The organism is Massilia sp. LXY-5 (genome assembly GCF_059801075.1).
On the sequence record NZ_JBNNEH010000007.1, the window covers coordinates 226,138 to 277,796 of the forward strand.

54 protein-coding genes, 3 tRNA genes and 1 pseudogene (1 of these 58 running past the window's edge) are annotated in these 51,659 nt (G+C 64.1%); 27 read left to right on the forward strand and 31 right to left on the reverse strand.

The genetic code is table 11. The features are described 5' to 3' along the window. On the reverse strand, positions 1 to 769 hold the 5' portion of the coding sequence (locus ACI48I_RS22200) for a glutathione-independent formaldehyde dehydrogenase (protein ID WP_498575429.1). The gene continues 380 nt to the left of window position 1, outside the view; the window shows 769 of its 1,149 coding nt (coding positions 1-769); the start codon lies at positions 767 to 769; its stop codon lies beyond the left edge, outside the window. A 281-nt stretch (positions 770 to 1,050) separates the two neighbouring features. Between ACI48I_RS22200 and ACI48I_RS22205 the strand changes: the two genes are divergently transcribed. Genes ACI48I_RS22205 through ACI48I_RS22215 form a run of 3 tightly spaced genes read left to right on the forward strand, consistent with a single transcriptional unit; the run spans position 1,051 to position 2,544 of the window. Beyond that, positions 1,051 to 1,524, forward strand: coding sequence for a redoxin domain-containing protein (locus ACI48I_RS22205; protein ID WP_193687301.1), 474 nt, complete (start codon positions 1,051 to 1,053; stop codon positions 1,522 to 1,524). Next, entirely contained in the window at positions 1,521 to 2,096 is a 576-nt protein-coding gene (locus ACI48I_RS22210; RefSeq protein ID WP_193687300.1) for a DsbA family protein, read from the forward strand. The genes ACI48I_RS22205 and ACI48I_RS22210 overlap by 4 nt, the downstream gene beginning before the upstream one ends. A 13-nt stretch (positions 2,097 to 2,109) precedes the next feature. Continuing rightward, positions 2,110 to 2,544 carry a PRC-barrel domain-containing protein gene (locus tag ACI48I_RS22215; protein WP_498575430.1) on the forward strand — a complete coding sequence of 145 codons (435 nt, stop codon included), beginning with the start codon at positions 2,110 to 2,112 and terminating at the stop codon, positions 2,542 to 2,544. Positions 2,545 to 2,612: 68 nt separating this feature from the next. Here the strand turns inward: ACI48I_RS22215 and acuI are convergent, their stop codons facing one another. Next, entirely contained in the window at positions 2,613 to 3,602 is a 990-nt protein-coding gene (acuI, locus tag ACI48I_RS22220) for an acrylyl-CoA reductase (NADPH) (protein WP_498575431.1), read from the reverse strand. A gap of 231 nt (positions 3,603 to 3,833) precedes the next feature. Here acuI and ACI48I_RS22225 point away from each other — a divergent pair, with 231 nt between their 5' ends. Together ACI48I_RS22225 and ACI48I_RS22230 are read left to right on the forward strand one after the other, a co-directional pair. After that, entirely contained in the window at positions 3,834 to 4,754 is a 921-nt protein-coding gene (locus tag ACI48I_RS22225) for an LLM class oxidoreductase (protein WP_229515005.1), read from the forward strand. 161 nt (positions 4,755 to 4,915) lie between these two features. Beyond that, positions 4,916 to 5,263, forward strand: a complete 348-nt coding sequence (locus ACI48I_RS22230; RefSeq protein ID WP_193687298.1) for a DUF5335 domain-containing protein — start codon at positions 4,916 to 4,918, stop codon at positions 5,261 to 5,263. A gap of 66 nt (positions 5,264 to 5,329) precedes the next feature. On the opposite strand, the gene ACI48I_RS22235 is transcribed toward ACI48I_RS22230, so the two are convergent. Beyond that, positions 5,330 to 7,786, reverse strand: a complete 2,457-nt coding sequence (locus tag ACI48I_RS22235; protein ID WP_498575432.1) for a sensor domain-containing protein — start codon at positions 7,784 to 7,786, stop codon at positions 5,330 to 5,332. A gap of 274 nt (positions 7,787 to 8,060) precedes the next feature. Between ACI48I_RS22235 and ACI48I_RS22240 the strand changes: the two genes are divergently transcribed. Further along, on the forward strand, positions 8,061 to 9,245 hold the full coding sequence (locus ACI48I_RS22240) for a low temperature requirement protein A (RefSeq protein WP_498575433.1): 1,185 nt from the start codon (positions 8,061 to 8,063) through the stop codon (positions 9,243 to 9,245). A gap of 11 nt (positions 9,246 to 9,256) precedes the next feature. Then, the gene (locus ACI48I_RS22245) at positions 9,257 to 10,090 is read left to right on the forward strand and encodes an aldo/keto reductase (protein ID WP_498575434.1); all 834 of its coding nucleotides are present in this window, start codon (positions 9,257 to 9,259) and stop codon (positions 10,088 to 10,090) included. Between the two features lie 41 nt (positions 10,091 to 10,131). Here ACI48I_RS22245 and ACI48I_RS22250 read toward each other — a convergent pair whose 3' ends face one another. The 4 genes from ACI48I_RS22250 to ACI48I_RS22265 all read right to left on the reverse strand — a co-directional run bounded on the left by ACI48I_RS22250 (position 10,132) and on the right by ACI48I_RS22265 (position 14,058). Beyond that, positions 10,132 to 10,902 carry a hypothetical protein gene (locus tag ACI48I_RS22250; protein ID WP_498575435.1) on the reverse strand — a complete coding sequence of 257 codons (771 nt, stop codon included), beginning with the start codon at positions 10,900 to 10,902 and terminating at the stop codon, positions 10,132 to 10,134. 120 nt (positions 10,903 to 11,022) lie between these two features. Beyond that, on the reverse strand, positions 11,023 to 12,357 hold the full coding sequence (locus ACI48I_RS22255; RefSeq protein WP_498575436.1) for a metal-dependent hydrolase family protein: 1,335 nt from the start codon (positions 12,355 to 12,357) through the stop codon (positions 11,023 to 11,025). Positions 12,358 to 12,386: 29 nt separating this feature from the next. Further along, positions 12,387 to 13,172: an alpha/beta fold hydrolase gene (locus tag ACI48I_RS22260; protein WP_498575437.1), complete on the reverse strand. Its 786-nt coding sequence runs from the start codon at positions 13,170 to 13,172 to the stop codon at positions 12,387 to 12,389. Between the two features lie 13 nt (positions 13,173 to 13,185). Next, positions 13,186 to 14,058, reverse strand: coding sequence for a fumarylacetoacetate hydrolase family protein (locus tag ACI48I_RS22265; RefSeq protein ID WP_498575438.1), 873 nt, complete (start codon positions 14,056 to 14,058; stop codon positions 13,186 to 13,188). Positions 14,059 to 14,289: 231 nt separating this feature from the next. On the opposite strand from ACI48I_RS22265, the gene ACI48I_RS22270 reads away from it, so the two are divergent. After that, a complete protein-coding gene (locus ACI48I_RS22270) occupies positions 14,290 to 15,144 on the forward strand; it encodes a helix-turn-helix domain-containing protein (RefSeq protein ID WP_193687290.1) in 855 nt (284 codons plus the stop codon). A gap of 18 nt (positions 15,145 to 15,162) precedes the next feature. Here ACI48I_RS22270 and ACI48I_RS22275 read toward each other — a convergent pair. From ACI48I_RS22275 to ACI48I_RS22295, 5 genes and pseudogenes are all read right to left on the reverse strand, one after another. Continuing rightward, a tRNA-Phe gene (locus tag ACI48I_RS22275) sits at positions 15,163 to 15,255 on the reverse strand. After that, positions 15,230 to 15,730: pseudogene (msrA, locus tag ACI48I_RS22280) on the reverse strand (peptide-methionine (S)-S-oxide reductase MsrA); the annotation flags it as partial. The gene ACI48I_RS22275 and the pseudogene msrA, both read right to left, overlap by 26 nt. A gap of 90 nt (positions 15,731 to 15,820) precedes the next feature. Beyond that, positions 15,821 to 16,696, reverse strand: a complete 876-nt coding sequence (locus ACI48I_RS22285; RefSeq protein ID WP_193687289.1) for an alpha/beta fold hydrolase — start codon at positions 16,694 to 16,696, stop codon at positions 15,821 to 15,823. Positions 16,697 to 16,884: 188 nt separating this feature from the next. After that, positions 16,885 to 16,960 (reverse strand) — tRNA-Phe (locus tag ACI48I_RS22290). 62 nt (positions 16,961 to 17,022) lie between these two features. Next, positions 17,023 to 18,018: an AraC family transcriptional regulator gene (locus tag ACI48I_RS22295; protein ID WP_193687288.1), complete on the reverse strand. Its 996-nt coding sequence runs from the start codon at positions 18,016 to 18,018 to the stop codon at positions 17,023 to 17,025. 125 nt (positions 18,019 to 18,143) lie between these two features. Between ACI48I_RS22295 and ACI48I_RS22300 the strand changes: the two genes are divergently transcribed. After that, positions 18,144 to 19,007: a class I SAM-dependent methyltransferase gene (locus ACI48I_RS22300; protein ID WP_498575439.1), complete on the forward strand. Its 864-nt coding sequence runs from the start codon at positions 18,144 to 18,146 to the stop codon at positions 19,005 to 19,007. Between the two features lie 82 nt (positions 19,008 to 19,089). Here the strand turns inward: ACI48I_RS22300 and ACI48I_RS22305 are convergent, their stop codons facing one another. The 5 genes from ACI48I_RS22305 to ACI48I_RS22325 all read right to left on the reverse strand — a co-directional run bounded on the left by ACI48I_RS22305 (position 19,090) and on the right by ACI48I_RS22325 (position 23,487). Continuing rightward, complete coding sequence (locus ACI48I_RS22305) at positions 19,090 to 20,574, reverse strand: PA domain-containing protein (RefSeq protein ID WP_193687286.1); 1,485 nt, start codon at positions 20,572 to 20,574, stop codon at positions 19,090 to 19,092. Between the two features lie 2 nt (positions 20,575 to 20,576). Beyond that, positions 20,577 to 21,002 carry a post-PEP-CTERM-1 domain-containing protein gene (locus tag ACI48I_RS22310; RefSeq protein ID WP_193687285.1) on the reverse strand — a complete coding sequence of 142 codons (426 nt, stop codon included), beginning with the start codon at positions 21,000 to 21,002 and terminating at the stop codon, positions 20,577 to 20,579. Positions 21,003 to 21,067: 65 nt separating this feature from the next. After that, positions 21,068 to 21,706 carry a choice-of-anchor J family PEP-CTERM protein gene (locus tag ACI48I_RS22315; protein WP_193687284.1) on the reverse strand — a complete coding sequence of 213 codons (639 nt, stop codon included), beginning with the start codon at positions 21,704 to 21,706 and terminating at the stop codon, positions 21,068 to 21,070. A 276-nt stretch (positions 21,707 to 21,982) separates the two neighbouring features. Next, positions 21,983 to 22,864, reverse strand: coding sequence for a UV DNA damage repair endonuclease UvsE (gene uvsE, locus ACI48I_RS22320; RefSeq protein WP_498575440.1), 882 nt, complete (start codon positions 22,862 to 22,864; stop codon positions 21,983 to 21,985). 167 nt (positions 22,865 to 23,031) lie between these two features. Beyond that, positions 23,032 to 23,487: a fasciclin domain-containing protein gene (locus ACI48I_RS22325; RefSeq protein ID WP_498575441.1), complete on the reverse strand. Its 456-nt coding sequence runs from the start codon at positions 23,485 to 23,487 to the stop codon at positions 23,032 to 23,034. A 133-nt stretch (positions 23,488 to 23,620) separates the two neighbouring features. On the opposite strand from ACI48I_RS22325, the gene ACI48I_RS22330 reads away from it, so the two are divergent. Further along, the gene (locus ACI48I_RS22330) at positions 23,621 to 24,583 is read left to right on the forward strand and encodes a MerR family transcriptional regulator (protein WP_193687281.1); all 963 of its coding nucleotides are present in this window, start codon (positions 23,621 to 23,623) and stop codon (positions 24,581 to 24,583) included. 82 nt (positions 24,584 to 24,665) lie between these two features. Further along, a complete protein-coding gene (locus ACI48I_RS22335; protein WP_193687280.1) occupies positions 24,666 to 25,202 on the forward strand; it encodes a DUF2058 domain-containing protein in 537 nt (178 codons plus the stop codon). A gap of 82 nt (positions 25,203 to 25,284) precedes the next feature. Here the strand turns inward: ACI48I_RS22335 and ACI48I_RS22340 are convergent, their stop codons facing one another. After that, positions 25,285 to 25,728 carry a nuclear transport factor 2 family protein gene (locus ACI48I_RS22340; RefSeq protein ID WP_193687279.1) on the reverse strand — a complete coding sequence of 148 codons (444 nt, stop codon included), beginning with the start codon at positions 25,726 to 25,728 and terminating at the stop codon, positions 25,285 to 25,287. Between the two features lie 153 nt (positions 25,729 to 25,881). Between ACI48I_RS22340 and ACI48I_RS22345 the strand changes: the two genes are divergently transcribed. From ACI48I_RS22345 to ACI48I_RS22365, 5 genes are all read left to right on the forward strand, one after another. Then, a complete protein-coding gene (locus ACI48I_RS22345) occupies positions 25,882 to 26,091 on the forward strand; it encodes a hypervirulence associated TUDOR domain-containing protein (RefSeq protein WP_193687278.1) in 210 nt (69 codons plus the stop codon). A 149-nt stretch (positions 26,092 to 26,240) separates the two neighbouring features. Then, complete coding sequence (locus ACI48I_RS22350; protein ID WP_193687277.1) at positions 26,241 to 26,816, forward strand: cytochrome C; 576 nt, start codon at positions 26,241 to 26,243, stop codon at positions 26,814 to 26,816. 159 nt (positions 26,817 to 26,975) lie between these two features. Beyond that, positions 26,976 to 28,118 (forward strand): toxic anion resistance protein, encoded by a 1,143-nt coding sequence (locus tag ACI48I_RS22355; RefSeq protein ID WP_193687276.1) that lies wholly within the window; start codon positions 26,976 to 26,978, stop codon positions 28,116 to 28,118. A gap of 58 nt (positions 28,119 to 28,176) precedes the next feature. Then, on the forward strand, positions 28,177 to 28,764 hold the full coding sequence (locus tag ACI48I_RS22360) for a TerD family protein (protein WP_193687275.1): 588 nt from the start codon (positions 28,177 to 28,179) through the stop codon (positions 28,762 to 28,764). Between the two features lie 22 nt (positions 28,765 to 28,786). Beyond that, positions 28,787 to 29,656 (forward strand): hypothetical protein, encoded by an 870-nt coding sequence (locus ACI48I_RS22365; RefSeq protein ID WP_498575442.1) that lies wholly within the window; start codon positions 28,787 to 28,789, stop codon positions 29,654 to 29,656. 44 nt (positions 29,657 to 29,700) lie between these two features. Here ACI48I_RS22365 and ACI48I_RS22370 read toward each other — a convergent pair whose 3' ends face one another. Next, on the reverse strand, positions 29,701 to 30,504 hold the full coding sequence (locus ACI48I_RS22370; protein ID WP_498575443.1) for a PEP-CTERM sorting domain-containing protein: 804 nt from the start codon (positions 30,502 to 30,504) through the stop codon (positions 29,701 to 29,703). A 403-nt stretch (positions 30,505 to 30,907) separates the two neighbouring features. Between ACI48I_RS22370 and ACI48I_RS22375 the strand changes: the two genes are divergently transcribed. Further along, the gene (locus ACI48I_RS22375) at positions 30,908 to 31,309 is read left to right on the forward strand and encodes an FxsA family protein (protein ID WP_193687272.1); all 402 of its coding nucleotides are present in this window, start codon (positions 30,908 to 30,910) and stop codon (positions 31,307 to 31,309) included. Between the two features lie 40 nt (positions 31,310 to 31,349). Here the strand turns inward: ACI48I_RS22375 and ACI48I_RS22380 are convergent, their stop codons facing one another. Both ACI48I_RS22380 and ACI48I_RS22385 read right to left on the reverse strand, forming a co-directional pair. Further along, positions 31,350 to 32,231, reverse strand: coding sequence for an alpha/beta fold hydrolase (locus tag ACI48I_RS22380; RefSeq protein WP_498575444.1), 882 nt, complete (start codon positions 32,229 to 32,231; stop codon positions 31,350 to 31,352). A gap of 119 nt (positions 32,232 to 32,350) precedes the next feature. Continuing rightward, positions 32,351 to 32,426: transfer RNA gene (locus ACI48I_RS22385), tRNA-Phe, on the reverse strand. Positions 32,427 to 32,559: 133 nt separating this feature from the next. Here ACI48I_RS22385 and ACI48I_RS22390 point away from each other — a divergent pair. The 6 genes from ACI48I_RS22390 (at position 32,560) to ACI48I_RS22415 (ending at position 38,791) form a co-directional block, all read left to right on the forward strand. Beyond that, positions 32,560 to 33,780: an FAD-dependent monooxygenase gene (locus tag ACI48I_RS22390; protein WP_498575445.1), complete on the forward strand. Its 1,221-nt coding sequence runs from the start codon at positions 32,560 to 32,562 to the stop codon at positions 33,778 to 33,780. A 22-nt stretch (positions 33,781 to 33,802) separates the two neighbouring features. Continuing rightward, positions 33,803 to 34,522: a DsbC family protein gene (locus tag ACI48I_RS22395; protein ID WP_498575446.1), complete on the forward strand. Its 720-nt coding sequence runs from the start codon at positions 33,803 to 33,805 to the stop codon at positions 34,520 to 34,522. Further along, positions 34,523 to 34,981 carry a (2Fe-2S)-binding protein gene (locus ACI48I_RS22400; protein WP_193687268.1) on the forward strand — a complete coding sequence of 153 codons (459 nt, stop codon included), beginning with the start codon at positions 34,523 to 34,525 and terminating at the stop codon, positions 34,979 to 34,981. A 12-nt stretch (positions 34,982 to 34,993) separates the two neighbouring features. Then, positions 34,994 to 35,566, forward strand: coding sequence for a nucleotidyltransferase family protein (locus tag ACI48I_RS22405; protein ID WP_193687267.1), 573 nt, complete (start codon positions 34,994 to 34,996; stop codon positions 35,564 to 35,566). Positions 35,567 to 35,640: 74 nt separating this feature from the next. Further along, a complete protein-coding gene (locus tag ACI48I_RS22410; protein ID WP_193687266.1) occupies positions 35,641 to 37,461 on the forward strand; it encodes a M61 family metallopeptidase in 1,821 nt (606 codons plus the stop codon). 7 nt (positions 37,462 to 37,468) lie between these two features. Next, positions 37,469 to 38,791: an amidohydrolase gene (locus tag ACI48I_RS22415; RefSeq protein WP_498575447.1), complete on the forward strand. Its 1,323-nt coding sequence runs from the start codon at positions 37,469 to 37,471 to the stop codon at positions 38,789 to 38,791. Between the two features lie 144 nt (positions 38,792 to 38,935). Here ACI48I_RS22415 and ACI48I_RS22420 read toward each other — a convergent pair whose 3' ends face one another. The 8 genes from ACI48I_RS22420 to rpe form a co-directional block, all read right to left on the reverse strand. Then, positions 38,936 to 39,427 (reverse strand): hypothetical protein, encoded by a 492-nt coding sequence (locus ACI48I_RS22420; protein WP_498575448.1) that lies wholly within the window; start codon positions 39,425 to 39,427, stop codon positions 38,936 to 38,938. A gap of 2 nt (positions 39,428 to 39,429) precedes the next feature. Continuing rightward, positions 39,430 to 40,230: an indole-3-glycerol phosphate synthase TrpC gene (trpC, locus tag ACI48I_RS22425; RefSeq protein ID WP_193687263.1), complete on the reverse strand. Its 801-nt coding sequence runs from the start codon at positions 40,228 to 40,230 to the stop codon at positions 39,430 to 39,432. 12 nt (positions 40,231 to 40,242) lie between these two features. Further along, positions 40,243 to 40,878: a LysE family translocator gene (locus ACI48I_RS22430; protein WP_498575449.1), complete on the reverse strand. Its 636-nt coding sequence runs from the start codon at positions 40,876 to 40,878 to the stop codon at positions 40,243 to 40,245. Between the two features lie 14 nt (positions 40,879 to 40,892). After that, entirely contained in the window at positions 40,893 to 41,930 is a 1,038-nt protein-coding gene (trpD, locus tag ACI48I_RS22435; protein WP_193687261.1) for an anthranilate phosphoribosyltransferase, read from the reverse strand. 79 nt (positions 41,931 to 42,009) lie between these two features. After that, entirely contained in the window at positions 42,010 to 42,576 is a 567-nt protein-coding gene (locus tag ACI48I_RS22440) for an anthranilate synthase component II (RefSeq protein WP_193687260.1), read from the reverse strand. A 1-nt stretch (position 42,577) separates the two neighbouring features. Then, a complete protein-coding gene (gene trpE / locus ACI48I_RS22445) occupies positions 42,578 to 44,074 on the reverse strand; it encodes an anthranilate synthase component I (RefSeq protein ID WP_498575450.1) in 1,497 nt (498 codons plus the stop codon). Positions 44,075 to 44,270: 196 nt separating this feature from the next. Then, entirely contained in the window at positions 44,271 to 44,981 is a 711-nt protein-coding gene (locus ACI48I_RS22450) for a phosphoglycolate phosphatase (RefSeq protein WP_498575451.1), read from the reverse strand. After that, positions 44,981 to 45,652 carry a ribulose-phosphate 3-epimerase gene (rpe, locus tag ACI48I_RS22455; protein ID WP_192051504.1) on the reverse strand — a complete coding sequence of 224 codons (672 nt, stop codon included), beginning with the start codon at positions 45,650 to 45,652 and terminating at the stop codon, positions 44,981 to 44,983. Before rpe ends, ACI48I_RS22450 begins: the two co-directional genes overlap by 1 nt. 161 nt (positions 45,653 to 45,813) lie before the next feature. Between rpe and apaG the strand changes: the two genes are divergently transcribed. Then, a complete protein-coding gene (gene apaG / locus ACI48I_RS22460) occupies positions 45,814 to 46,188 on the forward strand; it encodes a Co2+/Mg2+ efflux facilitator ApaG/CorD (protein ID WP_193687239.1) in 375 nt (124 codons plus the stop codon). 11 nt (positions 46,189 to 46,199) lie between these two features. Here the strand turns inward: apaG and ACI48I_RS22465 are convergent, their stop codons facing one another. Next, positions 46,200 to 46,337, reverse strand: coding sequence for a hypothetical protein (locus ACI48I_RS22465; RefSeq protein WP_193687238.1), 138 nt, complete (start codon positions 46,335 to 46,337; stop codon positions 46,200 to 46,202). Positions 46,338 to 46,348: 11 nt separating this feature from the next. On the opposite strand from ACI48I_RS22465, the gene mltA reads away from it, so the two are divergent. Next, positions 46,349 to 47,596 carry a murein transglycosylase A gene (mltA, locus tag ACI48I_RS22470; protein ID WP_498575452.1) on the forward strand — a complete coding sequence of 416 codons (1,248 nt, stop codon included), beginning with the start codon at positions 46,349 to 46,351 and terminating at the stop codon, positions 47,594 to 47,596. A 16-nt stretch (positions 47,597 to 47,612) separates the two neighbouring features. Here the strand turns inward: mltA and ACI48I_RS22475 are convergent, their stop codons facing one another. Next, the gene (locus ACI48I_RS22475) at positions 47,613 to 48,911 is read right to left on the reverse strand and encodes an MFS transporter (protein WP_498575453.1); all 1,299 of its coding nucleotides are present in this window, start codon (positions 48,909 to 48,911) and stop codon (positions 47,613 to 47,615) included. A 73-nt stretch (positions 48,912 to 48,984) separates the two neighbouring features. Between ACI48I_RS22475 and ACI48I_RS22480 the strand changes: the two genes are divergently transcribed. Next, entirely contained in the window at positions 48,985 to 49,761 is a 777-nt protein-coding gene (locus ACI48I_RS22480; RefSeq protein ID WP_193687236.1) for an enoyl-CoA hydratase, read from the forward strand. Between the two features lie 3 nt (positions 49,762 to 49,764). Next, a complete protein-coding gene (locus ACI48I_RS22485; protein WP_498575454.1) occupies positions 49,765 to 51,327 on the forward strand; it encodes a phospholipase D family protein in 1,563 nt (520 codons plus the stop codon). Positions 51,328 to 51,659: the final 332 nt, after the last annotated feature.

The window sequence follows — 51,659 nt, forward strand, 5'->3', positions numbered from 1 at the left end:
GGCACTGGTAGCCGACGCATTCGCAACCGGCGTCCGCACCCTTTCCGTGGGTCAGGTCCATGACGCGCTGCACCGGGTCTTCCTTCGAATAATCGATCGGGATCGCGCCGATCGACTTGGCCAGCTTGAGCCGGTCGGGATGGCAGTCGACCACCATCACGCTGCAGGCTCCCTTGATCATCGCCGAGTGCGCGGCCATCAGGCCCACCGGCCCGGAACCGTAGATGACCACCGCATCGCCGGGCTTCATGCCGGCCAGTTCGGTCGCGTGCCAGCCGGTCGGGAAGATGTCGGCGCACATCACGTAGTCGACTTGCCTCTCCGCAGCGTCCGGCGGCAGCTTCAGGGCCATGAAGTCGGCCCAGGGCACCCGCAGGTATTCGGCCTGGCCACCCTGCCATGGCCCCATGTCGGCAAAGCCGAAGGCGCCGCCGGCCATGCCCGGTTCATTCGCGCGCAGGCAGTAGGCGGTCAGGCCGCGCTCGCAGTTCTTGCAGTGGCCACAACTGATGTTGAAGGGCAGGCACACCCAGTCGCCGGGCTTGAGCCGCTCGACCGCCGGTCCCACTTCCTGGACCACACCGAGGTTTTCGTGGCCGAAGACACGGCCCTGTTCGAAATCGGTCCGGCCTTCGTACATGTGGAGGTCGGAGCCGCAGATGTTGGTACTGGTAATTTTGACGATGGCGTCCGTGGGACGTTCGATTTTCGGATCCGGCACGTTTTCGACTGCGACCTGCTGGGGACCTCGATAGACGACAGCTTTCATAGTCTGCTCCTTTGAGTCCGCCTGAAACAGCTTGCTCCGCAAACGGCGCAAGGCCAGGCCCGGCGGTACGTCGGCAAAATCCGCAGGCGGTACCCGCGGGACAATTTATCCAGCTTAGACGCGGGCCTGCCAATAGCAAGCGGCGATTGCTGATTTTCCGCGCGCGTGCCTGGCACCTGTTATTCCGGCGCCCGCGGACTAGAATGAAACAACGTGGAACTTAGCCCCCCACGTTCCGTCCTACGGGTTACAGGTTTTTTTCAAGCGCACAGGGAGCTGGCATGGAAGCATTGAAGGCGGGCGCACGCGCCCCGGAGTTCGAACTCAATTCCACGCCCGACCAGCGGATCAAGCTCTCGGAGTTTCGTGGCCAGCGAGTGATTCTCGCGTTCTATCCGGCTGACTGGAGCCCGGTCTGCGGCGACCAGCTGGCACTCTACAACGAGCTGCGCGATGAGTTCGCCAAACACAGGGCGATCTGCATCGGCATTTCAGTGGACGGCGCCTGGTCCCATGCCGCCTTTCGCGAGCACCGCGGCTACAAACTTGCGCTGCTGTCCGACTTCGAGCCCAAGGGCGCGGTCGCACGCGACTACAGCGTCTATCGGACCAGGGAAGGTGTCAGCGAACGGGCCTTGTTCGTCATCGATGAGGAAGGCGTGATTCGCTGGGCGTATGTTTCGCCGATCGGCATCAATCCGGGCGCCGACGGTATCCTCAAGGTGCTGGAAGAAATGGATGGGAGCAGATCATGAGTCTGACAAAGCAGATCGATGAAACCGACCACGTGCTGGGACCGGCGGATGCGCCGGTGACACTGGTCGAGTATGGCGATTTCCAGTGCCCGCACTGCAGGGCGGCGCATTTTTATTTGAAGAACGTGTTGGCGACGATGGGTGAGGACATGCGTTTCGTGTTCCGCCACATGCCGCTGACCCAGGTCCACCCGATGGCGCAAGCGGCGGCCGAGGCGGCCGAGGCGGCGGACGCGCAAGGCAAGTTCTGGCCCATGCACGACTTGATCTACGAGAACCAGGACCTGCTCAGTCCAGCGCTGCTGACGCGGCTCGGGCAACGCCTCGGGCTCGACATGCAGCGTTTCACCGACGATGTGGTGTCCCACCGCTTCCTGTCCAAGGTGAAAGAGGACTTCATGGGCGCCGTGCGCAGCGGCGCGGCGGGCACGCCCAGCTTTTTCATCAACGGCGAACCGTATGAAGGCGGCTTCGACGACGAATCGCTGATCGACGCACTGCGTTTTGCCGCGCAGGTGCGTGCTCCACACCCGTCGAGGGGGCAGCACGCCCCACGGCCGCGGGCGCACTGATAAAGGAGGCGTCATGAAACGGTTTATCGCAGTCTTAACGATGTCGGCTTTTCCCCTCTGGGGGGACCTTGCATCGGCGCAGTCGACCGCGCAGGCCCCCGCCGCGCCAGTGGCTGGCCGGGCGCCCCTGGGGGTTACCGTGGTCGAGATGGAAGCGATTGTCGTCGGGTGGAGTGCCAAGCACGACCTGTTCGGCAAGACAGTGGTCAACGACAAGAACGATAAGATCGGCAAGATCGACGACCTGATCATTTCTCCAGGCAAGGCGGGCAACACGCCCGCAGCCACGTTCGCGATTATCGGCGTCGGTGGCTTCCTGGGCATCGGCAAACGGGACGTTGCCATCCCGACGGAGCAGTTGAAGCTCCAGAATAAACAGCTGACCTTGCCTGGGGCGACGAAGGATGCGCTGAAGGCCATGCCGCCGTTCGAATACCAGAAGAGGTAAGGCTGCCCTGCGGGAGAAAGTCGAGCCAGACGTGAGCGGCGCCGGACCCCGCAGCCCAGGTGCTTTACTCAGGCATTGACGTTCACCACCAGCCGGCCACGTAGCTTCCCGGCGAGCAGGTCCGGGGCAAGGGCAATTGCCTGCGCCAATCCGATTTCCTGCGTAATCGTCGCCAGTTTGTTCGCGTCCAGTTCGTTCGCCAGCCGCTCCCATGCTGCCACGCGTTTCGGCAGGGGCGCCATCACACTGTCGATGCCGATCAGCCTGACGCTGCGCAGGATGAATGGCGCAACCGACGCCGGGAAATCCATCCCCTGGGCCAGTCCGCATGCCGTGACGGTGCCGCCGTAACGGGTCTGTGCGACCGCATTGGCCAGCGTGTGCGAGCCGACGGAATCGACGACCCCGGCCCAGCGTTCCTTCTGCAGCGGTTTGCCGGGAGCGGACAGTGCGGCGCGATCGATGACCTCGACCGCGCCGAGGGTCTTGAGGTAATCGGCCTCGGCCAGCTTGCCGGTGGACGCGACCACGCGGTAGCCCTGGCTGGCGAGGAGCGCAATCGCAATGCTGCCGACGCCGCCCGATGCGCCGGTCACCAGGATCTCGCCGCTGTTCCTGTCGACGCCTTGCTCCTGCAGGGCCGTCACGCACAACATCGCGGTGTAGCCCGCCGTTCCGATTGCCATCGCGGTCCTGGCCGACATGCCCGGCGGCCGTGGGATCAGCCACCCGCCTTTCAGTTTCGCACGCTGCGCCAGGCAACCCCAGTGCGCTTCGCCGACACCCCAGCCGTTCAGGATGAATGCGTCGCCTTCCTTCCAGTCCGGATGCGACGACGCAATGACCTCGCCCGCGCCATCGATGCCGGGCACCATCGGCCAGCTGCGCACGACAGGCGCCTTGCCGGTGATGGCCAGGCCGTCCTTGTAGTTGATTGTCGAATAGTCGACGCGAACGGTCACATCGCCATCGGCTGGCAACTGCGCGTCGTCGAGCTGGGCAAGCTGGGCAGTGGTGCTGCCGTCATCGTTCTTGTTGAGCACGATTGCAGTGAACATGCTGATCTCCCGGGTGCGTGGAATAAAGGGGCGGCTGATGAGCCCTGGATCTACAAGATACGACACTACTTCTGCCACGGCAATCGGGACGCCGTTCGGTTCAGGGCGCGCTTGCACTCGCCGCGGAACGACGATATCTTAGACCGATTCAACCTGCGGGGTGAGATCATGGCAGACATGCTGACACCGAACCGGACGGCCAGGCCAGGCGATTCCAGGGGCTTTCAACGCATGTTTGCGCCGGATCGGCTGACGCTCGGCGTGTTCTTCCCGATCGAGGCGTTCTCCGGCGACCAGCCGACGATGCTCGGCCAGGAAGGCCTGGCGCGCCGGGCCGAAGAACTCGGATACGCCGCGCTGTGGTGCCGCGACGTGCCGCTGCGCGACCCCAGCTTCGGCGACGTGGGCCAGGTCTACGATCCGTGGGTCTATCTCGGCTGGATCGCGGCGCAGACCAGCGAGATCGCGCTGGCCACCGGCGCCCTGGTCCTGACCCTGCGCCACCCCTTGCATACCGCCAAGGGCGTGGCATCGGTGGACCGGCTTTCGGGCAACCGCCTGGTCCTCGGCATTGCCTCCGGCGACCGGCCGGTCGAGTTTCCAGCCTTCGGCGTCGATTTCGAACAGCGTTCCGCCCTGTTCCGCGACAACCTGCGCGTCGTGCGCACGGTCCTCGCCGAGCAGTTCCCGACACTCCAGTCGTCCCACGGCACGCTGGCCGGGACTGCCGATCTCATCCCCAAGCCGATGACTCCCGTGCCCATGCTCGTTACCGGTCACAGCGGGCAGCCGCTGGACTGGATCGCGAAACATGCGGACGGGTGGATCACCTACCCGCGCGGACTCCAGCGCCAGGCCGAGGTGGCGGCGCACTGGCGCGCCGCGGTGGGAATTGCGGCACCCGGCGTCTTCAAGCCCTTCGTGCAATCGTTCTATGTCGACCTGAGCGACGATCCCGACGCTGCGCCCACGCCGATCCACCTGGGCTTTCGCGGCGGCCGGCACTTTATCCTGCGCTTTCTCGAGGCGGTACGCTCGATTGGGGTCAATCACGTCATCCTGAACTTCAAGTACGGCGCGCGCAAGGCCGGCGACGTGCTCGAAGAAATCGGCCAGGAGATCCTGCCGCAGCTGGCGGCATCCCAGCCTTGAACGAAGCATCATGGCCGGCTGCATGCCGATCCCCCGATGCGCACCACACAGGATTAAGCACCTTGATTAACGCAAACTAACGACCGGGTACCGGACCAAGGTGGGAGTTTCCTTGTGCCGGCGGTACCGGTGCGGATCAGTGAGAGGCAGAGGCAAACATCATGGCTACAGCAAAACTGGATAAAGCGGCATGGCAGAAAACTTTCGACCAGATGTCGAAATCGCTGCTGGTCGGGAAGCAGGTCGAGATCGAGGTGATCGGGCTCGATATCGGCGACCAGATCGAGCAGGAGTGGATTCAATTGCTGGGCATTAGCTACGACCCCAAGGACGATCTCATCGAAATTCTCGTCGAGGGCCTCGATCACCTGATCCCCAAGCCGCGCGAAGTCTGGCTCGATCACGGCGCCACCGGACTGGCCAGCATGGAAGTGATCCAGGACGACGAAGTGCGCCAGATTATCCGGCTGCGCGAGCCGCTGATGCTGCCCTTCTCCGGCACGGCGTGAGCGCGGGGAGCCGATGATGGTTCGCCGGCGGCCCGCCGGCGATGCCCGGTCACGGCTTCGAACGGATCAGAACTGCTCCGCCGCCACCGGCCGTCCGAACAGGTAACCCTGGAACGCACTGCATCCGTGCATGGCAAGAAAGTTGCGCTGGTCCGCCGTTTCGACGCCTTCCGCGATCACGTCCAGTCCCAGGGTGCGGCCCAGCCCGAGGATCGTGCGCGCGATCGCGGCGTCGTTCGGATCGGTGAGCACGTCGCGCACGAAAGACTGGTCGATTTTCAGCTGGTCGAGCGGCAGGCGCTTCAGGTAGGCGAGCGAGGAATACCCTGTGCCGAAATCGTCGAGCGCGAACCCGATCCCTTTCTCCTTGAGCGCGTGCATGGTGTCGATCGTATTCTCGACGTTCGCGACCAGCAGGCTCTCGGTCAGCTCGAGCTTGATCCGCCGCGGGTCCGCGCCGGTGCGCTCGATGACCCGCAGTACCAGGTCCACGAAGGCCGGCTGGCGGAACTGGCGCGCGCTCACATTGATCGCCATCGTCAGGTGCGCGGTTTCCGGGCGGCTGGCCCAGGCCACCAGCTGGCGGCATGCCGCTTCCAGGACCCACTCGCCCAGCTGCACGATCAGCCCGGTCTCTTCGGCGAGCGGAATGAACACGGATGGCGACACCGGCTGGCTCCCCGGGCGCTGCCAGCGCAGCAGCGCCTCGGCGCCCATGGTGTAGCCGCTGCTGTCGGTCTGGCGCTGGTAATGCAGGGCGAATCCGTGGGTTTGCAGGCTGCGGCGCAGATCGGCCTCCAGCGCGACACGCGCATTGATCACCGTCTGCATGTGCAGGTCGAAGAAGCGGATCGTGTTGCGGCCGGCCGCCTTGGCCTGGTACATCGCCAGGTCTGCGCGCTTGAGCAGTTCGTCGATGTCCTTGATGTCCTTGTCGAACAGGGCCACGCCGATGCTGGGCGTCGCATAGTGCTGGTGCCCGTCCAGCTGGAACGGCTCATTGAATGCGCCGAGCAATTTTTCTGCGACGAGTTCGGCCTGGGCTGCCGCCTCTTCCTGGTCCGCGCTCAGGTACTCCAGCACGATGACGAATTCGTCCCCGCCGTGCCGCGCCACGGTGTCGCTGCCGCGCGGCACCCGCGCTTCGAGGCGCCGCGCGACCTGCTGCAGCAGCAGGTCGCCCTTGTCGTGCCCGAGCGTATCGTTGAGGGTCTTGAAGTTATCCAGGTCGATGAAGAGCAGGGCGCCGCCATGGCCGTCGCGCCTGGTTGCCGCGACCGCGTGCCGCAGCCGGTCCAGCAGCAGGCGCCGGTTCGGCAAGCGCGTCAGGGGATCGAAAAAGGCGAGGCTGAGGATCGCATGCTCGTCGTGCTTGCGCTGCGTGATGTCGGTTTCGATTTCCAGCACCAGGGGCGGCTGGACATCGTCGCCGCGCACGAGCGTCAGGTGCGATTCGACCGTCACCCGGCGCCCGTCCTTGCGCCGCTTGCAGATTTCGCCGCGCCAGTCGCCCTTGTGCACGACCTGGTGATACGCCCGTTCCAGGTCGTCCTCGCCCAGCATCATGAGTTCGCCCTTGGTCTTGCCGATGACCTCGGCGGCGGTCCAGCCGAACAGGCGTTCGGCGCCCTGGTTCCAGTAGGTGATGCGCAAATCGATGCCTGAAACCGAGATCGCATCGTGGGCATTGTCCAGCAGCGACGCCAGCAGCCGGTTGCGTGCTTCGGCTTCGCGGCGCTCGGCTTCGGCCTGCTTCTCCGCGCTGATGTCGAGCATCGAACCGATCACGTTGAGCGTTGCACCTTCGGCGTTGCGCCTGAACACGCCCTGGTCCCGTACGCTGACGTAAGCGCCGTCCCCGCGCAGGAAGCGGTATTCCGCGCCCCAGGTTTCGCGCCCACCATTCATTGCCGCATACAAGCCGCTGACGACGCGCTCACGGTCCTCCGGCGCGATCCGCGAGGTCCAGTCGTCGATGCCGTCATTGAAGGCGTCCGCGTCGTAGCCGAACACGGACTCCACGCCCTCGCTCCACCAGAGGCGGCCCTTGGGGACATCCCAGTCCCAGATGATGTCGCTGGTCACCCGCGCCACCATCCTGAACCGCTCGGCGGCCTCGCGCTCCATCTCCTGCAGCCGCTTGCGCCCTGTGATTTCGGTGGTATAGGTGGCCAGGCCTTCTTCCGTCGGGAAGATGCGCACGTCCTTCCATGCCTGCAGCGGGGCATAGTATTCCTCGAATGCGACCGGCTGCCGGCGCGCCATCGCAAACTCGTATTGCGCCCCGAAATGCGTACCCACCAGGTCCGGGTAGGCTTCCCACAACACCTTGCCGAGCAACTCGTGGCGCGACCGCCGCAGCAGCCGCTCGGCTGCTTCGTTCAGGTAGGTGAACCGCCATCCCTTGTCCAGCGTGTAGAACGCATCGGACATGGCCTCCAGCGTGCCCAGGAGCTTGCGCGACATCGCCTGCAACTCCGCGCCGGGCTGTTCACCGCTTGCTGATCCATTGTCCGTCTTCATGCTGTCGCTCCGCCATCTGCGGCCGGTCGGCCTTTCGTATTGTCGCGTTGTCGTCGCTCGAAGGCGCTCAGGCATAGCGTCAGAGCAGCAACTTGTAAGACGGGAGGTGGGGTAGCTAAATTCCTCGGTTTCGGCCGGGCACGCCGCGCGCGCCGCGCGCCGCGCGACTGCCGCCAATCGTGCGGCGCTCGGCCGCCGGCTTTTTGCTAGTATCGACTCGTCTCATGCGGCGCGCAAGAGCGCGCAAGAGCATGGATGGGCCGAACGCGTTCCGGTGCACAGTCGACACTCAGCCAATATGCACAACACAAAATATTTCGATCCCAATCGCCATGCCACCTGGCTCGAGTGTTTCTTCGATCTGATTTTTGTGGTAACGATCGATGACGTAACGCATATCCTGAGCCACACGCACGAGGGGCACCTCGACCCGCTCCAGTTCTGGAAATTCGTCCTGGTTTTCATACCCCTGTGGTGGCTGTGGGCCAGCCACACGATGTATGCCAACCGGTTCGATGCGGATGACCGCAAGCATCGGCTGGCGACCCTGTTCATCATGTTCCTGTTGATCATCATCTCGGGCCTGATCGACGAGCGATTCACGGCCGGCTTCGAGGCGATCGTCGCCTGTTACGCCGGTTCGAAATACATCGTGGCCATGATGTATTTCGTGTCGAAATACCGGCACAAGGAAAGCGTCGCACTCACAACGGCAGTCGGCTGGGTGATCGTAGCCGGCGCCACCATCAGCCTCGCTTCGGTCCTGTTCCCGGCGCCGGAGAGATATGTCGTGTTTTACCTGGGAATACTGTTCGACCTGGGGGCGTTCATCTTTTTCTTGCGGCGCCGTCTCGAGGCCATTCCAGCGCATACCGAGCACCTGATCGAGCGTGTGGGCCTGCTCACGATCATCATCCTGGGAGAGTCCATCACCAGCCTGTCCACGGGACTGGCCGACATCAGATGGACGCCGGAGAAGCTGCTGACCGCCGCCACCGGCTTCGTGACGATATCGAGCATCTGGTGGGTTTACTTCGACAGTTTTCACCTGCTGTCCGAACAGAAGCTCAGTACCGGCCATTCGGTCCTCTACTCGCACTTGTTCGTCTTCATCGGCCTGTCGATCCTGGCCAGCCTGATCCGGCACGCGATCCTGGACGACATGGCCGTATCCGATTTCCGGGTACTGTCGGTCATCGGCGCGGTCTGCTTTTTCATCGGCAAACAGTACGCCTATTTCATGGAGCGTCCCGAGCTGCGGCACCAACTGGTCGTCAACACCCTGGTCGTCTTCGTGTTGACCGGGCTTTCCCTGCTGTTGCCCGAAACAGGCCATATCCTGCTTGGCCTGACCGCTGCGGTGGTTTGTTATGCTTTCCTCAGTCTCAGATACCTGAACATCCCCCCGCAGCGTCACGAACATCCGCGCAAGCGCGCCATCACAGGACAGCAGCCATGACAGGAGCCATCATGCGCAATACGCGATTTCCCTCCGGAGAGCAGGTGCCGGTGCTCGGCCTGGGCACCTGGCACATGGGCGAACGTCCGGCAAACCGGCAGGACGAACGCGATGCGATACGCTACGCCATCGACAACGGAATGACCGTCATCGACACCGCCGAAATGTACGGCGACGGCGCCGCCGAGGAACTGGTCGGCGAGGCGCTTGCCGGCCGCAGGAGCGAGGCCTTCATCGTCACCAAGGTGCTTCCCCATCACGCGACGCGGCGTGGAACGGTCGCCGCGTGCGAGGACAGCCTGCGCCGGCTGGGCACCGATGTCGTCGACCTGTACTTGCTGCACTGGCGCGGCGGGGTCCCCCTGGAAGAGACGCTGGAGGGCTTCGATCGACTGCTGCGCGCGGGTAAGATCCGTTCCTGGGGCGTCAGCAATTTCGACACGGCGGACATGGAGGAACTGGCCGCCCTGGCTGTAGGCGATGCGGTGGCGGCCAACCAGGTGCTGTATAACCTGACGCGGCGCGGCATCGAGTTCGACCTGCTGCCCTGGTGTGGGCAGCGCAAGCTCCCTCTCATGGCGTACTCCCCGCTCGAGCAGGGCCGCCTGCTCGGCGAACCCGAGCTGCTGCGCCTGGCGGCATCCCATTCCGCCACCCCTGCGCAGATCGCCTTGCGCTGGGTGCTGCGCAGCGATCAGGTGATCGCGCTGCCGAAGGCCGGCACCCCGGAGCACGTCAGGCAGCTGCGCGCCGCGCTCGATATTGCGCTGTCGCCGCAGGACATGTCCGCGCTGGACCGTGCCTTCCCGCCACCGAAGCGAAAGATGCCGCTGGAAATGATCTGACGCGGTTCATGTGGCGTTGTTGCCGAACGACCAGCCGATCCTTACATCGTCCACTTCACCATCAGGGTGGGCGAGTTGCGCGAATAGTCCTGCCCCTCGATCTTGTAGCGATGGATTTCGTAGCGCAGGCCGGCCTGGAAGCTGCCTTTGGCGTCGATCGCCCACAGCAGTTCCGGGCGCAGGAATACTTCCGTGCCATTCGCTCCCGTTCCATTGACCAGCGCCAGCAGGTTGAAACGAAGCCGCTCGCCCGCGAAGGGCTTCGACATCAGGACCGAGCGCCACAGCGTTTCGCCCTTGTAGAAATTGGTGTTGCGGCGCAGGATGCCCGACTCGAAGTAAGCGAAGCCCGGCACATTGAAGTTGAAGGAGATGCCGTGGTTCCAGGAACGGAAGTCGGCGTAACTGGCGCGCTCGTAGCGTGCGATCAGCGACACGTCGGCAATCGGGCCGAAGGCCAGGTTGCGGCCGCTGATCTTCCCCAGGCTCAGGCGTGGATTGAAGACCAGCAGGCTCTGGTTGGGGCTGTTGCCGCCGAAGGAGCCGGCGCCGGCGCCGCCGACGTTTTCGCCGTTGAACAGCTCGGCATCGACGTAGACATCGCCGTACTTGAAGCCTGCGAAATATTCGAACTGGTAAGTCTTCAGTTTCTCATCGTCGGTCCCGGTGCCGAGCACGGGATCGGCCCTGGACCGGGTCGTGTACAGGGCGTTCAGGTTCGCCACCTGGAATTCGGCCGCCAGCACGGTGCCGGTTGCGGCCAGTGCGGCAAGCGCCAGCGCAGTGCGCATCACACGTTTATTCAGATTCATTCCATCTCCATTGTCGACCAGCAGCCTCCAGCGCTGCCGCGGCAGGGGCGCTGTCGGTATTCATTCGGGTAGGGAGGCGCCCGCAGCAGGACCGCTGCGGGCGCCGAAAGCAGGCTGGGGTCAGGCCGGTACGGCTTCCTGCACGCCCTTGTCGAGCAGCGGGTTTTCGCTCGCCGGGACGTGAATGGCCGCTGTGCGCGGGCTGGCGTCGTGCAAGCCTTTGCGGATCACACCGTCCTGCATCACCAGCGCGATCCTGGCCGGCTCGGTCAGGATGCCCAGGTCCTGCAGCGGGTCGCCGTCGACCAGCACCAGGTCGGCAAGGAAACCGGGACGCACCTGGCCCAGTTCATGCGGCCGCATCATGATCTCGCCGCCCAGGCGGGTTGCCGAGACCAGCGCTTCGGTCGGGGTCATGCCGATGTAGTCCACGAAATACTGGAGGTCGTTGGCATTGGTCCCGTGCGGCATCCATGCAAAGCCGTAGTCGCCGCCCGGCAGGATGCGGATGCCGCGCTTGTGCATCTGGCGCAGCGAGGCCGCTGCCGCTTCCAGTTCCTGCGGGTAGCCCATTTGCCGGGCGATCTCGGGCGTGATGCCGAATTCCGACGCGTTGAAGCTGGTGCGCACCAGCCACCCGATGGCGGGCGCCACGAAGTGCCGCTCCTTGTTCGCCTCCAGCATGTCCAGCGTTTCCTCGTTCGCGAAACTGGCGTGGAAGATGATGTCGATGCCGTGGCGGATGCACTGGCGTACCGACTCGTCGGAGCGCGCGTGTGCCGCCACGCGCTTGCCGTTGCGCTTCGCCTCGCTCGTCAGCATGGCGATTTCTTCGTCCGAGAAGGGTGACAGCTCGGCCGACAGGCCGGCTATGTATTCGCCCGACAGGTTGATTTTGAGGTGGTCCACGCCGTACTTGATGAACATGCGCGCGGCCTTGCGCACTTCCTCGGGACCGCTCACGATGTGGCCGAAACTCAGTTCCTGGAACGGCAGGTGGGGCAGGGTGTTGTCACCGAGACCGCCCAAGGTGGCGATCTCCTGGCTGCCGGCCAGGTAGCGCGGCCCGACGCACTGGCCTGCTGCGATGGCATTGCGCAGGACGATATCGAGACGCGGCTTGGCGGCGGCCGCGCCGATGGCCGAGGTCCAGCCCATGTCCAGGTAGCGCCTGGCCACGTCGACGCACCACAGGATGTGTTCTTCCGGCGGCATGAACTGGATGGCCGACAGCGTTGGCTGGTCGTTCCACGAAAAGTGGGTGTGGGCTTCGGTCATTCCCGGCATCAGGAACTTGCCGCCGCCGTCGATCAGCTGGTCCGCGGTGCCCGACACCTTGTTCGGGAAATGCGCTACTTCGACGATCCGGTTGCCTTCTACGAGGACTTCACCTTTGAATACGTCGTCGCCACTGCCATCGAAAATCGTGACATTGGTGATTGCAATCTTCTTCATGTATGTCTCCTCTGGCCCCCAAGGCCTGGTTATTTTGAAGAACTCAGGAACTTCGTCAGCTGTTGCATGCACTCCTGCGGACGCTCGAAGGTGGTCCAGTGGCCGCAGCCTTCCAGCACCACCATCTCGCTGCCCTTGATACGTTCCGCCATGGTTGCCACGTTCGCCGCAGGCGCAACACCGTCCTGGTCTCCCGTGACCAGCAAGGTCGGCACCGAAATGTCGTCGATCGCTGCCGCCTGCGCCGTCGCCAGCGCCCGGCAGCTTTGCCCGTAGCCTTCGGGGCTCTGGCGCATCACGCTCTCGCGCACCAGCGCCAGCACGGCCGGCTGCTGGGCCTTGGTTTCCTTCGAGGTCGCGGCGCCGACGATGGCGTCGGCGATTTCCTGCATCGCGGCCGCGCCGCCGGTGGCGGCCTTGTCGGCGCGCGCCAGGATGCCGGCGCGTCCCGCGTCAGGCGGGCACACGAGCGGGCCGAACAGCGCCAGGCCGGTGACCAGCGCCGGGTTGTGCGTCGCGATGTGCTGGCAGACGATGGTGCCCATCGAGTGGCCGAGGAAGGTCGCCCTGGTAATGTCGAGCTCGCGGCACACGGCCTGGACCGCGTCGGCCATGCTGGCGATGTTCAGTTCGCCGCTGCCGCTTGGGGAGCGGCCGCTGCCCGGCAGGTCGATGCGAACGATGCGGTGGCCTTGCAGCGCTGCCATCACCGGGGTCCAGGTATTGCTCGAGCCGCCCAGGCCGTGGACGCACACGATGGCGGCGCCTTCGCCTTCGACTTCAACGGTCAGTCCTGCAACAATTTCGGTAGTCATGTGAGGTTTCCTTTTAAATGAATTGGTTTTCGATGGCGCCGATGCCGTCGATCTCGACCCGTACCACGTCGCCCGCAGCCAGGAAGCGCGGCGGCTTCATGCCCAGCCCGACGCCCGCCGGGGTGCCGGTGGCGATGATGTCCCCCGGGTACAAGGTGATGCCGCGCGAAATCGTCTCGATCAGGGTCGGGATGTCGAAGATCAGGTTGTCGGTCGAACCATCCTGGCGCAGCTCGCCGTTGACCCAGCAGCGCACGCGGGTCCGGGTGCCGTCGAGCTGGTCGGCGGTCACGATCCACGGACCCATCGGGCAGAAGGTGTCGAACGACTTGCCCATGTCCCACTGCTGGTGGCGCATCTGGACGTCGCGCGCGGTGACGTCGTTGACCACCGTGTAGCCGAACACATGCCCCATGGCGTCGGCGCGGGTGATGTTCTTGCCGCCTTTGCCGATGACGACCGCCAGTTCGGCCTCGTAATCGATTTGCTCCGAGATCGCGGCCCCCGGCAGCATGATGTTGTCGAAGGGGCCGACGACGCATTCGGGCACCTTGGTAAAGACGATCGGCCAGGCTTCCGGATTGGCGTCGTTGTCCTTGAATACCGAGGTTTGCAATTCCTTTGCGTGGGCGTGGTAGTTGCGGCCCACGCACCAGACGTTGCGGCGAGGTACCGGGATCGGCGCCAGCAGCTGGACCGATGCGAGCGGCACCCCTTGCCCGGTGGGTGCGGGGAGCGCGCCGCCATCGGCCAGCAGTTTGATGATCGCCAGGGCGCCTTCGGCCGCGGCGTTTTCGGGAAGTTCGAACGGCGTGACCTGCTCGCGGTCATCGGAAACAAGCCCGACGAAACGGCGTCCATCGAGTTGATATGTTGCGATTTGCATGTATTCCTCCAGGTATTCGGTCGGGACCGATTGAAGCTCGGACCGCTGACCGTGGACGGAGTCTAGGAACAAACGGGCAGACGCGCTTATCAACCCATGGCTGGCCTTATCGCCGGGTCCAACCCCTTATCAATGCGTCTGATATCTTTTTTTCGAACGTCTGATATGCCCCGCTGCCAGGATTACAATTTGGGCATAAATATGACCAGCAATGCTGGCAAGGGAGACAAGATGGCAGAGTCGTACGCGTTCTACGAAGGAACGTTTGGACAGGCGATCGTGCTGGAGACGTGTACCGACCTGGTGGCGCACGCACATTCCGAATCGCAGATCGTGTTCTGGCTCGGCGGCGCGCGGGCCCAGGCCAATGTCGGCACCGAGGTGGTCCGCTACGACGAAAATGTGGGCCTCGCGACGAATGCGTATCAGTCGCACGACATGACGCGGCTGGATGGAACGGGACCGGCAGTGTTCCTGGTGTTCATGATTTCGCGGAAGTGGCTGAACGAACTGCGGCGGGCGACCGGTCGTCCCTTTGTCTTCCCGTCATCGCGCATTCCGATCGATGCCGGCTTGCGCCAGGCCTGCTGGCAGGTGCTGGACCTGATCCTGTCGGCGCGCGAACCCGAGGATGGCTTGAATGGCCTGGTCGAGCAGCTGATCAGCGCCACCATCGACGCCACCACGCGCGGACGCGTGGCCGATCCCAGGCGCCTGCTGCCGCCCTTGCTCGACCATCGCCTGCGCAGCGCGATCACGCTGATGCGCGAGCATGTCAGCGACAAGATCGCACTCGACGAGATCGCGCACCAGGTCGGCCTGTCGCGCGCGCACTTCTTTACGCTGTTCCGTGATCAGCTCAATACGAGTCCGCAGGTGTTCTGGAGCGCCGTCCGGGTCGAAGAGGCGATGCGCCGGCTGATCGGCCAGGGCGCATCCCTGACCACGGTCGCACTCGACCTCGGATTCTCCGCGCCCAGCAATTTTTCCCGTTTCTTCAAGGAGCACACCGGCGTGTCGCCCTCGACCTTCCGGCGCGCTGCGGTGGGGGCGATGCCGGCGACAGTGACGGGGCTGGCAGTTTGAACGACTCTACTGAATTACTGGTGGCCGGGGCGGAATCGAACCACCGACACAAGGATTTTCAATCCTCTGCTGACGCTGCTCCCTGGCGGACGGGCAGCTTCCAGCCCGGCCGGATGAAATGGCAGGTATATCCGTTCGGATTGCGTTCCAGATAATCCTGGTGTTCCGGCTCGGCCTCCCAGAAAGGTCCCGCCGCGACGATCTCGGTGACGGCCTTGCCGGGCCAGAGGCCGGAGGCGTCGACGTCGGCGATGGTCTGCTCGGCCATGCGCTTTTGTGCATCGTCGAGATAATAGATGCCGGAGCGATAGCTCATCCCCCGATCATTACCCTGACGGTTCGCCGTGGTCGGATCATGGATCTGGAAGAAAAATTCGAGGATCTGGCGATAGCTGATCTGGCCCGGATCGAACACCAGTTCCAGTGCTTCCGCATGGGTGCCATGGTTGCGGTAGGTGGCGTTGGGCACGTCGCCGCCGGTGTAGCCGACGCGCGTCGAAAGCACGCCCGGTATGCGCCGCAGCAATTGCTCCATGCCCCAGAAGCAGCCGCCGGCCAGGATGGCGGTTTCAGTGTGAGCTGTCATTGATTCCCTTTGCTTGAATGAGTGGTAGGCGTGAAGCGCATATCTTCCCACGTTGGCCCGTTTGTCGCCGCGCCTGTCGCATGCCGGTCATCAGCCGGTGAATTGCGGCAGATGCAGGCTGGAGGATTGTTCTGGATGGTCTCCATGGCCCGCGTGCGAGCGCCCGACTGCAGCATCGGCGCGCGCGCCGGCAAGTGCGCTCAGGATCAGCCGTGAGGTTTCCGCCGGAGCATCCCAGTGCGGAAAATGGCCACAGCGATCGAACCAGTGGAGCTGAGCATCCGGGAACAAGGCCAGCGCGCGTCTGGCTTGACGCGGAAAGCAGACCCGGTCACGCCGTCCCCAGCCAATGACGAGCGGATGCACGATGCTGTTACGCGGAGCCCCTTGTTGCTCCTCACCGTAGGCGAGCTGGGCCAGCAGTTCATCAAAAGCCGGCGAGGCCACATAGCTGCACAATTCGTCGCTCACGGTGTCCGGCGCCAGCTTGGTCGGCCGCGCAGAAAATTGTGCCAGCAACAAAGCGCGACCCAGTGGGTTGGCGCAGACTGCCGGCAATACCGGGCGCAGCAGCCGCAGCAACCGGATCGACAGGTAGATCGAGCTGAAGAACGCGTGACGCTCCCATCCCTGCCAGAAACCGCCAGGATTGAGCGCTACCACGCCGCCGACGATTCCACCGCGTCGCGCCAGCTCCAGCACCAGTCGCGCCCCCATCGAGCTACCCACTGCATCGATGCCGCTCAAGCCATGGGCATGGAGGAAGGCCGCGGTCTCATTTGCCAGGGTGCGGATCGAGGTTTCGCCGGCCAGCCGCGGCGTCTGGCCAAAGCCGGGCAGGTCCACCGCGATGACTTCGCGCCTTGTCGCGAGATCGGCCAGAATTGGGTTCCAGCTCTGCCAATGGCCGCCGAGGCCATGAATCAACAGCAAAGGCTTGCCGGTGCCGCGACGAATGTAATGCATGATCGATTCTCCCCATCGCACGGGCGTGCGTATGCCGCCAGCCTACCGCAGCGGGCACAACGACTGCGTTCGTTAGACATTCTTGCGGGGGATGACGGTCCGGAGAGGGACGGACACAAGGACGGTGGAATCCACAAACAAAAACGCCAACCTGCATGGGTTGGCGTTTTTCTGTACTACTGAATTCTTGGTGGCCCGGGGCGGAATCGAACCACCGACACAAGGATTTTCAATCCTCTGCTCTACCAACTGAGCTACCAGGCCAAGGCGGCGAATTTTAGCATGAAGTGCCGGCTCGTCCATAATTTTTGCGCGCGCACCCTCCCTCAACCCGCCAGCTGCATGCGCCGCCAGCGTGCCGGCGAGGTTCCCGTCTCGCGTTTGAAGGCGCGGGCAAAGGCCGCTTCCGATTCGTAGCCGACCTCCAGCGCCACCGACGCCACCGGTGCCCGGCTGCCGCGCAGCAGGCCGGCAGCCGCTTCCATGCGCCAGCGCGCCAGGTATTGCATCGGCGGCAGGCCGAGCAGGCGCAGGAAGCGCGCGCAGAAGACCGAGCGCGACAGATTTGAAGCGCGCGCCAGGTCGTCGATGGTCCAGGGACGGGCCGGGGCGCGGTGGATCAGCGCCAGTGCGCGCCCGATCTGAGGGTCGCGCAGGCCGGCCAGCCAGCCGGTGCTGCCGGCGGGCAGGCACTCCAGGTAGCGCCGCAGGGCGTCGATGAACATGGTTTCGCTGGCGCGCTCGAGCAGGGCCGCCGCGCCCGGCTGGCCGCGGTCGGCGCGCAGCGCCAGTTGAGCGAGTTCGGCGTGGGCGGCGGCGCTGTTCGATGCCGGCAGGTGCAGCAGGCGCGGCAGGGCGTCGAGCAGGGGATTGAAGGGGTGACGGTCGCAGGAAAGAAAGCCGCAGACCAGTTCGGTGTCGCCCGGCGTCGCGTGTTCGCCCCAGGAAAATTCGTATTGCGAGTGAAACACGATCGGGATCGGCTTGGGCGCGTCGCGCGTGGCGGCGATCCAGTCGCGATCGATACGCGTCGGCTGCAGGTCGGGGTCGTTCGAGAGCACGTGGCCGTCGCCGTGCGGCAGGATGACGACGTCGCCGGGACGCAGCCGCACCGGCGCGAGGCCGGCCACGCAGGCCCAGCCGGCGCCCTTGGCGAGCACGTGATACTCCATCACGTGCTCGGCGTCCGGGAACAGCAGCCGGCCGAGTTCGCGCATCGGCGGCGCCTCGACCGCCCAGACCGCGGGAAAGCTGATCTGGTAGAAGACGGCGCCGCGCAGGCGTACCGAGCGCAGCACATCGGAGAGGGTGTCGGTTTCCATCGTGGTCGGGACGGCCGGTCAGGATGCGCGGGCAAAACGTGCCGACGCCCGGTCAAGCAGGCCCCGGCCCCGCACACCATACTGAAATTTTCGATCTCGCGATTTGGAGAAGGAAGGATGACACCATGGACAAGACAACGCAATCGGCCCCGGGCGTCGCAACGGCTCGGTCTGCCGCGCAGCCGGACTACGCCGCCATCAAGTCGCGCCAGCAGGCCGCCTGGGCCAGCGGCGACTTCGCCATCATCGGCGTGACCCTGCAGATCGTCGGCGAGACCCTGGCCGAGATGGCCGACATCCGCGCCGGCGAGACCGTCATCGATGTGGCGGCCGGCAACGGCAATGCGACGCTGGCGGCGGCGCACCGCCTGGCCCGCGTCACCTCGACCGACTACGTGCCGGCCCTGCTCGAGAAGGGCAGGGCGCGCGCCGCCGCCGAGGGCCTCGACATCGAATTCCGGGTGGCCGATGCCGAGAATTTACCCTTCCAGGACGGCAGCTTCGACGTGGCTGTGTCGACCTTCGGCGTGATGTTCGCGCCCGACCATGCGCGCTGTGCCGGCGAACTGCTGCGCGTGGTGCGCGCGGGCGGCCGGATCGCCCTGTCGAGCTGGACGCCCGACAGTTTCGTCGGCCAGCTGTTCAAGGTGATCGGCAAGGCAGTGCCGCCGCCGGCAGGGATGATGTCGCCCTCGCTGTGGGGGACGGAAGCGTATCTGGGCGAACTCTTCGGGGACGCCGCCGCCGACGTTCGTACGGCGCGTCGCATTTATTGTTTCCGCTACAGGTCGCCTGCGCACTTCCTGCAGGTGTTCCGCGATTTTTATGGGCCGGTGAACAAGGCATTCGCGGCGCTCGACGGCCATGGCCAGGCCTTGCTGGAACACGACATCCTGGAACTGCTCGGGCGGTTCAATACGGCCGATGGCGCCTCGCTGGTGGTGCCCTCGGAATACCTGGATGCGGTGATCGTCAAGCGCAGCGCCTGACCGGGGAAACGTCGAAAGAAAAACCGGGCGGGCAGCTTGCGCCACCCGCCCGGTTCATGTGCAGCTTACTGTCTGCTGTCGATTACCAGCCGATGTCCTTCAGCAGTGGCAGCGTCAGGTCCAGCGGCGGCGTCACGGTGAGGGTCAGGTCGGCGCTGATGTTTGGTTCCATCAGCAGGTTCGGCGAAGCCGAGACGTCCCAGTGCGAGACCGACGAGCCGCCGATCAGCGGGTTCGGCGTGTACAGCAGCGGACGGCCTGCCAGGTCGGCGCCGGCCTTGCGGTTCGGGTCGATCGCCAGCGAGGCGGTCACCGAGCCAGGGGTGCTGCGCGAGCCGTATTTCACGGCGGCGGCAACGGCTGCCTTCAGCGTTTCGCCATCGGCCTGGGTGATGCCGACCGACGGGATCGTCACGGTTGCGTCCGCGCCGCCCGGGGTGAAGGTGCCGGCGGCGTTGTTCGCCAGGATGACGGCAACCGCACCGGCGTTCTGCGCGTTCTTCACTTTTTCGGCGAAGGTGCAGCCACCGCGGCTGATGATCGGCACCTTGCCTTTGGCGGCGGCAGCGTTGGCGGCGTTGAACGGCGAGCAGCCAGGGCCCAGTTCGCCAGTTTGGGCGGCGATCGTCGCCAGCACACCCAGGTTGCCGGTGCTCGGCACGGCCGGGCCAAAGGCCGATGGGCTGTACGGCGCGGTCGGCACGGCACCTGCCGGGCTCGACGATTTCACGACCGGCAGCGGCTTCAGGATGGCGGCGCCGGCGACGGCGTTCGGACCGGTCCAGGCCAGTTGCAGCGGATTGATTGCCGAGGCCTTGCGTTCGGCCGAGGTCATGTCCAGCCAGCTCTTCTTGGCCGTGTTGTCGTACATGAAGCGTTCCCAGATGCTCGGCAGGCCGTCCGGGGTGTACGCGGTGTACTCGGCGTTGATGCGGTTGCCGCTCGAGGTGCTGACGCTCATCACCGAGAAGCCCAGGCCATGGCCCAGTTCGTGCAGCAGGGTGGCAGCGAAGTTGACGGCGGTGCCGGCCTTGCCGTCCAGGCCCAGGTAGAACGGCGCACCGTCGAGGCAGCCGGTCTGGCCGAGGCGGGCGTTGAACTGGGTCTTGATGTCGACGTTGCCGTAGCCGGTGCCGTCGTCAGGCTGGCCTGCGCTCAGGTTGGTCTTGGCCAGCTTGTTGGCCAGCGCTTGCGGATACCAGGTGCCTGGTGCGCCGCCCGGGAAGTCGTGCCACAAGTTCCATGCCGAGGCACTGCCCAGGGTGGCCGAGGTCGAGGTGCAGGTCAGGTTTTCCCAGCCGGCCGAGACGACGATCTCGACGTTGCTTTCGAGGTTCTTTTCCCAGATGTCGGCGACATAACGGTAGACGTTGAAGCGCTGCTGGCCGAGCGTGGTGCCCATGTTGCCGCCGACTGGCGCGACCGGGGTCGGGTCATTGAAGCCGTAGCCGGCAGGGTCGCGGCTCTGGATCTTGATGGTGGCCGCTTCCGAGGCCAGGCAGGTCAGGGCGCAGGCGGCTGCAATCAGCGAGCGCGCGGCGGAACGCGAAAATTGAGGGGTGCGCATGTTTACTCCGTTTCAACCTTGTTGGTGTGGACGTGGCCGGCGACAGCCGAGGACTGGTCTGCATTGCTCGACTCGTAAGTCGCAATGCTGCCGTCCGGCTGGCGTTCCGCACGTACGGAGTTGGTGAACTCGTCGGTCAGGCGCACGCCGCGGGCACCGCTGGCGTGGAATTTCTGCTGGAAGGCTTGCGGCGAAGCGCGCAGGGTGCGCACGCGGGCGTTCGCTTGTGCCCCCTGCGCCTGCATTGCGGCGTGCTCTTCGGCGGTGGCATTGCGCAGCTGGCCGGTGCCTGCATCGCGCACGACGGTCAGCGCATCGCTCGACTGGACCGCTTCCTGGGCGGAGGCTTGGCTGACGAGGCCCAGCAGGGCCAGGGTGATGCCGGCGGCGCACAGCAGGCGCTGGCCGGACTGATGTTTCTGGGACATGAGAATCTCCTGGTATTGAGGTTGCGAAGCGCCTTGCGCTTCGGCTTGCGAAATCCGTGTGGCGATCAGCCGCGCTTGCGGCGGCGCACCAGTGCCAGGCCCATTGCGCCGGCGAACAGGCTGAGCATGGTCGACGGTTCAGGGACTTCGCTGACCAGCAGGCTGTCGACGCCGACGTAGTTGGCAAAGTCGGCGGCGCCGGTGTATTGCAGCGCGAAGCGGGCGTTGCCCTGGCCGCCGGCCGTCATCACTTCATAGCGGGCCCAGCCGTCGGTACCGACGGTGACTGGCGCGCCGAGGACGAAGGAGTTCAGTTCGCCATTGGCATTGCCGAAGCCGAAGGCGATCTGGTCGCTGGTGCCAGGATACGCGTCAGCGCGCAGCCAGAAGGAGACGGTGGCGCCGTTGATGCCGGTCGAAAACTCGGAGGTGATCAGCCAGGTGTTGAGATCTCCGCCAGCAGCGGCGTTCAGATAATTGGCGGATGCATAGCTGTTTGCCGGGCCGCTCAGGGCAGGGAAGATGTTCGAGCTGCCCTGGGCCCAGCCGGAAGTCAAGCCGGGCGGGGTGCCGCCATTCTTCAGGACCCAGCCTTTAGCGGCGAGACCACCTACATCTTCAAAACCTTCTGCCAACAATGCACCGGCCTGGGCCGACAACGCCATGCCCGAAAATGCCAATGCAACAAGTGCTTTCTTCATCATCTGATGCGCCTCCAAAGTTTTAGACATTGGTGCTGTGCTGGCATTTCGTGAACGCCATACAGCGCCTTGTAGTTCGCGGCAATGTACCTCGCCGACTCGGCAGCTGATGCATATTGCGTGCCAGCAGACTATGTCTTTGATTACTCAGAGGAAAATTTCGTTGGCGAAAAATTTATTGAAAAAATGTAAGAATTTTCGACAAAAAACACACAGACGCTTACAACTTGCACCGTATTTGTGCGTTTAAAACAACTCTTAGTTAATACAGGCAGTTTTTCAGATGGATTGCAGCCAGGGGCGTAGTCCGTCGATGGCCTCTTCTTTCGACTTCGCCTCGATCTCGATCCAGGGTGCCTGGGCATAGCAGGCCGGCATCGTATCGATCAGGTCGGCGTGCTGGCGGTCGTTGAAGCCGCTGCGTCCGTTGGAGATATGGACCAGCTGCTGCGCAGGGTCGGCCCAGGTCGCGCGCGCCTTGTGCAGCATCTCCTCGACGCTCGGATCGTCGTAACTGGGCAGGTCCTCATGGACGATGTGGTGGTGGGCATCGAACACCATCGGCACGCCGCTTGCCATGCAAATGGCGTGGATCTCCTCGGCACTGTAGGCGTATTCGTCGTTCTCCAGGCCGAGCCGGCAACGGATCGCGTCGGGCAGCGTCGCAATGCACCTGATCAGTGCGTCGGCCCGGTTTGCTTTGCCGCCGTGGATTTCCAGCAGCGCCCAGGACGAACGCGGCTGCTCGAGCAGATCCATGATGTCGGCGTGCATCTGCAATATCCTGATGCTGTTGGCGACGACGTCGGGCGAGTCGGAACTGAGCACCACGAACTGGTCCGGATGCATCACCAGCCGGATGCCGGCCTCGAGCGCGCGCTTGCCCGAGCGCGCCAGGCTCGGGGCCAGGGTGCGCAGGAGGTCGAGGCCTTCGGGCGTGTCGGCAAACGGAAAGATCGACGAAGGCAGGCGATACAGCGAAATGCCATTCTGCGTGCAATAGCGCAGGGCGGTGTCGAGGGTCTGCAGGTTGTCGCGGTAGATGTCTTCCAGGATCTTGTTCTGGGTATCGGCTGATTGGGCGTGCAGGCGCGTGCGCGTGACGGTACGGTAGCGGACCTCTTTTGAGACGGTAATGCAGACCAAGCCCAGATGCGGCATGTGATCCTCGCGTAAGAAGGAAAATAAAAAGTATAGGCTGAAGTCTTTGATGCCCAAATTCAGTTGAAAGCGGGGATTTGCCAGCCGTGAAATAAGATAGGAATCAATGCGCAACGCCACCACCCGCGGCTGGCAGGTGGTGGCGCTGACGGCCGTGCTGCAAACGCTTAGTTCGGCATGATTACCGAATCGATGACGTGGATGACGCCGTTGTCGGCTGCGATGTCGGTTTTGACGACGTTGGCCTTATCGACCATGACCTTGCCGGCAGGGGCGCTGACCTTGAGCGAGCTGCCTTCGACGGTCATGACCATGCCTGGCTTGACGTCGGCTGCCATCACCGCGCCTGGGACAACGTGGTAGGTGAGAACCTTGGCCAAGGCCGCTTTGTCTTTCAGCAGTGCGTCGAGCTTGGCTTTTGGAATTTTGGCGAACGCCGCGTCGGTCGGGGCGAACACGGTAAACGGACCCGGGCCCTTGAGCGTGTCGACCAGGCCCGCGGCCTGCACGGCGGTGATCAATGTATTGAAGTTGCCGGCCGCCTTGGCGGTGTCGACGATGTCCGCGGCCTGGGTAGAACCGATTGCAAAGGCGAGTGGAAGTGCAAGCAAGATCTTCTTCATGGGGGGGCTCCTGTCGTTGACGGTCGCAGTCCAGGCTGGACTGCACATATGTAAATTATGCCAATTTGCGCCCCGTGTCCAAGCATTGACGCTATATAATTCAAAATAACAGGGACAACAGTGAGACAAAGCCATGAATATGCTGCAGAGAAGTGAGCCTGATCGCATTTTGTACCGCAGTGGCGCCGCCGCCCGGCTGGCCGGGCTGCCGGTGGAGACGCTGCGCATCTGGGAGCGCCGCTACAGCCTGTCGGACGCCGAGCGCTCGGCGCACGGCCAGCGCCTGTACTCGGCCGAGCAGGTGGCACGCCTTAGTCTTCTAAAACAGCTGGTTGACCAGGGCCATGCGATCGGCGTGCTGGCCGGCCTGGCGCGCGAACAGCTGCAGGCGATGCTGGCCGCCGGCGCCGCCGATGCGCGCGTGGCCAGCGGCCCGGTACCAGTCTTGCTGGTCGGCCCGAGCCTGGCGCGGCGGGTGGCGGCCGAGCGCCAGCCGCTGGGACTGGACGTGCGCGCCAGCTGCGCCCGCCTCGAACAGGTGGCGGGTCTGCGTGCACACAACGGCGGGCAGGTGCTCGTGGCCGAAGTGTCCGAGCTCGACGACAGCGCCATGCCGCTGCTGGCCGCCGCGCGCGAAGCGGCAGGTGTCGCGGCGACCGTCGTGCTGTACCGTTTTTGCGCCAGCGCCACGATCCGCGCCTTGCGGGCCCAGGGTTACCTGGTCGCACGCATGCCGGCCGAGCTGGGCGAGCTGGCGCTGCTGTGCCGCTCGGCCCTGGCCGGACAGCGCCTGCCGAGCCCGGAGGCGCCAGGTCCCACCGTCGCGCCGCCCCGTTTCGACGAGGAAGCGCTGGCCACCATCTCGGCCGCCGGCAACCGCCTCAGCTGCGAATGCCCGCGCCACATCACCGATATATTGCTGATGGTCGGCAGTTTCGAGCGCTACAGCGCCAATTGCGCCAACCGCAATCCGGAGGATGCGCGCCTGCACTCCATGCTCGAGCGCGCGGCCGGGCAGGCGAGGGTGGTGCTGGAGGAAGCCTTGACGGCGCTGGCACTGGCCGATGGCCTGCCGCTGCCGCCGGCACGCAACTGAAACACCCCCGAAGGCGGCCGGCACTGGTAGCTGGCGGCGCTCCTTGCTATGCTGGCGGGAATATTTATAGGGAGCGCCCACAATGGCATCGTTGCAGGATCAATTCTTGAAGGCCGGGCTGGTCAACAAGAACAAGGCAAAACAAGTTCAGCAGGAAAAGAGCAAGCAGCAAAAGATCGAACGCCGCACCGGCACCGAGAGTGTCGACGAGGCGAAGCTGGCCGCTGCCGAACTGCAGCGCAAGAACGCCGAACGGGCGCGCGAACTGAACGCCCAGCGCGACGCTGCCGCCCAGCAGAAGGCGATCATGGCGCAGATCGTGCAAATGGTGCAGAAGAACCGCCAGGGCAAGGGCAATGGCGATGTCGCCTACAATTTTACGCACGGCACAAAAATCGAGCGCATTTATGTCTCGCATACGGTGCAGGAACACCTGATGGCCGGACGCCTCGTCATCGTGCGCCTGGGCGACAACACCGAGCTGGTGCCACGCGTCATTGCCGACAAGATCGCCGAGCGCGATGCTTCGCTGCTGGTGCGGGTCAAGAAGAACGAGGCTGCGCTCGAGGAAGACGATCCGTATGCGGACTTCAAGATTCCCGACGATTTGATGTGGTGACAGGCGCGACTGCGCCCGGTAGGTAAATAAAACAAACGCCACCGCAAGGGTGGCGTTTTGCTACAGAGTCCCTGTAGCGCACTCAATGGTGCATCGGCATTCCCGTTGCTGCCTGTCCCGGCTGGTCCGGCTGGTAGGCCCGTTGGCTTGCCGCGGTGTCGTGATAATCCTGGAAGCGTGCAACCTTGCCGTCGCGCAGCGTGAACACGTGCACCCAGGGACTATCGTAGCTGCGTCCGGTTTGCCGGACGAGCCAGGTCGCTTCGCCGGTAACGATGACCTTGTCGCCTTCCGCGATGAATTCCTGCGGAACGAAACGGATGGCCTGCGCGGCATCGTCGAGTGATTTGAAAAAGCGGGCAATTTCCGCCTTGCCGTTGTGGCGGCCGGAGAAGGGGATGTACTCCGACTCGGGTTCGATCCAGACCGCGTCGTCGTGATACCGCTCGAGCAGTCGCGGGATGTCGCCGTTCTGGAACATCTGGTAGCCTTCCATGATCAGCCGTTTGTTTTCTTGCGCGTCCATGACAGCCTCCTATCAAGAATCGGCCGTCCAGCGACAATCGCGCCCGCTCATGTCGCGGACGGCCATACATTGAGCCTAGTGCGCGCCGCGCGGAAGTCAAGCCGGGCCGGGCGCCGGGCACGCACTTCTTTTTTTCACTTCCAGGGAGCAAGCATGACGAATACATTCAAGGTCGGCGACAAGGTGCAATGGCATTCCTCGCAGGGAACGGTGACCGGCACCATCAAGAAGAAATTGACTGAGCCCACGGAGATCAAGGGGCACCACGTCGCCGCCTCACAAGACAATCCCGAGTACCTGGTCGTCAGCGACAAGACCGGGGCTGAGGCGGCCCACAAGCCGGACGCGCTGAGCAAGGTGTGAACAGTTCGCTGGCCTGATTGATAAATCTCAAACCTCCGCCCAACGCACCGGCGATGCGGCGCGCCGCGACTAGACTGAGACTAGTCTAAATGAGCGCCCGTGCGATCGCGCTTGCCGGGCGTTTGTCCAGTTTGGCGGAGGGAGGGAGCATGAATACATCGTGGAGAACTGGCCGTCGCGCATGGCTCGCAGCGGCGCTGGTCGCATCGGCAGCAGTGTCCGTCGCGGCAGCCGGTGGTTTGAGGGATTTCCTCGACAGCGAGAATCCTGTGAAGCGTGGCTATGCCATCGTCCCAGCCGGCGTCGTGTTGAATCTGGCGGGCAAGAATCGCCAGCTGGTCGGCCTGGGCAGCTACGTCGTCAACACGAGCGGATGTGTCGACTGCCACAGTCATCCGACCTATTCGCCCGGGGGCGACCCGTTCAAAGGCGAACCAGAACGGCTCAATGCCGAAGAATACTTGTCCGGCGGCCGACAGTTCGGGCCCGAGATCACGTCGGCCAACATCACGCCGGACAATGCAGGCAAGCCTGCGGGGCTGACGCGAAGCGAGTTCATCCAGATGATGCGCACCGGGCACAATCCCAAGGATCCGCCCGGCACCATCGTCCAGGTCATGCCCTGGCCGGTCTTTGGCAAAAAGACCGAGCTGGAGCTGATCGCCGTGTATGAATACCTGCGTGCGATCCCTTCCTTGCCCGACAATACCCATCCAGGGCCCTGATCGAACCGAATACAGGGAAGCACACGGCAACAACAAGAACGCCAACCTGCAAAGGTTGGCGTTTTTGCGTCGCTATTCCCGGCGCTGCGCTGATACTCGCCCAGCAGGATTGTCCGGTGGTAAGCTAATCATGTTGTCACTTCCACCTGAAGGAACCTTATGAAACCGCTGTTCTCCTCCGACGAAGAAGCGAACGCAGCATCCACGGCGCCAACCGTCCCTGCCGCGCCGGCGCCCGCCTTTCCGCCCTTGTCGACTCCTGCCGGCACGTCGGACCTGCTGCCTGCCGCGCGTCCGGAGGCCAGCGTCGCCCCATTGCCGCGCGTCGATATTTCCGGCATCGATGACAAGGCCATCGAGTCCCTGGGCGGCTCCACCGGCGCGGGCGTGGCCAAGGTATCGGCCAAGCTGCTGGGCACCGTGCGTGCTTCGGATGCGGATGTGTTCGGCACGCAGCTGAACGAACTGATCGCCACCTCCAAGGGCCTGGACCCGGCCAAGCTGCGTTCGGGCGGCCTGCTGTCGCGCGTCACGAACATGTTCGGCTCGGTCAAGGAAAAGATGCTGTCGCAGTACCAGGTGGTCGAATCGCGCATGGACACCCTGGTCGGCGAGATGACGCGGCATGCGAACGTGCACCGGAATCGCATCCAGGACTTCGACGAAATGTACAAGGGCCTGGAGATGTACTACCAGGGCCTGGATGCCGACGTGAAAAAGGGCGAAGCCTGGGCCGACAAGCTGCGGCAGGCGGTCGCGCAGCAGGCCGCGCCGGCCAACGCCTTCGAGGCGCAGCAGGCGACCGAGCTCAAGCGCCGTCTCGAGCGTCTCGAAAAACGCATCGACGACCTGAAGCGCGCCATGCTGATGGCCACGCAGATGGTGCCGCAGATCCGCCTGTCGCAGGACAATGCTAGAGCGCTGACGGACACGTTTACCGATATCGTCAACGTGTCGATTCCGGCCTGGCGCAACGTGTTCTCGCTCTACCTGCTGCAACTGGAAGCCAAGCAGAGCGCCGCGGTCGCGAATGCCGCCTACGACGCCACTGACGCGGCATTCCGCGCCCAGGCCGACATGCTGCTGGAAAATACGGAGACGGTGGCCCGCGCCAAGCAGCGTTCCCTGGTCAGCCTGGAGACCGCCCAGCACGTCCAGGCGCAACTGGTGACCGCGTTCGACAAGCTCGAGCAAATCTCGCAGGAAGGCCAGCAACGCCGCAAGGACGAGCTGCCGAAACTGCAGGAGCTGGAGCGCGAGCTGATTGCCCGCTTTTCGAGCACCGGGGCACCATCGGCTTGAGCATTGCTCCAGGTACGCATTCCAGCGAAAATACCATTTTCACCATAAAGGACAGTCCATGGCGACGACCCTCGAAACCGGCCATCGCATCAACCTCGAAAAAGCCGCTCCGGGCCTGAAGCGTGTTCGTATCGGCCTCGGCTGGAAGGTCAACGCGGCCGAAGGCCAGGCATTCGACCTCGACTCGTCGGTGTTCCTGTGCAGGAAAAACGCGAGCGACGATCCGGTCATGATCAGCAACGCCCACTTCGTCTATTACAACCACACGACGTCGCCCGATGGCGCGGTCGTGCACTCCGGAGATAATCGCACCGGCGACAAGGATGGCGACGACGAAGTCATCACCGTCGACCTGGCCAGGGTCGACGCCGAGGTCGTGGAGATGCCGATCGTGGTGACCATCCACGAGGCCGAAGCGCGCAAGCAGACCTTCGGCCGAGTCACCGATGCCTATGTCAGGGTGTACAACGACGAGACGAATGAGGTGATCGCGGAATACGACCTGGACGAAGACTACTCGGACAAGACCGCACTGCAGTTCGGCTCGCTGTACCGCAGGGATGGCGAATGGCGCTTCCAGGCCGTCGGCGCCGGTTTTAAACTGAACCTGGCGACGTTTATCCGCAAGCTGGGCGGCACCGTCTGAGACCGGCCATGCCGCGCGACCGATGACGCCCAAGGCATTCGATTTCGGCGGCGAGCCCGAGCCTGCCCCCGATCCGGCCGTGCCGCGGGCGTTCGACTTCGGCGACACGCAAGACGCTGCCGCGCCGCCGGCCTCCGCCGGCCCTCCCAAGGCCTTGTCGTTCGACGACCTGCCGCCGGCGCCGGCAAGGTCCAGCCTCACCGCGAAAACCCCGGCCAAAGCCTTATTTGAGAGCGAGGACCATCCGGCCGTGCGCGACGCCCTCGAGATCGCCAGGGCCGACCATCCTGCACTGTTCGCGCAGTCGGAGGGGCGCCTGGCCGCATTGTTCCGCCGCATCCTGCCGCTGAAGCTGGCGCTGGTGACGCAGTGGGGAGAGGAGCCCTTGATGGAGCAGGCCGCGCTGCTCCAGCCGATCACCGAACTGGTCCTGAAGTTTGCGGAAATGGGCGTGCCCGCGTTGCTGGAGGCGGCGCTGGAGAGCAGCAGGGCGCCAGCGGGCATGTTCGATAAACTGTTTCGCCGCCCGGCCTCGCCTGCCGAGTTCAAGCCGGCTCTGACGGCAAGTCGCGCGCAACTCCTGCAGCTCATGGCCGACAGCGAACTTGCCATGCGCAAGCTGGACGAGTCGGCGCGCAACCTGGGCTTGCACGGCCTGGTGCTGGCCGTCGTGTCGACGCTTGCCAGCGGCGCGCCCGAGGCGACGCTGGATGCGCTCGTGCAGCGCCGGACGCTGATTCAGCAGGCGGTTCGCCAGGCTGAGCTGTCGATGCTGCAGATGGAGCAGGTACGCCGGCAGGCCGCCGACCTGATCGGGCAGGTGTCGTCGTTCCTGACGGTGACCTTGCCCGCGCTCGAGATGGCGCAGGCGCAGGGTGGGAAGCAGGGATAGCGGGCATAAACAAAAAAAACGCCACCCGAGGTGGCGTCTCTGCTTTACTGCGGCGTCTTGCGGCCGCGCCTGGCTGCCATTAATCCCGCGCCGCCGGCGACCAGCAGCAGCCAGGTGGCCGGCACCGGCACGTCGGTGGGTGGCGGCGGATTCTCTTCTCCCACCGTGCCTTGCACACCGACAGTGAAGCCGTTCCAATACTCATTGGTCAGGCTGCGCCAGGTCAGCGTGTCGAATGCACCGGTGAAGCGGATGGTGCCGTGCGGCTCGCCGCTGCCGATCAGCCGGTATTCGGTGTTGCCGCCGCCGAGGTCGACCACCTGCTTGGTCACGCTGCCGCAGCCCCAGTAGCCGCAGCTGTTGTCACCGGGAGCGGGAGCGCCGAGGCCGCCGCCGAAACTGAGGATGTCGAAATCCTGGTTCAGGAAGGCATAGCCATTGCCGTTCAGGCTGACAAAAGCGAAGACCGGATTGACGATCGACTGCGTGAAGGTCAGCGTCTGGGGGCCTGCGAACTGGAGGGCGATGATGTCGGTGCCGGTCGGCGGATTGTCGACCTGGGCGCTGGTGTATGGCGAGTTCCCGACAGGAGTACGTGGAATCCAGTAATCGTTGCCGCCGCTTGGCTGGTAGAAGCCGACGCCCGCCGCATTGGTATAGGTGACGCCGACGGTCGTGGTCGAGGTCGTGATGGTGCCTTGGGCGCTGAAACCGGTACCAGGGTCGGTGTCGGTCCCGGTCCAGTTGGTCCAGTAGATGGGGGCCGCGTTGGCCGCGGTTGCGGCCACCAGCAAGGTCAGGGCGGGAATGGCGCGAAACAGAAGTGCAGGACGACGTTGTGTGGTCATGATTGCTCCCTCGTAGTTTTCGACAGCCGAAGTAATCTTCGGTATGAAAATGGGAGCAACCTTCATGCCAGTTGGATAAATGCTTGATTATTAAAGAGGGCAGCGACGCGGAAAACGGCTGAGCGTCAAGTCTGTCGACAGCTCGCGCCTTGCACCCGTTTCGAACAGGATACGAGCGTGCCGATGCGGAAATAGCAACGCTACCCGGACGTGAGTAGTACAGCGCTTCACCGGTTTAATTGAAAAGCCCGACACAGGAGCGTGCTGTTAAACTTTGCAATCGCCTTCAGATCCCACCCGCAGGAGTACACAAATCCTAGCTTACTTAGTCACAGCGGCCTGGCGTATGCCAAGGCTGGCGCTCACAGCCGTCCTATTGGCGCTGGCAGCCTTGGCCGGCACCATGACCTACACCGGTTTTCTTGTCGTCGGGGTGTTGGCCGATCATCTCGGCACTAGTCGCGCCATGGCGGGACTGCTGCTTGGCGTTTTGTTTGCAAGAATCCCCTGGTTTAGCAAAGGGAAGTTGCGCACTGTCGGTCTATTACCCAAACCTGCCCGTCGACCAGTCATCGTGAGCCTGCTCGCACTGTGCTTGCTGAGCTTTCTGTCGCAAGCCGAATACCTGTCCGCCCTGGTGATCGGTTTCGCTACCGCTTTTCTGCTTTCCTACCCCTGGCTGAGGCGGGCCATGTTCGGTCGCCTGAAATCGTCCATCTTCAAATTTGCTGCGGGCCGGAATCCTCCATCACGAACCGATGAGGGCAAGGTGATTGATGTTGAATTCAGGGAAAAGAAAAACTGAGGGTCGAATCGACGAGTGGACGTTGCGGCTGGGTGAATTGCTAGGCAGATGGCAAGCCGCCAAGAAAAGGACGGATTGCCGCCGCGACCTGGTCTGCTCCGCTGTAATGAACGGCATGGCCCCAGCGCGGAATCACGACTGGGGGCGCTGCGCGAAGCAGCCTGGCGGCTTCGTTGAGCCAGGATTGGGGAGCGATGGCGTCGTGTTCGCCGCGTATCAGCATGACTGGTGACGCGATGTCCGGCAGCTTCGCTTCGATGGGATAAGCCAGCATGTCATGGAACTCCGGGACGAACCGGCTACCCATGCGCAGATAATCCTTGATCACCTGCGGGACCAGCGATGGGCGTTCAAAGATTCCGCCCATGGCGAAGCGGCCAACTTGCTGCAATGTGCTGCGTGCTGCCGGATCGGGTACCGGAGCGATCAGGACCAGCCGGCCGATCCGTCCGGGATGGCGAAGTGCGGCCTCGACGGCAACCTGGCAGCCCATGGAGTGCGCAACCAGGCAGGCCTTTGCGATGCCTGTGCAATCCATCCAGTCGATCAATGCTTGCGCGAGTCCGGGGATGTCAGGCTGGACTTCAGGTGTGTCGCTCAGGCCATGTCCTGGAAGGTCAGGGACGTAGACGTCGAATTCCGTGGCCAGCCGTTGTGCCGCCGGGATGAAATAGGCGCCGGACACGCCCAGGCCGTGGATCATGACTGCCGGTAGCGTCCCCAGGCGGGCAGTGCCGGTGGCAACGCGGGCATGCATGTGTTGGCCGTTGACCTTCCATCGAAGGCTTTGCAATTCGCGGATCTGGCCGTGCTGCATCTGGCGCTGGCGATGATGTCGGCTACGGGTGCGGTGCAGCGCCAGCGCGGCACCCGCGCCAAGCAAGGCATAAAGAGGCCATCGCCAATGCATCGTGTTTGTCATGTTTGCCCCGTCCAGTCACCTGGCCAATCATAGCAAGCTGGTGGGTAAGCAAAGGCACAAAACAAAAACGCCACCCGAAGGTGGCGTTTTTGTTTGCATCGTTGCCAATGCTGAATTCTTGGTGGCCCGGGGCGGAATCGAACCACCGACACAAGGATTTTCAATCCTCTGCTCTACCAACTGAGCTACCAGGCCAAGAGAGGCATGATTATAGCCAGCCGCTCGCGGCTCTGCAAGTCCCCGTTGCAACTTTCTTCGGAGGGGGCGCCGGCCGGCCTCGCCGGTTGCACCTGAGGTGCGCACTGCGCATGCCGCTATAATGCCAGGCATGACGACCCCAACTTCCTCCTCCGTTTCCATCCGAAGCGACGTCTGCATCGTCGGCAATGGCGCCATCGCCAAGACGGCGGCACTCGGCTTCGCCCAGGCCGGGCACAGCGTCACGCTGCTGGTTCCGGCCGCCAACGCGCAGAACGAAGCCGTCACCGGCGGCGAACGCCCCTGGGACGTGCGCGTCTATGCGCTGAACCACACGGCGCGCGACCTGCTGGCCTCATTAAAAGTGTGGGATGCGCTCGATGCGGGCCGCGTGGCGCCGGTCGATGCGATGGCGGTCAACGGCGACGGCAAGAACGGCGGCAGCCTGGGATTCGACGCCTTTGGCGCCCATACCGGCGCGCTGGCCTGGATCGTCGAGGACAGCAATTTGAATAGCGCGCTCGACGCCGCCCTGAAATTCGCGCACAAGGTCGAGATCGTCAAAGGCTGCGGCACGCGCCTGACCTGCGGTCCCGAGGGAGCAGCCGTGGAGCTGGAAGACGGGCGCCGCATCGATGCGAAACTGGTAATCGGCGCCGACGGCCGCGATTCCTGGGTGCGCGGGCAGTGCGACATCGGCATCGACTACCGCTCCTACCACCAGAAGGCGATCGTCACCAATTTTTCCTGCGAAAAGCCGCATCACGGCGTCGCCCACCAGTGGTTTACCTGCAGCGACGGCATCATCGCGCTGCTGCCGCTGCCGGGCAACCGGGTCTCGCTCGTCTGGTCGGCGCCGGAAACCCTGGCCGCCACCCTGATGGACGAGTCGATGGGCGAACTGGCCGTGCGCCTGTGCGAATATGCGGACGCGCCGCTCGGTGCTTTGCGCCCGCTGCAGCCGGAATCGTTCAAGGCGGTGCCGCTGGCGCTGGTGCGTCCCCATGCCCTGACGGCACCGCACGTCGCCCTGATCGGCGACGCTGCGCATGCGGTGCATCCGCTGGCCGGGCATGGGATGAACCTGGGCTTCGGCGACATCGTCGACCTGCTGCGCGTTATCGGCGAACGTGAGGAGCACCGGGCGATCGGCGACGAGCGCGTGCTGGCGCGTTATGCGCGGGCGCGCAAGGAAGATGTGTTGCTCATGCAACTGGCGACCGACGGACTGGAGCGTTTATTCGGCGCCAACCTGGAACCCTTGCGCATTGCACGCAATTTGGGATTAAACTTGCTCGACAAGTTGCCCTTCATAAAGCGTCGCCTGATGGCGCACGCCATCGGACAGTAAAACCTTAAGGAACAAGATAGTGATGTTGAAAACCAAGATCGCCGTGCTGGCGGCGACGGGCCTGATGGCGTCGTGCGTGGGTGCCGAGAATACGACGGAAGCGAACATCCGCAAGAACATCGAGCCGCGCCTGGGTGGGGCCAAGATCGACTCGATCACGGAAACGCCATACAGCGGCCTGTACGAACTGCGCATCGGTTCCGACATCCTGTACGCGGACAAGAAGGGCGAATTCCTGTTCATCGGCCAGGTGTACGAGGCGAAAAGCTCGAAGAACCTGACCAAGGCCAGGGTCGACGACCTCACCAAGATCAAGTTCTCCGACCTGCCGTTCGCCTCCGCGCTGAAGCAGGTGAAGGGCGACGGCAAGCGCACGATCGCCGTGTTCGAAGACCCGAACTGCGGCTACTGCAAGCGCCTGCGCCAGACCACGCTCAAGGAGCTCGACAACGTCACCATCTACACCTTCATGTACAACATCCTGTCCGAGGATTCGTTCGTGAAGTCGAAGAACATCTGGTGCGCGCCGAACCGGGTCAAGGCCTGGGACGACTGGATGGTCAACGGCAAGCTGCCGCCGGCGGCGCCTGCCAGCTGCGAGACCCCGAACGAGAAGATCGTCGAACTGGGCCACAAGCTCAATATCCAGGGCACCCCGGCGATCTTCTTCACCGACGGCACCCGCATCCCGGGCGCGGTCGACCTGCCGGCGCTGGAAGCGAAGCTGAACTCGATCAAATAAATGGTCCAGCTGAACGTCAACGGGCGTGACACGCAGGTCGACGCCGACCCGTCCACGCCGATTTTGTGGGCGCTGCGCGACAACCTGAACCTGACCGGCACCAAGTTCGGCTGCGGCGCCGCCCTGTGCGGCGCCTGCACCGTGCACCTGGACGGCGCGCCGATCCGCTCCTGCATCACGCCGGTCGCCAGCGCCGTGGGCCACAAGCTCACCACGATCGAGGCGATGAGTGCCGATGCCGTCGGCAAGGCCGTGCAGGCGGCCTGGATCCGCCACGACGTGCCGCAGTGCGGCTACTGCCAGAGCGGCCAGGTGATGAGCGCCACCGCGCTGCTGCGGACCAATCAGGCGCCGACCGATGCCGACATCGACAACGCCATGAGCGGCAATATCTGCCGCTGCGGCACCTACCAGCGCATCCGCGCCGCGATCAAGGATGCGGCTACCACGCTGGCATAAGGGCGCTTCCGCATGAATCCCGTCGGCATCCTGCTGGCGGCTGGACGTGGACGCCGCTTCGATCCTGAAGGCCTGCGCAACAAGCTGCTGCAGCCGCTCGCCGGCGGCGAGCCGATGGTCGTCGCCAGCGCCCGCAATCTACTTTCTGTTTTATCGCGTGTGATCGCCGTCGTGCCGCCGCAGGACGGCGGCGTGGCCGCGGCCTTGCGTGCGCCTGGCTGCGAGGTCGTGCTCTGCGAAGAGGCCGACAGCGGCATGGCCGCCTCGCTGGTCACCGCGATCGCGCATTCGCTGCCGCAGGCCGACGCCTGGCTGGTGGCGCTGGGCGACATGCCGTATGTGGCGCCGGCGACGCTGCGCGCCCTGCTCGCCGCGCTGGAGGAGGGCGCGGACATCGCCGCACCCGTGTTCGAAGGGCGGCGTGGCAATCCGGTCGCCTTCGGCGCGCGTCACTTGCCGGCCCTCCTGGCGCTGGAGGGCGAGCATGGCGCGCGCGCCTTGCTGAAATCCGCGCCCGTGGTGGAAGTGGCGGTGGACGATCCGGGCATCCTGCGCGACATCGACACCCCGGGCGACCTGGCATGAAGGCGTTTGCCTCCGCGTTGTAAGCGGTGGCGAATCCGTTACACTAGCGGAAATCAGCCCGTCCTTACGTGATCATGAAAAAAACAGCCCAGAAAAAACAGAGCGCCATCCACTACACCATCGTCCCGAAAGACCTGGCGGGCCACCTGTTCAACGTCACCGTCACCGTGCCGGCGCCCAGCCCCGAAGGGCAGACATTCGCGCTGCCGGCCTGGATCCCGGGCAGCTACATGATCCGCGAGTTCGCGCGCAACATCGTGCGCATCCGCGCCGAATCGAATGGTGCAACGGTGCCGCTCACGAAGCTCGACAAGCATGCCTGGCAGGCGGCACCGAGCGATGGTCCGCTGACGCTGCACTACGAAGTCTATGCCTGGGACCTGTCGGTGCGCGCCGCCCACCTCGACCAGACCCACGGCTTCTTCAACGGCACCAGCGTCTTCCTGCGCGTCATCGGCCAGGAAGAGGGCGCACACGAAGTCGACATCCAGCGCCCGGGCGACCCGGCCACGAAGACCTGGCGCGTCGCCACTGCGATGAAGGAACTCGGCGCGAAGCGCTACGGCTTCGGGACCTATGTCGCCGCCAACTACGACGAACTGATCGACCATCCGGTCGAGATGGGCGACTTTGCCCTCAGCACCTTCAAGGCGCACGGCATCCCGCACGACATCGTCATCACCGGCCGCGTGCCGAACCTGGACATGGGCCGCCTGCAGGCCGACCTGAAGGCGATTTGCGAAGCGCAGATCGCCCTGTTCGAGCCAGGCACGAAAAAGGCGCCGGTCGACCGCTATGTCTTCATGACGATGGCCGTCGGCGACGGTTACGGGGGCCTCGAACACCGCGCCTCGACCGCCCTGATCTGCGCCCGCGCCGATTTGCCGAGCACCGCATCGCCGCAGACGGGCGAGCCGAACGAGGGCTACCTGAAATTCCTCGGCCTGTGCAGCCACGAGTACTTCCACACCTGGAACGTCAAGCGCATCAAGCCGGCCGTGTTCGCGCCCTACGACCTGCAGGTCGAGAACTACACGCCGCTGCTGTGGCTCTTCGAGGGATTCACCAGTTACTACGACGACCTGATGCTGGTACGCGCCGGGATCATCAAGGAAGCGACCTATCTGAAGCTGCTCGGGAAAACCATCGGCAGTGTGCTGCGCGGCAGCGGGCGCACCAAGCAAAGTGTGGCCGATTCGAGTTTCGACGCCTGGAGCAAGTACTACCGCCAGGACGAGAATTCGCCGAACGCGATCATCAGTTATTACAGCAAGGGATCGCTGATCGCGCTCGCGTTCGACCTGACCATCCGCGCCAAAACGGCCGGCGCGAAAACGCTGGACGACGTCATGCGCGCGCTGTGGGAACGCTTTGGCCGCGATTTCTATGCGGGCGTCGGGCGCGGCGTGACGGAGAGCGAAGTCGAGGCGCTGTTCGATGAGGTCAGCGGCCTGAAACTGCGCAACCTGTTCGACAAATTCGTGCGCGGCACGGACGACCTGCCGCTGGTGAAACTGTTCGCGCCCTTCGGCATCAAGCTGCTCGACGAGCGCAAGAGCGGCAAGCCCTCACTCGACGCGGGCATCGGCCGCGATGCCCTCGGCGCCAAGCTGACCCAGGTGCACGAGGGCGGGGCGGCGCACCAGGCCGGCCTGTCGGCGCTGGACGTCCTCATTGCGATCGACGGCTTGCGCGTGAACGGCAATCCGTCGAATGTCGACGCGCTGCTGTCGCGCTACCGCGTGGGCGACAAGCTCGCCGTGCACGCCTTCCGCCGCGACGAGCTGATGAGTTTTGACGTCACCCTTCAGGGCGAGCGCGTGCCGGGGATTACCCTGTCGCCGGCCGTCGCGGGCAAGAAGTCGGTTGCTCTTCCGCGCCCAAGCGCATTCTGATCCTTCCATGGAGAGGTTCACCTTGATAAAGCCCATCGCCGCCGCAGTCCTGGCCCTCGCTGCACTTCCCGCGCTGGCCCAGCTTCCCGCACCGTTGAAGACCGACGTCAGAACGCGCGTCGACAGCATGTACCCGTGGCTGGACACCGTCTACAAGGACCTGCATGCCCATCCGGAGATCGCCTTCCAGGAAGTGCGCACGGCGGGCAAGCTGGCCGCCGAGATGCGCAAGCTCGGCTTCGAGGTGACCGAAAAAGTCGGCAAGACCGGCATCGTCGCGGTGTATAAAAACGGGGCCGGGCCGACGGTGCTGGTGCGCACCGAGCTCGATGGCCTGCCGATGGAAGAGAAGACCGGCCTGCCTTATGCCAGCCGCGCGAAGGCGCAGAGCAACGGCGGCGAGAGCTTCGTCACCCACAGCTGCGGCCACGACATCCACATGGCCAGCTGGCTCGGCGCCGCACGTACGCTGGTGGAGCTGAAATCGCAGTGGAAGGGCACCCTGGTCTTCATCGGCCAGCCGGCCGAGGAAACCGTATCGGGCGCCAAGGCGATGCTGGACGATGGCCTGTTTAAGCGCTTCCCGAAACCGGACTACGCGTTCGCGCTGCACTCCTGGCCGCTGGCCTACGGCACGGTGGGTTACAACGCCGGCGCCGTGTCCTCGAATTCCGATGCGATCGAGATCGTCTTCAAGGGCCGCGGCGGCCATGGCTCGGCGCCGGATAAATCGCTCGATCCGATCACGATTGCGGCGCGTTTCGTGGTCGATGTGCAGACGGTGGTGAGCCGCGAGAAGGACCCGAAGGAATTCGGCGTGGTGACGATCGGCGCGATCCAGGGCGGCACGGTCGGTAATATCATTCCCGACAGCGTGCAGGTGCGCGGCACGATCCGCTCCTACAGCCCGGCGGTGCGCGCCAAGCTGTTAGAGGGCGTGCGCCGCGTCGCCAACGCCTCGGCCGCGATGGCCGGCGCCCCGGCGCCCGACGTGCAGCTGATCAGCGGCGGCGCGGCGATCGTCAACAGCGAAGCGCTGGTGACCAGGACCGAAGCCGTGTTCAAGGACGCCTTTGGCGACGCCAAGGCCCAGCGCATGCCGGCCATGACGGCGAGCGAGGATTTTTCGCAGTACGTGAACCAGGGCGTGCCCTCGATGTTCTTCTTCACCGGCGTGTACGACCCGAAGATGGTGGAAGAGGCGTCACGTGAAGGCGGCAAGCCGATTGCGTTCAATCACTCGCCGTTTTATGCGCCGGTGCCGGAGCCGTCGATCAAGACGGCGGCGCAGGCGATGAGCATGGCGGTGTTGAATGTGATGGGGCGGTAAGGGTTCGCGCATCGAAAACGTATCCGGAAAATCCGCGATAACGCGTCGGGTGTGAACGCGTTATCGCCGCGTTCACGAACCAACACCGTGCGAACGTCCGCGTGGCCATGAATGCCCACCCTACGTTACGCCGGCCATATCGATTCATTGCGGCCCGGCCAGGGACCGCAACTGAAACCGATACTGGTCGTCGAACAAGAAGGTCTCCGAATACGTCAGCGCCCGCATGTTCGCGATCAGCAGCCTGGACGGCCGCGGCAAGGGCCCGCTGCGCCGCATCGATGCCAGCGCCACTTCCGAGGCGCTCGGGTCGCGCGAGCGCTGCACGACGACATCCTGCAACTCCCCGTCTTCCCCCACCGTGATGTTGACGACGACGATCGCCGGCAGCATCGGCGGCAGGCGGCCGCTGAAGGTCTGGCCGTTGTTGGCGCGCATGACGTGATGCGCCACCTCGGCCTTGTAGGCGTCGAGCGTATGCGAGGGCGGCGGTACGGGCGCCTCGGTCTTGGGCGTGGGGAGGATGGCGGCGACGATGCGCCTGGCAGTGGAAGCGACGGGCTGGACCGTGCTGCATCCGCCCAGGGCTGCCAGTAGAAGGAGGAGAGCGGCCCGGGTGCGGATGGAAGTGAACATAATCAGTCGAATAACCGTCGAAGTTCGGCGCCAGGGTCGGAAGCACGCATGAAGGCTTCGCCCACCAGGAACGCGTGCACGTTCGCCGCGCGCATGCGCTCTACATCTCCCGGCACCATGATGCCCGACTCGGTCACCACCAGCCGCTCGCTGCCGATACGCGGCAGCAGGCCGATGGTCGTGTCGAGCGAGACCTCGAAGGTGCGCAGGTTGCGGTTGTTGATGCCGACCAGCGGCGTTTTTAATTTCAGCGCCGCGGTCAACTCATCGCCGTCATGTACTTCGACCAGCACATCCATGCCAAGTTCCTGGGCACAGGCTTCCAATTCCGCCATCAGGCCGTGATCGAGCGCGGAGACGATCAGGAGGATCGCATCGGCCCCCATCGCGCGCGCTTCGTACACTTGGTACATGTCTACAATAAAATCCTTGCGGATCACGGGCAGCTCGACGGCCGCGCGCGCCTGGCGCAGATAATCAACCGAGCCCTGGAAGAACTGTACGTCGGTCAGCACCGACAAGCAAGCAGCCCCAGCATTGGCATAGCTCTCCGCGATGTCCGCAGGACGGAAGTCCGGACGCAGCACGCCTTTCGAGGGCGAGGCTTTCTTGATTTCGGCGATCACGCCGGCGCGGCCGGCGGCGATGTTCTTGCGCAGGCTCGCTTCGAAGCCGCGGATGCCGGAACGCAGCTCGCTGTCGCCTTCCACTTCGCGGCGCAGGCTGGCCAGATCGCGGTATTTTTTGGCGGCCGCCACTTCATCGGCTTTGACCGCGAGGATTTTATTGAGGATATCGGACATACGTGAAAACTTTCAGTGTGACTTGGACAGGGCGAGCTTGACGCCGAGCCAGACGAACAGGCCGCCGGTGACGCGGTTGAGCCAGAGCGAGACGGCCGGGCTGAGCTTGATGCGTGCGCTCGCCTTCGCGGTCGTGAGCGCCAGCGCGCCGCACCAGAGCATGCCGTTGAAATTAAAAATGCAGCCGAGGACCATGAAGGCGAGTGCCTTGTTCGGCGCATCGGCGGTAATGAATTGCGGTACGAAGGCGAGGAAGAAGATCGCGACCTTCGGGTTCAGCACATTGGTCAGAAAACCCTGGGCGAAGATTTTTCGATAGGGGAGGGCCGGCAGCGCAAGCGGCGCGGCAGCCCCTTCCTGCTTTCGGCTGCGCAGCAGACCGACCGCCATGTAGAGGACATAGGCCGCGCCGACCAGCTTCACGACCGTGAACGCGGTGGCGGAAGTCGCCAGCACCGCCGACAGGCCGAGCGCCGCGGCGAAGATGTGGACCAGGGTGCCGGTCCCGATGCCCAGCGCCGCCGCGCAGCCCGCGCGCCAGCCTTGGGTGGCGCTGCGCGTCATGATCAGGAGCGAATCGGGCCCGGGCATGATGTTGAGGAGAAGTCCGGAAATGATAAACAGCGGCAGATCGTGAATCCCCAACATATGCGTGCCTTTTCTTATGTTTGAGCGCCCAGCTGGCGCGTGACGTTAACGAATTGTTCGAGCTTGGCCAAGGCCGCGCCGGATGCAATTGTCGCACGCGCTTTCGCCAAACCGTCCTCGATCGATGCGGATACCCCGGCTGCATACAAGGCCGTGCCGGCATTCAGTGCCACGATATCGGTGGCCGGTCCGGGCTCGCCGCGCAGCGCTTCCATCACGCGCACTTTCGATTCTTCGGTATTCGCCACTTTCAGGTTGCGGCTGGCGATCATCGACAGGCCGTAATCTTCCGGATGGATTTCGTATTCGCGAATCTCTCCGTTCACCAGTTCGCCGACGAGGGTGCCGGCGCCGAGCGAGACTTCGTCCATGTTGTCGCGGCCCCAGACCACCATCGCATGCTGGGCGCCGAGGCGCTGCAATACGCGCACCTGGATGCCGACCAGGTCGGGGTGGAACACGCCCATCAGGATGTTCGGCGCGCCGGCCGGATTGGTCAGCGGTCCGAGAATATTGAAGATGCTGCGCACGCCCAGCTCGCGGCGCACCGGCGCCACGTGCTTCATGGCCGCATGGTGATTCGGCGCGAACATGAAGCCGATGCCGGTCTGCGCGATCGATTGCGCGATCTGTTCCGGCTTTAAATCGATCTGGGCGCCGAGCGCTTCGATCAGGTCGGCGCTGCCCGAGGAAGACGAGACGCTGCGCCCGCCATGCTTGGCCACGCGCGCACCGGCGGCAGCCGCCACGAACATCGACGCGCTGGAGATATTGAAGGTATTCGCGCCGTCGCCGCCGGTGCCGACGATGTCGAGCAGATGGGTCGTGTCGGCCATCGGCACCTTGGTCGAGAATTCGCGCATGACTTGCGCGGCGGCCGTGATCTCTCCGATGGTTTCCTTTTTGACGCGCAGGCCCATGGTCAGTGCCGCAACCATGGTCGGCGACATCTCGCCCGACATGATCTGGCGGAACAGGTGCAGCATCTCGTCGTGGAAGATCTCGCGGTGTTCGATACAGCGCAGCAGCGCCTCTTGTGGGGTGATCGGCATGGACGTTCCAGTAACAGTAGAAGTTAAGAACCGCACCTGAGCGTAGCGCCGGGGGCGCGCCGCTTAGGCGCGGCAGGGCTCAGCGGCCCTCGAGGAAGTTCTTGAACAGCGCGTGGCCGTATTCCGACAGGATCGACTCGGGGTGGAACTGCACGCCCTGGATGTCGAATTCCTTGTGGCGTACGCCCATGATCTCGCCGTCGTCGGTCCAGGCGGTCACCTCGAGGCAGGCAGGTAAAGAAGCACGCTCGATCGCCAGCGAGTGGTAGCGGATCACGGTGAAGGGGCTCGGTATGCCATGGAACACGCCGACGCCGGTGTGCGCGATCATCGAGGTCTTGCCGTGCATGACCTGCTTGGCGCGCACGATCTTGCCGCCGAAGGCTTCGCCGATCGCCTGGTGTCCGAGGCAGACGCCGAGGATCGGCAGCTTGCCCTGGAATTCCTTGATGACGTCGACCGAGACGCCCGCGTCAACCGGCGCTTTCGGGCCGGGCGAGATGCAGATGCGGTCCGGCTTCATGGCCGCGATCTCGCCGATCGTGACTTCGTCGTTGCGCACGGTGCGCACTTCTTCACCCAGCTCGCCGAAATACTGGACGATGTTGTAGGTGAAGGAATCGTAGTTGTCGATCATGAGCAGCATGTCAGATCTCCCCATCCAGTCCGTCTTGCACTTGTTCGGCCGCGCGCAGCACGGCGCGCGCCTTCGCTTCGGTTTCCTGCCATTCCATTTCGGGGATCGAGTCGGCGACGATGCCGGCCGCGGCCTGCACGTACAAATTGCCGTCCTTGATCACGCCGGTGCGGATCGCGATCGCCACGTCCATTTCGCCGCCGAAGGAGAGATAACCGCAGGCGCCACCGTAGATGCCGCGCTTGGTCGGCTCGAGTTCGTCGATGATCTCCATCGCCCGCACCTTCGGCGCGCCCGTCAGCGTACCGGCGGGGAAGGTCGCGCGCAGCACGTCCAGGTTCGACATGCCTTCCTTCAAGGCGCCTTCGACGTTCGAGACGATGTGCTGCACGTGCGAGTATTTTTCGATGACCATCCGGTCCGTGACTTTCACGGTACCGGTGTCGGCGATGCGGCCGATGTCGTTGCGCGCCAGGTCGATCAGCATCACGTGTTCGGCGATTTCCTTCGGGTCGGCCAGCAGCTCGGCCGCCAGTTCGGCATCGCGTTCCGGGGTCGCGCCGCGCGGACGGGTGCCGGCGATCGGGCGCAGCGTGACCTTGCGCTCGCCGGCGGCCGAGGTTTCATTGCGCACCAAAATCTCGGGCGAGGCGCCGACAATCTGCATGTCGCCGAAATTGTAGTAATACATGTACGGGCTCGGGTTCAGCGAACGCAGCGAGCGGTACAGGGACAAAGGCGAATCGACATACGGCTTGCGGATGCGCTGGCCAATTTGAACCTGCATCAGGTCGCCGGCCATCACGTATTCGTGGGCCGTCGCCACCGCTTTCAAGTAATCTTCCTTGCTGAATTCGCGCACCGCTTCGGTCCGCACCGAGGCCGTCGTGACGGGCGCCTCGACGCTCCGGCGCAGCATCACGCGCAGGTCTTTCAGGCGCTGGCGCGCCTTGGCAAAGGCTTCCGGCTGCGCCGTATCGGCGTAGACGATCAAATACAGCTTGCCGGACAGGTTGTCGATCACGGCCAGCTCTTCGGTCACCATCAGCTGGATGTCGGGCAGGCCGAGCGGGTCGGCTGGGGCCTTGCCGGCCAGCTTGCGCTCGATGTGGCGTACCGTGTCGTAGCCGAAGTAGCCGGCCAGGCCGCCGCAGAAACGCGGCATGCCCGGTCGCAGCGCGACCTTGAAACGCGACTGATAGGTTTCGATGAAGTCGAGCGGGTTGCCCTCATGGGTTTCGACAACGCTGCCGTTGGTGACGATTTCCGTCAGGTTGCCGCTGCTGCGCAGGAGCGTCTTTGCCGGCAGGCCGATGAAGGAATAGCGGCCGAAGCGCTCGCCGCCGACGACCGATTCGAGCAGGAAGGTGTTCTTGCCGGTGTTCTGCGACTGCGCCAGTTTCAGGTACAGGGTCAGCGGCGTTTCCAGATCGGCGAAGGCTTCGGCGATCAGCGGAATGCGGTTATAGCCCTGGTTGGCCAGCGATTTGAATTCGAGTTCGGTCATGTTCTTCTCCGGGCCGCCACGTTTGAAGGGGAGGATGGGCGGCGGTGGTGGTAAAAAACCTGCCGGCGTACGTGCAGCCGGCAGCAATCAAGACGGGTTCAGTTAGCCCAGGATTGCCAGCGTCGCCAGACCCAGGCCTCAAGGGCGCCGGTCTGGTTGACGGTGAGTTTTTTAATGGAGAACATGTATAGATGAGTTAGTTTTCGGTGCTGTTGTGCGCACGAACGAGCTCGGCGGCATCCAGTAGCGAATTAACTATACCATCGGAATCGATGTCTTGCACAGGCCTTCCGTGGTTATAACCATATGGCACTGTGAGCACATAGCAACGCGCCGCGCGCGCCGCTTCGGCATCGTTCGAGGAGTCGCCGATCGCGACCACGGCTGACGGCGCCAGGTCGAAATCCGCGCACACCTGCAGCAGGGGCAGGGGATCGGGCTTTTTGCGCGGCAGCGAGTCGCCGCCGTAGACCAGCTCGAAAAAGGGCGCGAGCCCCTTTTGCGCCAGCAGCGGCGTGGCGAACGCGATCGGCTTGTTGGTCACGCAGGCCAGGCGCAGGCCGAGATCGCGCAGCGCCGCCAGGCCCTCGAGCACGCCCTCGTAGAGCACGCTTCTCTCGCCGTTGATCGCGAGGTAATGGCGCTGGTAAGACGCCATCGCCTCGTCAAAAACAGCATCGATGCGGGCGGCATCGTAGTCGAGCGCCAGCACGTCGCGGATCAGCTTCTCGGAACCCTTGCCGACCATGGGCTTGATGATGTCCTGCCCGATCGGCGCGAGCTTGAATTCGGCGCGCATGCCGTTCAGGGCCAGTTCAAAGTCGGGCACGGTGTCGAGCATCGTGCCGTCGAGATCGATGATGGCGGCCCTGATGGCCGCCGCAGTGTTTCCGAAAGCGGGACGCATTACTTGCCGACCGTTGCCAGTTCGGCGCGCATGGCGTCGATCACGGCCTTGTAGTCGGGCTTGCCGAAGATGGCCGAGCCGGCAACGAAGGTGTCGGCACCGGCGGCGGCGGCCGCTGCGATGTTCTCGGCCTTGATGCCGCCATCGACTTCCAGCATGATGTCGCGGCCCGATTCGTCGATCAGGCGGCGCGCGATCGCGATCTTCTTCAGCGCTTCCGGGATGAAGGACTGGCCGCCGAAGCCCGGGTTGACCGACATGATCAGGATCATGTCGATCTTGTCCATCACGTGCTCGAGGTAGTGCATCGGCGTGCCCGGGTTGAACACCAGGCCGGCCTTGCAGCCGTGGTCGCGGATCAGCTGCAGCGTGCGGTCGATGTGCTCGGACGCTTCCGGGTGGAAGGTGATGATGTTGGCGCCGGCTTTCGCGAAGTCGGGGATGATGCGGTCGACCGGCTTCACCATCAGGTGGACGTCGATCGGCACCTGCACGTGCGGGCGGATCGCCTGGCAGACCAGCGGGCCGATGGTGAGATTCGGCACGTAATGGTTGTCCATCACGTCGAAGTGGATGATGTCGGCGCCTGCCTCGACGACGTTGCGGACTTCCTCGCCCAGGCGGGCGAAATCGGCGGACAGGATGCTGGGAGCGATGCGGTAGGTGGTCATAAGTAAGGTGGCACTGCGTGGCAGTGCGGTTGGTTGAAGCCGCTATTTTACGCCGAGCCGATTCCGCGCTGTTATACCCACCTGCGCTGCCCCGTTTTGCCTGGCGGGGTATCATGGGCTTTTGCGCACCCGCGTCTCCACCAATAAGAAAGAAGGAAGCCGTGGCTACCTACGATTTCACCGTTACCGTCCGTACCAAGTACCTGGCCGAGCAAAGCAAGCCGGATCAGGACGAATATCTGTTTTCCTACACGATCACGATCCGCAATACGGGCGAGGTACCGGCCCAGCTGATCTCGCGCCACTGGGTCATCACCGACGCCAACAACCGGGTCCAGGAAGTGTCGGGTCTGGGCGTGGTCGGGCACCAGCCGCTGCTGAAACCGGGCGAAGAGTTCGAATACTCGAGCGGCACGCCCTTGGGCACGCCGCAGGGCTCGATGCACGGCGAGTACTTCTGCGTGGCCGAGGACGGCCACCGCTTCGAAGTCAGGATTCCGGAATTCGTGCTGACGCTGCCGAGCATGCTGCATTAAGCGCCCAGGCTCTACGGCGCGCGCGGCGGCTCGTCCTCCTGGCGCAGCGGCCGCTTGCGGGTTTCGGGGCGGCCGTGGAACATCGTCCACCAGACGATCAACACGAGCAGGAAGAACGCCACGCCCGCTTCCAACATCAAGATCCACATAGACTGTCCTTATGCAATCGATACGCCGCAGAGTACCACGCAGTTTATCCACTTCGCTCGCCCTCGTCGCCCTTCTTTTGGCCGCCTGCGGCACGCCGCCGACCGCGCCACCGCCGGTGAAACAGCAACCGGTCCCACCGCCGCCATCGAAGCAGCCCGACATCGTAATGCCGCCGCCGGTCGGCCCGGTCGCGATTCCGGTCCCGACCCCGACCCCGCCGCCCGTGCCGCCGATGACCCCGGTTTCCTTCGAATCGCTGCCCGGCTGGCAGGGCGACGACCTGCGCCAGGCCTGGCCGGCGTTCATCGCCTCCTGCCGCGTGCTGGCGAAGAAGCCGCAGTGGAGCCCGGCCTGCGCGGCGGCGCCTGGCGTCGATGCGCGCGATAACGCCGCCATCCGCCGCTATTTCGAGACGTATTTCGTGCCGAACCAGATGCGCATGCCCGACGGCGCCGACACCGGCCTGATCACCGGCTATTACGAGCCGATGCTGCGCGGCGCGCGCAAGCGCGGCGGCGCCTTCCAGACCCCGCTGTACCGGGTCCCGGACGACCTGATCACGGTCGACCTGGCGTCCGCTTATCCGAGCCTGAAGAACATGCGCCTGCGCGGCCGCCTGGTGGGTAAAACCGTGGTCCCGTACAGCACCCGTGCCGAGATCGAGCGCGCGCCCTTGAACGGCAAGGAACTGGTCTGGGTCGACGACCCGGTCGAGGCCTTCTTCCTCGAGGTGCAAGGTTCGGGCCGGGTCCGCCTCGACGACACCGGAGAAACGGTGCGCATCGCCTTCGCCGACCAGAACGGCCATCCCTATAAAGTGATCGGGCGCTGGCTGGTGGAGCAGGGAGAATTGCCGGCCGACGGCGTCTCGGCGCAGAGCATCAAGGAGTGGATTGCGACCCACCCGGCGCGGCGCCAGGAACTCCTGAACGTCAATCCGAGCTATATCTTCTTCCGCGAGGAGCGCCTGCCCGACCCGAGCGTCGGCCCGAAAGGCGCGCTCGGCGTGCCGCTGACGCCGGAGCGTTCGGTGGCGGTCGACCCGGGCCAGGTGCCGCTGGGCGCGCCGCTGTTCCTCTCCACCACGCATCCTGTGGATGGCGCACCGATCCAGCGCCTGATGATGGCGCAGGATACCGGCGGCGCCATCCGCGGGGCGGTGCGGGCCGATTTCTTCTTCGGCTTCGGTGGCAATGCGGCCGAATATGCGGGGCGGATGAAGCAGCGCGGGAATGTGTGGGTGCTGTTGCCGAAGTAAGGATCAGTCGTTCACCTCAGTCGTTCACATCGCGCAGCCGGGTGCCGGCCAGCGCCGCCACCGTCAGCACGAGCGCACCCGCAGCCACGCAGGCCAGGCCGGTACGCACGCTGAAACGCTCGGCCAGTGCCCCGGCCGCCAGCGCGCCCAGTGGAGCGCTGGCCACGGTCAGCGAGCGCATGGTCGCCACCATCCGGCCGAGTACGGCATCCGGCGTCACGCGCTGGCGCAGGGCGATGTAGGGTACGAAGAACAGGGTCGCGCCGCAGTCGAGCAGGAACACGACGCTGCCGTAGGCGAAGGCGGTCGCTGCCGCGCTGCCCAGCAGGGCAGTGGGAATCGCCGGCATCAGCACGAAGCCCAGCGCGCACACACATAAACCGGCGAGGATTGCGCGCCCGGTGCCGAACCGTGCCGACAAGGGTTTCACGAGGATCGAGCCGGCCAGGATGCCGGCGCCGCCGAGCATCTGCGCCGTCCCCATCACGCCCGGCGCCATGCCCAGTACGCGGGTGGCGAACAGCACGTGCAAGGCCAGATAGCCATAGAACAGGAAATGCCAGGCGCCCGCCGTGCAGGCGAGGGTACGCAAAACCGGATGGCGCCACACGAAGGCCAGGCCTTCGCGGATGTCGTGCAGCGGATGCGCCGTCGACGCTGCAGGTTCCGGTTCGCGCGCTCCGATGCGGCGCAGGTTGGCCAGCGAAATGACGAAGCCAGCGACATTGCACAGGATGGCGATCGGCGCGCCCAGCAGCTGCACCAGGGCGCCCGCCATGCCGGGCCCGATCAGGCGCGCGGCCGATTCGGTGCCGGCGAAGCGGGCGTGGGCGTCGACCAGGCGCTCGCGCCCGACGACGAAGGTGAGGAAGACCTGCTCGGCACTGCCGCCGACGGTCAGCCCGGTGCCGAGCACGAAGCCGACCGCATACAGCCAACCGATCGTCAGCGCATCGAACCACCAGGCCAGCGGCACGCTCGCCAGCGCGGTCGCGACCATCACGTCGCTGCACATCATGATCGGCAGGCGCCGGCGGCGGTCGAGCAGGACGCCGGACGGCAATCCGAACAGCAGGAAGGGCAGCGATTCGAGCGCCGCCAGGGTGCCCATCTGGCTCGGCGTCGCATGCAGCATGAGCACCGCGCAGATCGGCAGGGCGAGCAGGGTGATCTGGGAGCCGAACTGGGTGAGCGCACTGCTCAGCCAGAGGCGGCGGAAGTCGGCGCTCTGCAGCAGGCCGTCCGCGCTGAGACGGGAGAGGGTATGGCGTATCGTTGCGATGATCGGCTCGTTCCAGGCTTGCTTAAATCGCAATGATACCTGCCTTTCCCGGCCGTGGAGGCGCTACAATCGCGGCACTGATCAATCCCTTATATAGAGGTGTCCCATGGAATACGCTGACCTGCTGATCGAAAACCACGGCAAAGTCGCCGTGATTCGCCTGAACCGCCCGAAGGCGATGAATGCGCTGAACGACAACATGATGAACGAGCTGGGCGACGCTCTGTACAAGTTCGACGCCGACCCGTCGGTGAATGTCATCGTCCTGACCGGCAGTGAAAAAGTGTTCGCGGCGGGCGCCGACATCGCGGCCATGGCCAATTACACGTATGCCGATACCTATCCAGGTAACTATATTGGCCGCAATTGGGAACACATCCTGAACGTGCGCAAACCGGTGATCGGCGTCGTCGCCGGCTACGCCCTGGGCGGCGGCTGCGAACTGGCGATGATGTGCGACTTCCTGATCGCCGCCGACAGCGCGAAATTCGGCCAGCCGGAAATCAAGGTCGGCGTGACCCCGGGTGCCGGCGGTACCCAGCGTTTGCCGCGCACGATCGGCAAGGCGAAGGCGATGGACATGCTGCTGACCTCGCGCATGATCGACGCGGCCGAGGCCGAGCGTACCGGGCTGGTGTCGCGCATCTTCCCGGCGGATAAGCTGATGGAAGAAGCGCTGGCGGTGGCCAATACCATTGCCGAGATGCCGGTATCGGTGGCGATGGCGATCAAGGATTCGGTCAACCGCGCCTTCGAGACGACGCTGACCGAAGGCGTGCGCTACGAGCGCCGCTTCTTCCATGCGGCTTTCGGTACGCCGGCGCAGAAGGAGGGGATGTCGGCCTTCCTCGCCAAGCGCAAGGCAAATTTCGAGGGGATGTAAGCGATGCGGGCGCCGGCCTTGTTGAAAGGGGCTGCGGCGCTCGCGATCGTCGCCGCGGCGGCAGTTGGCTGTCGTTCGCTGCCGCTTCCGCTTCCGGGCGCCCGCATCACGACGGTGGCGCCATTCGACACCGGTGCGACCAAACTGGGCCAGGCAATCGGCCCCCTCGCTGCCGCCCATCCGGGGCACTCCGGCGTCATCGCCTTGCCCGATGGCCGCGACGCCTTTGCCGCCCGCGTGCTGCTGGCGCGCAGTGCGGAGCGCAGTCTCGATGTTCAATACTATCTCTGGCATAACGATCTCACCGGTGTGCTGATGTTCGATGCACTGCGCGAGGCAGCCGCGCGGGGAGTGCGGGTCCGCCTGCTTCTGGACGATAACAATACCGACGGACTCGATCCGGTCCTGGCCCTCCTGGATGCGGACCCGAATATCGAGGTGCGCCTGTTTAACCCCTTTCGCATGCGCGCCTGGCGCGGCCTGGGCTACATGCTCGATTTCGGCCGCCTGAACCGGCGCATGCACAACAAGTCCTTCACGATCGACAATCAGGCGACAATCGTTGGGGGACGCAATATCGGCAACGAATACTTCGGTGCGGCGGGCGACATGCTGTTCGTGGACCTCGATGTGCTCGCCGTCGGCCCGATCGTCCGGGACGTGTCGCAGGACTTCGACCGTTACTGGAACAATGCCTCGGCCTATCCCTTTTCGATGCTCGTCGACTCCGGCACGATCGCCCCCCAGGCTGCGCTCGCACTGGCCGAACGCGCGAGGCTGTTACGCGGACGGAACGAGGCGCAACGCTATCTCGAGGCGATCCGGGTCTCGCCATTTGTCGAGCAACTCATGCAGCGCAGCTTGCCACTGGAATGGAGCCTTGTCCGCCTCGTCAGCGATGATCCGGCCAAAGTCATGGGAACGGCCGATCCGGAAGACCGGGTCGTCGTCCAGCTCCAGCGCCTGTGGGGGCAGCCGGAGCGCCAACTCGATCTCGTCTCTCCGTATTTTGTACCAGGGAGCGAAGGCGCCACGGCCCTGGCCGCGATCGCCCGGCGCGGGGTGACGGTGCGTGTGCTGACCAATTCCCTGGAGGCGACCGACGTCGCGGCAGTGCACGCCGGCTATGCCAAACGGCGCCACGAGCTGCTGCGTGCGGGTGTCCAGCTCTTCGAACTGCGCCGCAGCGGGGATGCCGACCGGCCGGACGTCCGTCGCGGACCGCTCGGCAGTTCCACATCGAGCCTGCATGCGAAAACATTCAGCGTCGATGGCCGCAGCGTATTCGTCGGTTCTTTCAATATGGACCGGCGTTCGATCGACCTGAACACCGAAATGGGCTTTGTAATCGACAACCCGGCCATGGCTCAACGATTACACGGGGCACTGGAACAGCGGATGCCGGAGCGGGCATACGAGGTGCGTCTCGACGGGGAGGGCGAGCTGGTCTGGATTGAGCGCTCCGAGGGAAAAGCGGTCCGGCATACCCGCGAACCTGGCATCAGCATCTGGCGACAAATGGCTGTCCGCATCCTCTCGCTCCTGCCCATCGACTGGCTGTTGTAGAAAGTCACGAACGGGCCTTGCGCACTTCGGTGTCGCTTCGCTATAATTCGCCTCCTGCTGAAAACGACAACGAAATCAAGTAGTTGTGTTGACAACAGGTGCCGAAGTACTGCGGTGTAGCAAAAAAGAAGTTGACGAGAAACAGAAATTGCTTCATAATCTTCTTCCTCTGCTGCTGACGAACAAAACGATTCGCAGAACACAGCAAGGCAGTACCGAACAAGTTCTTTAACAATTAACAGTCGATAAGTGTGGGCGTTTGATGAAGGTGCCAAGAGCTTCGGTTCTTGATTACTTAAATTATCAAATGTTCACAAAAAAGAAATACGTTG

Bases quoted from the DNA above. Each gene is read 5' to 3' on its own strand.
- ACI48I_RS22205 (WP_193687301.1), top strand. From the start codon at position 1,051: ATGGAAGCATTGAAGGCGGGCGCACGCGCCCCGGAGTTCGAACTCAAT.
- ACI48I_RS22210 (WP_193687300.1), top strand. From the start codon at position 1,521: ATGAGTCTGACAAAGCAGATCGATGAAACCGACCACGTGCTGGGACCG.
- ACI48I_RS22215 (WP_498575430.1), top strand. From the start codon at position 2,110: ATGAAACGGTTTATCGCAGTCTTAACGATGTCGGCTTTTCCCCTCTGG.
- acuI (WP_498575431.1), bottom strand. From the start codon at position 3,602: ATGTTCACTGCAATCGTGCTCAACAAGAACGATGACGGCAGCACCACT.
- ACI48I_RS22225 (WP_229515005.1), top strand. From the start codon at position 3,834: ATGTTTGCGCCGGATCGGCTGACGCTCGGCGTGTTCTTCCCGATCGAG.
- ACI48I_RS22230 (WP_193687298.1), top strand. From the start codon at position 4,916: ATGGCTACAGCAAAACTGGATAAAGCGGCATGGCAGAAAACTTTCGAC.
- ACI48I_RS22235 (WP_498575432.1), bottom strand. From the start codon at position 7,786: ATGAAGACGGACAATGGATCAGCAAGCGGTGAACAGCCCGGCGCGGAG.
- ACI48I_RS22245 (WP_498575434.1), top strand. From the start codon at position 9,257: ATGCGCAATACGCGATTTCCCTCCGGAGAGCAGGTGCCGGTGCTCGGC.
- ACI48I_RS22250 (WP_498575435.1), bottom strand. From the start codon at position 10,902: ATGAATCTGAATAAACGTGTGATGCGCACTGCGCTGGCGCTTGCCGCA.
- ACI48I_RS22255 (WP_498575436.1), bottom strand. From the start codon at position 12,357: ATGAAGAAGATTGCAATCACCAATGTCACGATTTTCGATGGCAGTGGC.
- ACI48I_RS22260 (WP_498575437.1), bottom strand. From the start codon at position 13,172: ATGACTACCGAAATTGTTGCAGGACTGACCGTTGAAGTCGAAGGCGAA.
- ACI48I_RS22265 (WP_498575438.1), bottom strand. From the start codon at position 14,058: ATGCAAATCGCAACATATCAACTCGATGGACGCCGTTTCGTCGGGCTT.
- ACI48I_RS22270 (WP_193687290.1), top strand. From the start codon at position 14,290: ATGGCAGAGTCGTACGCGTTCTACGAAGGAACGTTTGGACAGGCGATC.
- ACI48I_RS22285 (WP_193687289.1), bottom strand. From the start codon at position 16,696: ATGCATTACATTCGTCGCGGCACCGGCAAGCCTTTGCTGTTGATTCAT.
- ACI48I_RS22295 (WP_193687288.1), bottom strand. From the start codon at position 18,018: ATGGAAACCGACACCCTCTCCGATGTGCTGCGCTCGGTACGCCTGCGC.
- ACI48I_RS22300 (WP_498575439.1), top strand. From the start codon at position 18,144: ATGGACAAGACAACGCAATCGGCCCCGGGCGTCGCAACGGCTCGGTCT.
- ACI48I_RS22305 (WP_193687286.1), bottom strand. From the start codon at position 20,574: ATGCGCACCCCTCAATTTTCGCGTTCCGCCGCGCGCTCGCTGATTGCA.
- ACI48I_RS22310 (WP_193687285.1), bottom strand. From the start codon at position 21,002: ATGTCCCAGAAACATCAGTCCGGCCAGCGCCTGCTGTGCGCCGCCGGC.
- ACI48I_RS22315 (WP_193687284.1), bottom strand. From the start codon at position 21,706: ATGATGAAGAAAGCACTTGTTGCATTGGCATTTTCGGGCATGGCGTTG.
- uvsE (WP_498575440.1), bottom strand. From the start codon at position 22,864: ATGCCGCATCTGGGCTTGGTCTGCATTACCGTCTCAAAAGAGGTCCGC.
- ACI48I_RS22325 (WP_498575441.1), bottom strand. From the start codon at position 23,487: ATGAAGAAGATCTTGCTTGCACTTCCACTCGCCTTTGCAATCGGTTCT.
- ACI48I_RS22330 (WP_193687281.1), top strand. From the start codon at position 23,621: ATGAATATGCTGCAGAGAAGTGAGCCTGATCGCATTTTGTACCGCAGT.
- ACI48I_RS22335 (WP_193687280.1), top strand. From the start codon at position 24,666: ATGGCATCGTTGCAGGATCAATTCTTGAAGGCCGGGCTGGTCAACAAG.
- ACI48I_RS22340 (WP_193687279.1), bottom strand. From the start codon at position 25,728: ATGGACGCGCAAGAAAACAAACGGCTGATCATGGAAGGCTACCAGATG.
- ACI48I_RS22345 (WP_193687278.1), top strand. From the start codon at position 25,882: ATGACGAATACATTCAAGGTCGGCGACAAGGTGCAATGGCATTCCTCG.
- ACI48I_RS22350 (WP_193687277.1), top strand. From the start codon at position 26,241: ATGAATACATCGTGGAGAACTGGCCGTCGCGCATGGCTCGCAGCGGCG.
- ACI48I_RS22355 (WP_193687276.1), top strand. From the start codon at position 26,976: ATGAAACCGCTGTTCTCCTCCGACGAAGAAGCGAACGCAGCATCCACG.
- ACI48I_RS22360 (WP_193687275.1), top strand. From the start codon at position 28,177: ATGGCGACGACCCTCGAAACCGGCCATCGCATCAACCTCGAAAAAGCC.
- ACI48I_RS22365 (WP_498575442.1), top strand. From the start codon at position 28,787: ATGACGCCCAAGGCATTCGATTTCGGCGGCGAGCCCGAGCCTGCCCCC.
- ACI48I_RS22370 (WP_498575443.1), bottom strand. From the start codon at position 30,504: ATGACCACACAACGTCGTCCTGCACTTCTGTTTCGCGCCATTCCCGCC.
- ACI48I_RS22375 (WP_193687272.1), top strand. From the start codon at position 30,908: ATGACCTACACCGGTTTTCTTGTCGTCGGGGTGTTGGCCGATCATCTC.
- ACI48I_RS22380 (WP_498575444.1), bottom strand. From the start codon at position 32,231: ATGACAAACACGATGCATTGGCGATGGCCTCTTTATGCCTTGCTTGGC.
- ACI48I_RS22390 (WP_498575445.1), top strand. From the start codon at position 32,560: ATGACGACCCCAACTTCCTCCTCCGTTTCCATCCGAAGCGACGTCTGC.
- ACI48I_RS22395 (WP_498575446.1), top strand. From the start codon at position 33,803: ATGTTGAAAACCAAGATCGCCGTGCTGGCGGCGACGGGCCTGATGGCG.
- ACI48I_RS22400 (WP_193687268.1), top strand. From the start codon at position 34,523: ATGGTCCAGCTGAACGTCAACGGGCGTGACACGCAGGTCGACGCCGAC.
- ACI48I_RS22405 (WP_193687267.1), top strand. From the start codon at position 34,994: ATGAATCCCGTCGGCATCCTGCTGGCGGCTGGACGTGGACGCCGCTTC.
- ACI48I_RS22410 (WP_193687266.1), top strand. From the start codon at position 35,641: ATGAAAAAAACAGCCCAGAAAAAACAGAGCGCCATCCACTACACCATC.
- ACI48I_RS22415 (WP_498575447.1), top strand. From the start codon at position 37,469: ATGGAGAGGTTCACCTTGATAAAGCCCATCGCCGCCGCAGTCCTGGCC.
- ACI48I_RS22420 (WP_498575448.1), bottom strand. From the start codon at position 39,427: ATGTTCACTTCCATCCGCACCCGGGCCGCTCTCCTCCTTCTACTGGCA.
- trpC (WP_193687263.1), bottom strand. From the start codon at position 40,230: ATGTCCGATATCCTCAATAAAATCCTCGCGGTCAAAGCCGATGAAGTG.
- ACI48I_RS22430 (WP_498575449.1), bottom strand. From the start codon at position 40,878: ATGTTGGGGATTCACGATCTGCCGCTGTTTATCATTTCCGGACTTCTC.
- trpD (WP_193687261.1), bottom strand. From the start codon at position 41,930: ATGCCGATCACCCCACAAGAGGCGCTGCTGCGCTGTATCGAACACCGC.
- ACI48I_RS22440 (WP_193687260.1), bottom strand. From the start codon at position 42,576: ATGCTGCTCATGATCGACAACTACGATTCCTTCACCTACAACATCGTC.
- trpE (WP_498575450.1), bottom strand. From the start codon at position 44,074: ATGACCGAACTCGAATTCAAATCGCTGGCCAACCAGGGCTATAACCGC.
- ACI48I_RS22450 (WP_498575451.1), bottom strand. From the start codon at position 44,981: ATGCGTCCCGCTTTCGGAAACACTGCGGCGGCCATCAGGGCCGCCATC.
- rpe (WP_192051504.1), bottom strand. From the start codon at position 45,652: ATGACCACCTACCGCATCGCTCCCAGCATCCTGTCCGCCGATTTCGCC.
- ACI48I_RS22465 (WP_193687238.1), bottom strand. From the start codon at position 46,337: ATGTGGATCTTGATGTTGGAAGCGGGCGTGGCGTTCTTCCTGCTCGTG.
- mltA (WP_498575452.1), top strand. From the start codon at position 46,349: ATGCAATCGATACGCCGCAGAGTACCACGCAGTTTATCCACTTCGCTC.
- ACI48I_RS22480 (WP_193687236.1), top strand. From the start codon at position 48,985: ATGGAATACGCTGACCTGCTGATCGAAAACCACGGCAAAGTCGCCGTG.
- ACI48I_RS22485 (WP_498575454.1), top strand. From the start codon at position 49,765: ATGCGGGCGCCGGCCTTGTTGAAAGGGGCTGCGGCGCTCGCGATCGTC.